The sequence below is a fragment of the Novosphingobium sp. B1 genome (assembly GCF_900176395.1).
In the GTDB taxonomy this organism is placed as follows: Bacteria; Pseudomonadota; Alphaproteobacteria; order Sphingomonadales; family Sphingomonadaceae; genus Novosphingobium.
The window spans coordinates 337487-394911 of the sequence record NZ_FWXL01000001.1; the positions used below are offsets into that span (position 1 = coordinate 337487).

Sequence of the window (57425 nt, forward strand, 5' to 3'; positions counted from 1 at the left end):
AGACTTCTCTAACTTGCCCGAACACTTGAGCCGTTCGGCACGACACATGCTGGCGAGCCCCAACGCTACGGACCGAGGCCATGAACACCAACTCCCTCACAAATCTTTCGCGCCTGATTGGCATCATGGCACGACTTCGCGATCCTGAGTGCGGCTGCGAATGGGACCGTGCGCAGACTTTCGCGACGATCGCACCCTATACCATTGAGGAAGCCTACGAGGTCGACGACGCAATTGCTCGCGATGATATGTCCGCGCTCAAGGAGGAGCTCGGCGACTTGCTGTTCCAGGTCGTGTTTCATGCGCGCATGGCCGAAGAACAAGGTTTGTTCTCATTCGACGATGTCGCAAAGACCATTTCCGACAAGATGGAAGCCCGCCATCCGCATGTCTTCGGGAGCGAGTCCGACGAAGGCCAGTCGCGCGAAGAGCGTTGGGAAAACGCCAAGGCGGCCGAGCGCAAGTCCAAGGGTGCCACCAGCGCCATGGACGGTGTGGCCCTGGCACTCCCAGCACTGATGCGTGCTGAAAAACTTCAGAAGCGCGCCGCTCGCCAAGGTTTCGACTGGCCCGATCCGGCTGATGCTGCTGAAAAGGTTGTCGAAGAAATTCAGGAACTTGCTGAGGCTTCTTCGGAGAAGGAGCGCGCCGAGGAAGCGGGCGATCTGTTGTTCGCTACCGTCAACGTCGTGCGCAAGCATGGCGTTGCTCCGGAGGAAGCGCTGCGCAAGGCGAACGACAAGTTCGAACGTCGTTTCAAAGGCATGGAAAGACTGGCTGAAGGCAGTTTTGCCAGTCTCTCCCTCGAGGAACAGGAGGCGCTGTGGCAGGCAGTGAAAGCTTCAGAGCGCAGTGAAGCGTCCTAGCTCGCGCTGCGTCAGCCTCACGGTGATCCGCATCGCCGGCTCGCCGTTTTCAGCTTCAACCTGCGTTTCGTCCAGTATATCTCCGTGGGCATGAAGCCATGCATGGCGCTGCCCGTCAGATAACGGGACGGTGAATTCGAGCGTGTGTGCTCCGCCGGTCAGCATTTGGCCGAGCCGTTCAAGCAAAGCGTTGACGCCTGCACCTGTCAGCGCCGAGATCGGCACCACGGGCACTTCTGCAATCTGCGCCGAAATCAGATCCCCGCGCATGGCCTGCTCGTCTTCCGAAAGCAGGTCCCATTTGTTCCAGGCCTCAATTATCGGAATCTTCGAGCCCCCTTCCCCGAACACCTCGAGGTCGGCCAGGATCTGCTCAACCTCGGCCTTCTGATCTGCCGTGGCCGGGTTGGACACGTCGCGAACATGCACGATCACGTCCGCCGCTGTTACTTCCTCGAGCGTAGCGCGGAAGGCGGCGATGAGCTGGGTCGGCAGATCGGAAATGAAGCCGACAGTGTCCGATAGGATCGCCTTCTCCACGCCCGGCAGACGGATTGCGCGCATTGTCGGATCGAGGGTAGCGAACAGCAGGTCTTCGGCCATCACGTCCGCGCCGGTCAGGCGGTTGAACAGCGTGGACTTGCCGGCGTTGGTATAGCCGACCAGCGCGATTACCGGCCACGGCGCCCGCTGCCGTCGTTCGCGGTGCAGCCCGCGCGTGCGCCGAACCTGCTCCAGTTCCTTGCGCAACCGTGCCATGCGCCCGCGGATCTGGCGGCGGTCCGCCTCGATCTGTGTCTCGCCCGGTCCGCCAAGAAAGCCAAAGCCACCGCGCTGACGTTCAAGGTGGGTCCAGGATCGTACGAGACGCCCGGCCTGGTAATCGAGGTGTGCCAGCTCGACCTGCAAACGCCCTTCCGCCGTAGCCGCGCGCTCGCCAAAAATCTCGAGAATCAGCCCGGTCCGGTCAATTACCTTCCGCTTGAGCTTTTCCTCAAGATTGCGCTGCTGGATAGCCGACAGCGATCCATCGACGATGACCAGCTCGGCGTCCGCCATGTTGCAGGCAACAGCGATGCGATCGACCTGGCCCTCACCGAAAAGGGTGGCCGGACGAACCGCACGGATCGGCAGGATGAAGGCATCGACGACTTCGATGCCGATGGCGCGCGCCAGCCCCTGCCCCTCGTCGAGTCGGGATTCGGCATCGCTGCCGAGGCCCCCTCCCCGTTGCTTGATGTCGGGCAGGACGACCACGGCGCGCGCGCCTCGGGTGACTTCACCGGAAATCTCGCCGGTGTTGTTGCCAAATTCAAAAGTACTCAGGAATCCTCACCATCCCAGTCGCCGGTAAGATCAACGTGACCGGCAGGCTGAATTGTCGAAACGGCATGCTTGTAGGCGAGCTGGACGTAGCCCTCGCGCTCGAGCAGCATGCAGAAGAGATCATAGGACGCGACCTTGCCCTGCAGCATGACGCCGTTCACGAGGAACATCGTCACCTGGACGCCGGAATCGCGCACGCTGGACAGGAAGACTTCCTGCAGCAAACGGGCCTTCTTGCCGTTTTCCTCTCCACCGGTCTGGAAGTGCGCAACCGAAAGCTGCTGCCCGGGCATGATCGTCGAAATAGCGTGCTTGTAGACCAGTTGCGACTGGCCGTCGCGCCGCAGCAGGATCGAGAAATTATCGAACCACGTGACGATGCCCTGCAGCTTCACCCCCTTCACGAGAAACATCGTGACGGGAATCTTGTTCTTGCGCAGGTGGTTGAGGAAAAGGTCCTGAAGGTTCTGGCCCTTGCCACCGCTGGGCCCCGGGGTTGCAGTAGGTGCATCCGCAACAGCTGCGGCTTCAGCCTTGGGTCGAGGGCGGGCGGACAATGTCTTTCCGGTCATTTCACGTGACTCCGTTTTATATTGGCTCGGCCCTTTTTGGAGCCTTCGCGATCTGGCGGCTGCGAACAGTCACAGCGCCGGGTTCGTCCACAAGTTTAGGTCCCCGCGCCTCGTCCGTAAACATGGGAAATTGCGCAGGGTTCCGAATTAATGCGTATTCGTCGAACTTATCCGAAGGTCAGTCTTCGTCTTCGTCCTCGCGCCGTTCCGCCATCCCCAGAAGCTTGAGCTTGCGATGAAGTGCCGAGCGCTCCATCCCGATGAAGCTGGCTGTCTTGGAAATGTTGCCCGAAAAGCGGCGGATCTGCACCTTGAGATATTCGCGCTCGAAGTTTTCGCGTGCCTCCCGCAGCGGCACGCCCATCAGGGCTGATCCACCTGATTCGGCACTCATGGGCGAATGGACGATTTCGGAGGGCAGCATGTCGGCATCGATCCGCGCCAGCCGGTCCCGCGGCGCAAGAATAACGGTGCGCTCGACCACATTGCGCAACTGCCGGACATTCCCGGGCCAGTCGTAACTTTGCAACGCCGCCATTGCTTCAGGCGAGATCGCCGGCGGCACCACGCCTTGCTCACGGGCGCACCTGGCAAAGAAATGATCGATCAACGCCGGTATGTCGTCACGGCGCTCGATGAGCGATGGAATTGCCACGGGTACGACGTTGAGCCGGTAATAGAGGTCCTCGCGGAAGCGGCGTTCGGCGATTTCCTTCTCGAGCGGGCGCGAGGAGGAAGATACCACGCGGACGTCGACGCGGATCTGGCGGTGCCCTCCTACGCGAACGAACGATTGCTCGGTCAGCACGCGCAGGATGCGCGCCTGGCTCGAGGCGGGCATGTCCGAAACCTCGTCCAGAAACAGCGTGCCACCATCGGCCATTTCCAGCATGCCGGCACGCACGAGCTTGCCGTCGATTTCCTCGCCGAACAGCTCCTGTTCAAACCGCTCAGGCGTGATCCGCGCCGAATTGACGGTGATGAACGGGCTGTTGGTCCGCGGACTCCAGGAGTGCAGCAATCGCGCTGCAACTTCCTTGCCCGATCCTGCGGGACCGGTAATCAGCAGTCGGCTGCCAGTGTTTGCCACGCGCTTGAGCGTTGCGCGAACCTGGTTGATCGCTGAGCTGTTTCCCGTAAATTCCTCTGCAATTGCAAAGCCTTGGCGCAATTGCTGATTCTCGCGCCTAAGGCGCTCCGTCTCGGTGGCACGCTCCACCAAAAGCAGCAGCCGCTCGGCCTCGAATGGTTTTTCGAGAAAGTCCATCGCGCCCCGGCTGATCGCTGAAACAGCCGTGTCGATGTTTCCGTGGCCCGAAAAGATTATGACCGGAAGCTCGGGTTCGCGCTTCTTGATTTCGTCGAGCACTTCGAGCCCGTCCATCGGACTGCCATGCAGCCACACGTCGAGGAGAACGAGGCTTGGTCTGCGCTCGTCAATTGCAGACAGGGCTGATGTGCTGTCCCCGGCGAGGCGACAGCCATAGCCTTCGTCCGACAAGACGCCGGCGACGAGTTCGCGGATATCGCGTTCGTCGTCTACGATGAGGATGTCGAGTGCCATTGCGTGGTTCCTGTCAGTCCTGTTCGGCGTGCGCCGCAAGCGGGGAGTCGGGCAAGCTTGCGAGCGGGTCGCGAGCAAATCGCATTGTCACGCGTGTTCCGCCGCCAGGCTCTGGCGCGAAGGCCATTTCGCCGCCGTGTTCCTCGACGATCTTGTGGACGATCGCCAGGCCAAGGCCGGTGCCCTTCTCCCGGGTGGTGATGTACGGTTCAAGGATGCGATCGCGTTCGGCCGGCAGGCCGATGCCGTTGTCGACGACGCTCACCGTCACCGAATTCTGGTCACCGGTGAGTGTCACGGCCACGTGGCCGCGATAGGCCAGATCCTCGACCTTCGCCTTGGCTTCGATCGCCTCGACGGCATTCTTGAGAATGTTGGTCATCACCTGCCCGAACTGGTGCCGGTCGCACTGGAGCGGCATCATCGCGCCATCGCTGGCAAAGCTGAAGTCGACGGCGGTATGTGCAACTTCCTGCAGGAACAGCGATTGCCTGACCAGATCGCTTGCATCCTCTGCCCGGAATACCGGTTTGGGAAGGCGAGCGAAGGAAGAGAATTCGTCGACCATCGTTCGCAGATCGCCGACCTGTCGAATGATGGTGCTTGTCAGTTCCTCGAACAGTTCAGGATCGTTCTCGATCTGCCGGCCATAGCGCCGCTTGAGCCGTTCGGTGGCGAGCTGGATCGGGGTCAGCGGGTTCTTGATTTCGTGCGCAATGCGTCGCGCCACGTCCGACCACGCCGCGCGGCGCTGGTCGAGCAACTGGCGCGTGATGTCCTCGAACGTGATCACCTTGCCCTTGGCATCGGCCGCAACGCGGACGGCAAGCGTTCGCAGATCACCATCGACCGGATGCTGGATGACGTTGTTGGGCTGCCCGGAAGCGACCAGTTGAGCAAAGGTCAGTGACACGTCTTCGAGCGGCTGTCCGATCGGGCTTGCTGCGCCTTGCGGCAGCAGCGCTTTCTGCGCCGAGGAATTGATGAGCTGGACTGTTCCATCCTGCCCAACCGAGATGATGCCCGCTGAAATCGACTCCAGCACGGCCTCGATGAAGGCGCGGCGCACTTCAAGCTGGGCATTGGCTGACACGAGCGCCTGCGTCTGGCCTTCAAGCTGCTTGGTCATCCGGTTGAAGGCGCGGGCGAGCAAGCCCACCTCGTCGGTGCCGCTGCTTTGGGCAACACGCATGGCGAAATTGCCGCTGCCAATCGTTCGCGCCGCCGATACGAGCTCGACGAGAGGCGCAACTTGCCGGTCGGCAAAGCGCAGTGCCGCCCAGACTGCCACTGCGACCAGCATGAGGCTCACGCCGAACAGCAGCAGATTGAAGCGCAATTGCAGCGCGCGCGCGCGCTTGGTCAGCATGTCGTAGGATTTGAGAACGGTTTGCGCCCTCTCCCACTGTTCGAGCGCGAGCGCGTTGGACGTGCGCGCGGCATAGAGGTAGATGCCGCGTTGCTTGTCGACAGGCGTGATCGCCTCGATGCGTTCGGCCGATGCGTTCACCACCACCATTTCGCCCGCGTCGAGCCGTTTAAGATCGGCTTGCGATACGCGCTGCTCACGCTCGGTCTTCTCGGGATCAACAATTGCCGCAGTGCGCAGGGAGCCGTCGGGGGTGCGTTCGAGGATCGCCGACTCGTTAAGCTTTCGACCCAGGACCTGATAGGAATAGCCTTCGGCAAACTCGGTCGAAGTTATCGGAGCCTGGTCGAGGTAATCGCGGATGTCTCCGGCCATGGCCACGGCTTCGTTGCCGACATCGCGCAGCTTGTCCTCGTAATAACCGCGGGCGAGCTTGTTCGCGTTCTCGAGCATGCCGCGCGAGCTGTCGGAAAACCAGAACTCGACGCCTGATTGAAACAGGAGCGAGGCGAACACCACCACGAGCAGCGTCGGAATGGCGGCGATCAGCGAGAAGAGCCAGACAAGCCGGACGTGCAGGCGCCCGCTCGAACCAAGTACGCTCTTGGCAGCGCGACGGATGGCAAGCCGGCGCCCCGCCAGCACCAGCAGCGCCATGGCGGGCACGAGCGTACCAATGAGCAGGCTCGAGGTAAGGCGCGACGGCAGGATCCCGCCTTGCGCACTGGGCCCTGAAAGCGTCAGCCAGCTTACCGACAGCATCAGCACGAAGATCGCAGCGCAAGTCAGTTCAAGAAGAAGCAGGAAGTTCGCGCGGCGCAGCCCGACCAGCGCACGGCGGAACCAGCGTGGCGCGCGGCGGACTGATGATCTTCCCGTACCATTCATCGTTGCGCAGTCACAACAGTCCTGTTGCAAAAATGCAAGAGGAAACCGATGAGTGTCGCTCGCAGCCTGATGAACTGCTTGCCGTTACACAGATGTTATTTCATCCGGGGTGATGCGAAGATCCTGAAGTCGCTTTCGCAAGGTGTTGCGATTAATCCCCAGAACTTGCGCAGCTCTCAACTGGTTTCCTGCGGTCTGGGACAGCACGCGAAGGAACAGCGGACGTTCGACAGCAGCCAGGACCGCATCGTAGACCTCGCCCGATGGTGGGGTATGCTCGTCAAGCCACATGCCGATTGCACTGGCAAGATCGTGCGCATCGTGGCCGGTATCGTCCGAAGGCCGGACGACGCTTGCCGCATCCCCAGCATTCAGCAGTGGCTCAATCGCACTCGTGTCGATGACCTCTTCCCGGGCCAGCAGCGCCAACCGGTAGATGAAATTGCGAAGTTCACGGACATTACCACGCCACGGCTGCTGCGATAGCAACGCGCTGGCGGCGGCAGTAAGGTTGCGTCGTGGCAATCCTTCAGCAGCCGCCTTGGCCAGGAAATGCCGCGAAAGCGCATCGATATCGTCCACCCTGTCGCGCAGCGGCGGCAGTTCGATCGGGACCACGGCCAGCCGATAGTAGAGATCCTCGCGGAACGTTCCGGCCGCGATCATCGGCATCAGGTCGCGATTGGTTGCCGCAACGATGCGGCAGTCCAGCGAGATTTCGTCGCGCCCGCCAACCCGGCGGATGCGGCCCGATTGCAGGGCGCGCAACAGACGCGTTTGCGCCTGCATCGGCATGTCGCCGATCTCGTCAAGGAACAGAGTGCCGCCCGAGGCTTGCTCGAACTTTCCGATCGAGCGGGCCACCGCACCGGTGAACGCCCCCTTTTCATGGCCGAACAGCTCGCTTTCGATAAGTTCGGCAGGAATGGCGGCTGTGTTGACGGCGATGAACGGACCTGCCCGGCGATTGCCGAGCTGGTGGATGGCTTCGGCAACCAGCTCCTTGCCCGTTCCCGATTCGCCCAGGATCAGCACTGTCAGGTCGTTGCGCAGCACGCGCGTGATCATGCGATAGACCGCCTGCATCGCCGCGCTGCGCCCGACCAGCGGCAAGCCCTGCGGGACGTCCTGCGGCAAGTCCGGCTCCGACGCCTCGGCCTTGCCGATGGCTTGTGTCACGGTCCTGACCAGCTCCTCCAGGTCGAAGGGCTTGGGGAAATATTCAAACGCGCCGGTGTCGCTGGCACGCACCGCGGTATCCAGCGTGTTCTGCGCCGACAGGATGATGATCGGCATTCCCGGGTGGGCTGCACAGACCGGGCCAAGCGTGTCGATGCCGTCGCCATCGGCAAGCATGACGTCGGTCAGCAGCAGGCGGTACTGCGTTCCAGCCAGAAAGCGGTCGCGACCGGCCACGCTGTCGCACTGGTCCACCTCGAAGCCTTCGGCCTCGAGTGCTGCGGTGATGACCAGGGCGATCGAGGCATCGTCCTCGACCAGCAGAACGCGTTTGGGCATCAGCTCACGGCCCCTGCGACAGGTAGGTGAAGACGGAAGTGGGTCAGGCCCTTGGCCTCGTCGCGATCGTGCGTGATGCGCCCATTCATCTCACGCACGAGCTTCTGGACGAGCGCAAGGCCCAGGCCCTGCCCGCTCTTCTTCCCGGTAACAAATGGCTCGAAGATGTGATCGCGCAGGGCCGGGTCGATGCCGGGTCCGTTGTCGGAGACGCGCAGTTCGATCGGCAAGCGCAATGGCTTGCCGCCAGGCCCGGCATGAAGCTGGATGCCGCTGGCAAAGCGGGTGCGCACGAGGATTCGCGGCGGCAACTGGTGCTGGCATGCCTCGCGGGCATTGCTCAAGAGGTTGAGCAGCACCTGCACCAGCGAGTCCGGATTTGCCATGATCGGCGGCAGCGAGGGATCGAACTCCTCATCGATCACCACCTGGCCGTGGCAACCCGCCACCAGGACGGCCTCGGCGCGCCGCACGGCCTCGTGCAGGTTGCACTGCTGGAAAGGCTCCGAACTGCGACGCGAGAGCGACTGCATCTGGTCGATCAGCTTGGCGATCCGGTCGACCTCGGCGGTAATCAGGCCGGTCATTGCGCGGTCCCGCTCCGAAAGCTTGCGGTCAAGCAGTTGTGCGGCACCGCGAATCCCTGCCAGCGGATTCTTGATCTCGTGCGCGAGGACTTCCGGCGCCCGCAGGGCGATCCCTTCCCCGCCACCGGCTCCGCGGCCGTCACCCGATAGAGCCTCGACGCCGACGCCCTCGTGCAGCATCAGCAACTGCCATCCGGGGCAGTGCGTTACCGGGCTGGTCATGATGTCGAAGAAGCGGGGCGGCTGCCCCATGATCCGCACGCCCACGTCGCGGGCAAAAAGCTGGGCCTCGCCATCGGCCAGACGGCCGAGGATCAGCGGCTCCTGAAACTCGAAGATATCGGCGATCGACTTGCCGACAAGGCGGCGGAAGCTTTGGCCGATCAGCTGCTCGGCCGCCGGATTGACTGCCGAGACGACAAGGTCCGGGTCGATCTGGACCAGGGCGATCGGCAGGCTGGACACAACGCGCTTGGGATCGGGCTTCTGCCCGGGTTCGCTCCGGCGCCAGTCGGTCAGCGCGATCATGCGGCGGCGCGGTGATCCGCAGCGCCAGCTGCCAGATGGTGCTCGATCGCCCGGCCGTAGAAATCGGCAAGGCTTGCCAGAACCGCCTTGGGATCGTCGATGAAATTCACCTTGTTGCGGAAATCGGCCGAACCGTGCAGCCCCTTGGTGTACCAGCCGAGATGCTTGCGGGCCATGTTGACGCCGGTCACCGTGCCGTAGTGCTCCTGCATCGCCTGATAGTGTTCTATGATCAGAGCATACTGTTCGGGCAGCGTCGGGTCTGCAAGGCGTTCGCCGGTCCTCAGCCAGTGCACTACCTGCCCCAGCAGCCAGGGCCGGCCATAGGATCCGCGACCAATCATCACACCGTCCGCGCCGCTCTGTTCGGCGGCTGTGGCAACGTCCTCGATCGAACAGATGTCGCCGTTGACGATGACCGGCACGGACACGGCATCCTTGACGCGCCGGACGAAGCTCCAATCGGCATTGCCCTTGTACATCTGGTTGCGCGTGCGTCCGTGCACCGTGATCATCTTGGCACCCAGATCTTCGGCGATCCGGGCAAGCTCGGGTGCGTTCAGGCTGTCATGGCACCAGCCCATGCGCATCTTTACCGTCACCGGCACCTTCACGGCCTTCACCGTCGCCTCGATCAGCCGGGTGGCAAGCGGAATGTCGCGCATCAGCGCAGAGCCCGCATCGCCATTGACGACCTTGCGCACCGGACACCCCATGTTGATGTCGATGATCGCAGCGCCCTGCTGCTCGACCAGCTTGGCGGCTTCCGCCATCTGTGCCGGATCGCAGCCAACGAGCTGCATCGAAACAGGCTCCTCGATCGGATGCCACGCAGCCTTCTGGATGGACTGGCGCGTCTCGCGGATCGCTGCCGGGCTCGCGATCATCTCGGTCACGTTCAGCCCTGATCCGAACCGGCGCACGATCGTGCGGAACGGCAGGTCCGAAACACCCGTCATCGGTGCAAGCACGACCGGATCGGCAACGGTGACGTCACCAATCTGGATGGGAGCGAATTTGGGGGGTACCGGTACTGCGGACATGGTCGGATATCTGCCTAAAAAACAGGCAGCCCCTAATCGATTTCGCTCCTGACGGCAAGGCTGTTGCCCGACAGGGCGCTGCGCTGTTACAGGCGCGACGCATGTCGTTTTCCGGACCTCCCATTCGTGCAAGCGTTGCCGCTATCGTGGTCGCCGCGGGCAAAGGCCTGCGCGTCGGCGGGGACCTCCCCAAGCAGTTCATCGTTTGGCGCGGCAAACCGCTTGTCCGCCATAGCGTCGAGCGGCTTGCCGAGGCAGGCATTGCGCCGATCGTCGTCGCCATTCCCGATGGGTGGGAACAGGTCGCAGCTTCGGCGCTCGCGGGTCTGCCGGTCCATTTCGTCACCGGCGGGGCAACACGTCAGGCGTCCGTCCGTGCAGCCCTCGAGCAGCTCGAGGGCGCGAATGCCCAACGCGTGCTGATCCACGATGCCGCACGCCCCGACCTGCCGCGCAAGGTCATCGACGGATTGCTCGAAGCGCTCGACCATGCAGCCGCGGCAATTCCCGTCCTGCCCGTGGTCGACAGCATGGTGCGCGGCGAGGACGCCGCTATGGCCCAGCCCGTGGCGCGAGAGGGTCTGTTCAGGGTGCAGACACCGCAAGCGTTCGATCTTGCAGCCATCCTGTCGGCGCATCGTGCGTGGACAGGGCCTGCGGATGCTGGCGACGACGCGCGAGTGGCCAGGGCCGCCGGCCTGTCGGTCAGGTTGAGCGAAGGCGACGAAGCATTGCGCAAGGTGACCTTTGCCACAGACCTCGAGGAGCAAATTGTGCCCGCTTCAGTGCGAACCGGAATGGGATTCGATGTCCACCGCCTGGTCGAAGGCGAGGAACTCTGGCTTTGCGGCGTACGGCTTGATCATCCCATGGGGCTGTCGGGACACTCCGATGCCGATGTTGCGATACATGCGCTGGTGGATGCGCTGCTGGGGGCGGTTGCCGCAGGGGATATCGGCGACCACTTCCCGCCCAGCGACCCGCAATGGCGCGGCGCTTCTTCCGACCGCTTTCTCGCGCATGCCGTCGGGCTTGTCGCGAGCGCCGGATACGCGATCGGCAATGTCGATGTCACGATCATCTGCGAAGCACCAAAGATCGGACCGCACAAACTGGCGATGCGTCAACGGCTTGCCGGGATTCTCGGGATTGACTTGGCGGCGGTCTCCGTCAAGGCGACAACGACAGAGCGTCTTGGCACCACCGGCCGGGGTGAAGGCATCGCGGCCCAGGCAGTTGCAACAGTCATTGCCCAATAATCGGGCCGGATAATCGTGCCGGATCATCGGATTGCCAACCGGCGTGGCAGGAGCACACACGATATGAAAAGATCGACTTTCGCCCTGGTCTTGAGCGTTGTCGGCCTGTGCAACAGCCAGGCAGCCCTTGCGGCAAGCGCTTCGCAATGTCTTGCCGAAGACGAAGTGACCGCCCTTGTCGGATATGCGCTGCCGGCAGTGATCGACGGCACGATGAAGACTTGCCGGCCCCACCTTTCCAGCAACGGGTTCTTCGCAACCCGCGGGAGCGAATTCTCCAGCCGCTATGCTGCGCGCAAGGAAAGCAACTGGCCCAAGGCCAAGATGGCCTTCCTCAAGCTCGGCGGCGGCAAGGACGAGAAGATGGCCAGCATGCTCGGCAATCTGCCCGATGAGTCGGTAAAGCCCTTCGTGGAAGCGATGGTGGGCGAACTGGTCGGCAGCGAAATCAAGCCGGACCAGTGCACCGCGATTGAGCGCGGGGTCCGCCTGCTGGCGCCGCTTCCCCCGGAAAACACGGCCGAACTGGTCGCGTTCGTGCTGGTTCTTGCCGACAAGCCCAAGGCCGGCAAGACCTCGTCCTTCCCGATCTGCAAGCCGGCTGCCTGAGCGATGCCACTCGATCGCCTGCTCCCGGCCGAAGTCGATGAACTCGCGCGCCACGTCGTCACGGAAAACGCGGCCCTTGGCCGGACTGTTGCCGTTGCCGAAAGTTGCACTGGCGGACTTGTCGCGGCAGCCCTGACCGAAGTGCCTGGCAGCTCGGCCGTTCTCGATCGCGGTTTCGTGACTTATTCCAACGAGGCCAAGCACGAACTTCTGGGCGTATCCGAGGACGTTATCGATACGTTTGGCGCAGTTTCGATTGCCGTTGCGTGGTCGATGGCACAAGGTGCGCTCAAGCACTCGCGTGCCGACGTTGCCGTTGCCATTACCGGCATCGCCGGCCCTGATGGCGGGAGCGAACAGAAGCCGGTGGGAACGGTGGTCTTTGCCTGCGCCAGGCGGGGCGAGGATCCCGAACAGACCAATGCCGAACTCAAGGTCTTCGATACGGCGGCTTCACGCGCCGAAGTCCGCCTTCAGGCTACGCTGACCGCGCTCGGGCTGCTGTTGCCGTAAAGCTGTTCGGCGCGCTTTTCGAAGGCTGCCACCATCTTTCGAAAAGCGGCGTCGAGATACTGGCCGGCCAGCTTCTCGAAGATCGCGCTGCGGAAGGTGAAGTCGACGCAGAACTCGATGGTGCAACCACCGTCGGGCTCTGGCTTGAAGCTCCAGGTGTTCTCCAGTCGCTTGAGCGGCCCTTCGATATACTCCACCTTGATCGCGCTCGGCCGCTCCTTCAGCACGCGCGAGGTGAACTTCTCCCGCAATGCGCTGAACCCGACGAGCATGTCGGCGATCATCTCGTGCTCGGAATCCGACTTTACGCGTGTCGCTACTACCCACGGCAGGAACTCGGCATAGCGACCGACATCCGCAACCAGGTCGTACATCTGCTCGGCCGACCAGCGCATCCTGCGATTTTCTGTTATGCGGGGCAAGCGATCAGGACTTCTGCGCGGCCCGCGCCAACTGCGCATCACGCGCGGCGCGCATCTGCCGGAAGTCGTCTCCGGCATGATAGCTCGACCGGGTCAGCGGGCTCGCCGCGACCTGCAGGAAGCCCTTGGCGCGTGCAATGGAGCCATAGGCATCGAACGCCTTGGGCGTCACGAAGTCGATCACCTTGGCGTGCTTCGGTGTCGGCTGCAGGTACTGGCCCATGGTCAGGAAGTCGATCTGGGCGGACCGCATGTCGTCCATGACCTGATGGACCTCGAGCCGCTCCTCGCCCAGGCCCAGCATGATGCCCGACTTGGTGAAGATGCGCGGATCGTGGCGCTTGACCTGCTCGAGCAGGCGCAGCGAGGCGTAGTAACGCGCACCGGGACGGATCGTCGGATAAAGGCGCGGAACTGTCTCGAGATTGTGGTTGTAGACGTCGGGCCCTGCCGCCACGATCGATTCGACCGCCGCCTCCATCTTGTTGCGGAAATCCGGGGTCAGGATCTCGATCGTGGTGTTCGGAGTCAATTCGCGCAGCGCCTTGATGACCTTCACGAAATGGCTGGCACCGCCATCGGGCAGATCGTCGCGGTCGACCGAGGTGATGACGATGTGCTCCAGCCCCATCTTTGCCGCAGCGGTGGCGACATTGGTAGGCTCCATCGGATCCACCGCGCGCGGCATGCCCGTCTTGACGTTGCAGAATGCGCAGGCGCGCGTGCAAACGTCGCCCAGGATCATGACGGTGGCGTGCTTCTTGGTCCAGCACTCCCCGATGTTCGGGCAAGCCGCTTCCTCGCACACGGTGTTGAGGCCAAGGTCGCGCATCAGCGCGCGCGTCTCGCCATAGCCCTTGCTGGTCGGCGCCTTGACGCGAATCCAGTCAGGCTTGCGCTGACGTTCTGGGCGAAGTTCCGGTGCGGGTGTGCTCATGCCGCCCAGATAGCCATGACTGGCAGGACTTGAAAGACCCATTCGTCGTGTCCATTAGCCCTAACGATGACCCAGCCTTCTCCAGAACTTGACCGGCTGATTGCCGGCTACCGCCGCTTCCGCGAACACGGATGGACCCCCAAGCTCGAACGCTGGCGCGAATTGCGCGAAAGTCAGGAGCCGCAGGTGATGATCATCGCCTGCTCCGACAGCCGCGTCGACCCTGCCCAGATCTTCGATGTCGACCCGGGCGAGATATTCGTCGTCCGCAATGTCGCCGCGATGGTTCCGCCCTACGAGACGACGCCGGGGCACCATGGCGTGTCGGCGGCGCTCGAATTCGCCGTTCAGGTCCTCAAGGTCAAGGAAGTCGTGGTCATGGGCCACGGCATGTGCGGTGGCTGCAAGGCCGCCCTGACGCAGAGCCTAAAGGGCACCGGCCCGGGTGAAGGCGGCTTCGTGACTGACTGGATCGCCTTGCTCGACGATGCCCGCGAGGACGTTGTCAAGAAGTTCGGCACCGAGGGGCGAACTGCGGAGCAGGCGATGGAACTTGCCGGCGTCCGTGCCAGTATCCAGAACCTGCGCACCTTCCCGTTCGTCGCCGCCAAGGAGGCCTCGGGCGAACTTACGCTGCGCGGCGCATTCTTTGCGATCTCCGACGGGGTTCTGCACGTTCTCGACGAACCGACGGGCACTTTCGCACCAGTCTCCTGATCCCCGCAGTTCTGCCACAGCCTGCAAAAAGAAAGGGCGGCCCCATCGGGACCGCCCTTCTCTTTGGCACGAGCCAGAGCTGTCCTTACGGACGAGCCTTGGTCGTTGCATAGGCCGACCACAGGCGCGCCAGCGGTGCGCGCGCTCCGGTCACCTTGGCGAACGATGCCTTGGCTTCGTCGTACTTGCCCTGATCCACCTGGGCGATGCCGAGGCGGGTGTTCGCACGATCGGTGTCGACGCCACCCTTTGCAAGTGCCATCGTGTAGAACTCTTCGGCCTTCGCCGCTTCGTCGTACGACAGATAGGCGTCAGCCATGGCGAGCGCGGACTTGCCGTCCTTGCCAGCACGTGCGTCGCGATCGAGACCCGGGAGCGAAGCCTTGTCAGCCGCGATGCGGCCCTTGGCCTGGCTGGTAGCGTCGGCGATGAACGGGTCGTTCGCCTTGAGAACGCCAGCCTTCACGCCCATGTCCGCAATCTTGAGCACTTCGCCGGGCAGACGACGCGGGTCAGCTGCTTCGATGTACTCGACGTATTCGCGCTCGACATACTTGGGATCGTTCTGGAACCCGCCCGAACGCAGCATCAGGCGGCCGAGGTCCAGCGATTCCTGGTTGGTGAACTGGCCGAACTCGCGAACGAGCTGACCGGCGCCCAGCCAGTTGAGCGCAGTCGGATTGCTCTCGACCATCATGGTCGACCATTCGATCGCTTGCGGCCCAAGGCGGTTCTTGTAGGCGATCAGGTTGGCGCGCTTGAACCAGCCTTCCGGCACGGCAGCGCCAGCGGCCTTGCGCGCATCCACAGCGGTGCGCAGCGCGGTCAGCGCTTCGGCATTCTGGCCCTGCTGGGCGTAGGAGTCAGCCAGCAGCTCTGCCGCGGTGTCGTCCTTGTAGTTCGCCTGAACCACGGGCGTCAGCGCCTTCACGGCGGTGGTGTAGTCCTTGTTCGAATAGGCGAAGTTGCCAAGGTAGAACTGGTATTCGGTCACGTTCGCAGCCGGCACCTGGCCGCTGTCGAGCATGTTCTGGATGCCGCGCTGGCGCATCGCCACGTCATTGAGCGCGCCACCGATGCTGACAGCCCAGCCACCAGCGGCCATGCGGTCGAGCGGGGTCTTGATGGCAGCTTCGGCGGCTGCGAGTTCTGCCGGAGCGTTGCCGAGCAGCGCCTTCTGTGCAGCAGCGTCAGCGCCGCTCTTCTTGGCTGCATCAAGGGCAGTTACCGTCTTCTGGATCGGTGCCGCTGCCGCCACGAATTCCTTGGAATAGCTGGCCTTCTCGGCCTTCGCTTCCTTTTCCTTGGCGAATGCCGCGGTCGACGTGACCGACAGTGCGCCGGCCGAAAGCGCGAGGGCCATCGCCGTCTTGCCAATCAGTCCGAAAGTAGCACGCATAGAAATCGTCTCCTGTTCGACCGGATGCATGAGGCGAGGCAACCTGCCCCGACACCTTGCACATCCCGGTGTCCTCTCACCTCTGGTCGCTTCCGCTAGTGGCGCGGATTTGGGTCCTTGGCAACGGTCTGCGCACTATCCTTGATGCGGTGAACCGCGATTGAATGGCGTCTCGTCCGAATATTCATGCATCTGGTCGCAGGTGTGGAAAACCGGCCGGGTTTTCGGGCCACGAAAGCCCGATTGCTGGCTATCCTGTGACAATTGGCCTAGGGCCTTGGTTCCATCTTCAAACCATAAAGAAAAGCCGCAGCCGTGAGCGACACCACGATCATCGACCCCCCTGCCCCTTCGCCCGAGGGCGAATTCCAGCGGATCGACATCGTCGACGAGATGAAGACCAGCTACCTCGATTACGCGATGAGCGTGATCGTAAGCCGCGCGCTGCCCGATGTGCGCGATGGTCTGAAGCCGGTCCACCGGCGTATCCTGTGGACCAGCCATGAAAACGGCTTCGTCTCGACCAAGGCTTATCGCAAGTCTGCCCGTATCGTCGGCGATTGCATGGGTAAGTATCACCCCCACGGCGACGCCGCGATCTACGATGCCCTCGCGCGCATGACGCAGGACTGGTCGATGCGGCTCCCGCTGATCGACGGCCAAGGCAACTTCGGCTCGATGGACCCCGATCCGCCGGCCTCCATGCGCTACACCGAGGCGCGCCTCGCCAAGGTCGCGGATTCGCTGCTTGGCGATATCGAGAAGGACACTGTCGACTTCACCCCGAACTACGACGGGTCGGAGCATGAGCCGCAGGTCCTGCCCGCGCGCTTTCCCAACCTGCTGGTAAACGGGGCTGGCGGCATCGCCGTCGGCATGGCCACGAACATTCCGCCGCACAACCTCGGCGAAGTGATCGACGGTTGCCTCGCTTACATGGATAACCCGCTGATCACGATCGATGAACTGATCCAGATCATTCCCGGGCCGGACTTCCCCACTGCCCCGCTGATCCTCGGCACCGCTGGTGCCCGCAAGGCCTACCACGAAGGTCGCGGCTCGATCATCATGCGCGCCCGCCACCAGATCGAGGAAGGTCGCGGCGATCGTCGCTCGATCGTGCTGACCTCGATTCCCTATCAGGTCGGCAAGTCGGGCCTTGTCGAAAAGATCGCCGAAGCCGCCAAGGACAAGCGGATCGAGGGCATCTCCGACATTCGCGACGAATCCAACCGCGAAGGCGTGCGCGTGGTCATCGACCTCAAGCGCGATGCCACGCCTGAAGTCGTCCTCAACCAGATCTGGCGCAACACCCCCGCGCAATCGAGCTTCCCGGCCAACATGCTCGCCATCCGTGGCGGCCGTCCCGAGGTGCTCAACCTCAAGGACATCATCGAGGCCTTCGTCCGCTTCCGCGAAGAAGTCATCACCCGCCGCACCAAGTTCGAACTGAACAAGGCGCGTGACCGGGCGCATATCCTGCTCGGCCTCGTCATCGCGGTGACCAACCTTGATGAAGTCGTGCGGATCATCCGCAGTTCGCCCAACCCGGCTACCGCGCGCGAAACGCTGCTGGCCCGCGAATGGCCGATGGGTGAGATCGCCCAGTACATCAAGCTGGTCGAGGCGATCGAGGACATTGGTGTTGCCGATGCCGCCACCTATCGCCTGTCCGAAATCCAGGTTCGCGCGATCCTGGACCTGCGCCTCCATCGCCTGACCGCGCTGGGCCGTGACGAAATCGGCGAGGAACTCGAAGGCCTTGCCACGGCAATCGCCGAATATCTCTCGATCCTGGCCGATCGCGTGAAGCTTTATGGCGTCATGCGCCAGGAACTGCTCGAAGTCCGCCAGGCCTTCGCCACGCCGCGCAAGTCTGAATTGACGGCGCCCGCCGATGGCATCGAGGACGAGGACCTGATCGAGCGCGAGGACATGGTCGTCACCATCACGCTCGATGGCTATATCAAGCGTACCCCGCTATCCACCTTCCGCGCCCAGAACCGTGGCGGCAAGGGCCGGTCCGGCATGGCCACGAAGGACGAGGATGCCGTGGCGACGATGTTCGTCACCAGCACCCACACGCCCGTCCTGTTCTTCTCGACCGCGGGCAAGGTCTATCGTCTGAAGGTCTGGCGCCTGCCCGAAGGCGGGCCGACCACGCGCGGCCGTCCGGTGATCAACATGCTCCCGGCGCTCGACAAGGACGAGACCATCGCCACCGTGCTGCCGCTGCCTGAAGACGAAGCCGAATGGGGCAAGCTCTCGGTCGTCTTCGCCACGGCAAGGGGCAACGTCCGCCGCAACTCGATGGACGCTTTCGCGAACATCCCCTCGAACGGCAAGTTCGCGATGAAGTTCGAAGAGGACAGCGAAGATCGCCTGATCGGCGTGGCGCTGCTCGAAGCGACCGACGACGTGCTGCTGGCCACCCGCGCCGGCAAGGCCATCCGCTTTGCGGGTGACGAAGTACGCGAGTTCACCAGCCGCACCTCGACCGGTGTGCGCGGCATGACGCTGAAGGGTGACGACGAGGTCATCTCGCTCTCGATCCTGCACCGCGTCGGCGCCTCGCCCGAGGAGCGCGAGGATTACCTGCGCTTTGCTCCTTGGAAGGGCGAGAAGGACGGCGAACCGTCGACATCGGCAGAGCGCATGGCTGAACTTGCCTCGCGCGAGGAGTTCATTCTCACCGTCTGCGCCAACGGATACGGCAAGATGTCCTCCGCCTATGAATACCGCCGCACCGGTCGTGGCGGACAGGGCATCACCAATATCGACAACATCGGCCGCAATGGCCCGGTCGTCGCCAGCTTCCCGGCGACGCAGGCTGATCAGCTCATGCTCGTCACCGATCAGGCCAAGCTGATCCGCCTGCCGCTCGATTCGCTCCGCGTGATCGGCCGTGGCTCGGCGGGCGTGCGACTGTTCAACGTCTCGGGTGACGAACACGTCGTCAGTGCGGTCCGTCTTGCCGAGGGCACAGGCGAGGACGCTGAAAGTGTCGAGGACGTCGAAACCGCAGCGGAAGGCGCTGCTGCTGACATCCCCGAGGACGGTGCGGGCGAATGAGCGACCTCCCGCTGCTCGCCTACAAGGTTCTGACCGGCCCGCAGATGACGCAGCTGGAAGCCGACGGCGTGTTCAAGGGCGCCCCTGTTGATCTGGCGGATGGCTACATCCACCTCTCGACCGAGGCGCAGTTGACCGAGACTGTCGACAAGCACTTTGCCGGACAGGACGATCTGCACGTTGCCGCAGTGGACCTCGCCGTTCTCGGCAATGCGATAAGGTGGGAGCCTTCGCGCGGCGGACAGCTTTTCCCGCATATCTATGGGGATCTGCCGCTCAGCGCCGTCATCGCCTACTCCCCGTTGGAACGTGACGACGAGGGCCGCGTCAGGCTTCCGATAGCGAGTTGAACGCGCCGCGCCTGCGCAGCGTCGCGATCACGCCGGTGCAGATCAGGAACTGTCCGAAATAATAAAGCGGCCAGATCAGCAGACCCGGCAGGGCACTTCCGGCAAGCGGTCCCATGCGCGCGAAGATCAGCAGATCCGATGCCGCGAACATCATCGCGCCCACGCCCACACGGTAGCGCGGAAAGCTGCTCATCCACGCCGCAGCGGCCATGCCTGACAGGCTGAGCGCGTAGAGCGCGACATCGGCGCGGCCGGAAAGCTGATAGGCTATCAGCGGCACGGCAACGAGCGTGACCACTGCCGTCGCCTTCTGGCTCGTTGAGGGCGCATCCCTGCGGAACGCCACGTAAAGCGCAATGGCCAGCAGGTGGCCAAGCAGGAACGCCACGGCGCCACCGGTAAAGTTCACTTCAAGCACCATGTCGCCGACGGCGCCAAGGGCCATCACTCCGGCGATCATGCGGGCATGGCGCGAGGGGTGATGTGCCCAGGCATAGGCCGCAAGCAGCGCGACGCCTGCGCCCTTCCACAGGATCAGCCATAGGCCGGGGACATGACCTTTGGAGGCCAGCCAGTAACTCGTTCCGGCAACAAGGCTGGCCAGCAGCCAGGGGCGTTTCTCGATCAAGGCGCGTTTCGGCACTGGCACCACTTCCTCCTGCCCAGATGTGCTGGAACTGCCGCTGCTCTTGCCGCAGCGCTGTGGCAATGCCAAGGGCGCAGGCATGACGCATCAGGTTCACATCATCGGCGGCGGCATGGCCGGAAGCGAAGCCGCATGGCAACTTGCGCGGCGCGGCATTCGCGTGCGCCTTTCGGAAATGCGCGGTGGCGGGGATACCACTCCGGCCCACAACAGCGACGGCCTGGCCGAACTGGTCTGCTCCAACTCGTTCCGCTCCGACGATGACGAGAAGAACGCCGTTGGCCTGCTTCACCACGAAATGCGCGCGTGCGACAGCCTGCTCATGGCAGCAGCCGCCAAGGCGCGCGTACCGGCCGGTTCGGCGCTGGCGGTCGACCGCGACGTGTTCTCGGCTGAAGTCGAAGCCGCCCTGCGAGCGCAACCAAGCCTCGAACTGGTGCGCGAACGGGTCGACACGCTGCCCACCGACGGACTGACGATCATCGCCACCGGGCCTCTCACCGCCCCCGCGCTTGCCCAGAGCATCGGCGGTGCGACGGGCGCCGACAGCCTCGCTTTCTTCGATGCCATCGCCCCCATTGTCTATCGCGATTCCATCAACATGGACGTCGCCTGGATGGCCTCGCGGTGGGACAAGGGCGCGGAAGCCTCGCTTGCCATGGGCGGCGACGGGCGCGACTATATCAACTGCCCGATGACGAAGGACCAGTACTTCGCCTTCCGCGAGGAGCTGCTGGCAGGCGAGAAGACCGAGTTCAAGGAGTGGGAGGCGAACACCCCCTACTTCGACGGCTGCATGCCGGTGGAAGTCATGGCCGAGCGCGGCGTGGAAACCCTGCGATTCGGCCCGATGAAGCCGGTCGGCCTCGACAATCCGCACTGGGCGACGGCGGAACATCCCAACGGACGCTGGCCCTATGCGGTGGTGCAGTTGAGGCAGGATAACAAGCTTGGCACGTTGTGGAACATGGTCGGCTTCCAGACCAAGCTCAAACACGCCGAACAGGTCCGCGTCTTCCGCACGATCCCCGGGTTGGAGAATGCCGAGTTCGCGCGGCTCGGCGGTCTGCACCGCAACACGTTCCTCAATTCGCCAACCCTGCTCGACCGGCAACTCCGCCTGAAGTCGGCCCCGCACATCCGCTTCGCCGGACAGATCACCGGCTGCGAAGGCTATGTCGAGAGCGGCTCGGTTGGAATGCTGGCAGGGCTGATGGCGGCAGCACAGATCGCAGGGCGGGACTGGACACCCCCTCCCGCGACCACCGCGCTAGGCGCGCTGCTTTCGCACATCACCGGCGATGCCGAGGCCGACAGCTTCCAGCCCATGAACGTCAACTTCGGGCTGTTTCCACCGCTGCATGACGTCAAGAAGAAGCAGCGCAAGGAAGCCTATACCGAGCGCGCGAAGGTGGACATGGCAGACTGGGTCAAAACCCTGGCCTGAGCTGCCGCGACAGGCACGTTGGCAGCCCGAACCTGTTGCCCACATGCCCTTCACCTGCCCCTGACCTACCCTTCACCTCGGGCTTATTTGCAGGAGCACTTCTGCGTGACCCTGGGCTTGTCCTTGGGCCGGGTGGTCGCGAACTCCTCGCGCGTCAGGAACAGATCGGCGTTGGCATCGGCACCCTTGAACTTGTCGACCGTGGCATAGGCCCACTCCTCGAACGTCAGCAGGTTGTTGCCATCCTTGTCGAGCTTGCGGAAAGCCTTGGCGCGCTGGCTGAGCATCTCGACGCGGCTGATCCGGCCATCGCGGTCCTTGTCGACAAGGTTGAAGCGGCGTGTCTCCTTGCCGACCACGGTCGCCTCGGGCGGGGCCACACCGACCAGGCCATCGACATCTGCGCTTGGCAGGTCCTCCGGTTCGGCAACTTCGGCACTACTGACCGCCAATGGTGCAACTTCACCGAAAGTGGTCTCCGCCCTCCCCTGCCACCAGAATACGCCGGCAGCCGCCAGAAGCAGCGCGCCAAGACCGCCAAGCAAACCTCGAACCATGCAGAGATGTCCCGCCAAAAACAGCAGGCAGGGTAAGGGGCAAGCGCCGCAATGGCATGGGCAGATGCTGCAAGTTTGGCGCAATCAGACTGGCCGGGCGACTACCAGCCCAGCATCCCGGCCCGCACGATGCGCATCATGTCGAGCAGGGCCCTGTTCTTCTTGTCCTGCGCCGCGTCGCGTTGCGCGAAGGTGCGCAATACGGCGAGCGGACGCATCGAGCGGGGCATGCGATGGCGCGCAAGCGCCCGCCTTTCAGGATCGACTGTCTGCAACGCGACCTCACGCACCGCATCAAGCCGGCTGACGCCAAGCAAGCGGGCCAGTGCGACGAAAGCCTCGACGCGCGCTGCACGCAGATCGGCGCCGCCGTCCTCGCCGATGACGGCCGCTTCCCAGCCGTCAACCAGGCCGACCAGGGACTTGTGCTGGCCGTTCCACGCCCGCAGGCATTGAAGCACCGGCTTGCTGCTGGGCCAGGCCGCACTGTCCTCCAGCAAGCGGTCCCGCCACCATGCGAGCCGGATCTGAATCATTAATGGCTCGCGTCCGGAAGGTGCTGATTCCGCCAATCGGCGGTCCAGAAGCAGGAGCGCCGCCCAGGCATCCCGGGCAGAATTCGGGGCGTACATGAGTGCCAGGCGAGATACTTCATCCAGGTTTTGTGCGACTTCCAATGGTTTAGCCGACATTAATCGATACCCTTCGCACAACACCTACCTTTTAACGCAGCGTAAACCACATGGCTTCAAGATGAAAAAATCACGACGTTTTAATGAACGACTCGCGGAATACAGTTCGCATCGCCGACGACAAACCGAAGAGACGCTAGCAGGATGTTCTCAGCAATTCGATCTCTTGCACAGTTGCCGTCGCTGCTGCGGCGCCTGGGGCGGCAGACCAGTGGCAACGCGACCCTGCTGCTCGCCATGGGAATGCCCGCCTTCATTGGCGGTGCCGGCTTCGCCGTGGATACCGCGCAATGGTACATGTGGAAGCGCGAACTGCAGTTTGCGGTCGATCAGGCGGCGCTGGCCGGTGCCTGGGCCCGCACCCAGAGCGCATCGCGCGCCAACTACGCGATCCGCGCGAAGCAGGAGTTCGATGCCAACATCGGCGTGACGAAGGATATCGTGGACGCTGCACCGACGATCAAGCTAAACAACTACGCCGGCGGCACCAACAATAGCGTCTCGGTGAGCGCTTCGGTCTCGGACAGATTGCCCTTCTCGAGCTTCCTCACCGGCAAGGGCACGACCGTCAGTGCATCGGCGCAGGCTGCGTACACCGCGGGCACCGATTTCACATCATGCTTGCTGGCGCTCGATGCCGACGACAGCGGCGCGGTCACGATCGGCGGCACGTCGATCCTGACGGCGCGCTGCGGCATTGCGGCACTGTCTTCGTCGAGCACTTCGATCATCGTCAACGGCAGTCCCAGCATCGATGCAGGCTGGGTGCTGTCACGCGGCGGGATCGACGACTGGTTCAACGTCTATACCGATGCCGAAGTGCACGATTATCTTGAGGGCCTGTTCGATCCCTTCGCCTCTCTGACACCGCCCAATCCGGTCGAGAGCCAGGTTGCGAGGAACTATTACTGCGTCAAGGGCACGACGACCACGCGCGCCGATCGCAACAAGAAAACCACCGTCACCTATACCTATTGGAAAGGTGCGACCTGGCAGACGGCGACAACGCAGGTTACTGGCAACAAGAACGCCAACAAGGATCACACGACAAGCGCGACCGATACATATGTGATCGTCGAAAATACTGTCGTTGCAGGAACGACTTACACCACGACGACCACGTGGACCCAGACCAACCAGGGGGCAGGCAACAACATCGTCTGGGAAAAGATGGAAACGGTCGTCGCAACGACGATTTCCAACCTCAGCAAGACGACGACAGCAGACCTCGCCTCGGCACAGCCGGGCATCTACACCGGCGGCATCAAGGTTTCGTGCGCCACCACCTTCGCTCCTGGCGTCTACATCATCGACGGTGGTGGTGTGGAAATCAGCGGCCAGTATGCGGTGGTCGGCAGCGGCGTGATGTTCGTGCTGAAGAACGGTGCTTACATCAAGATAAACGGTGGTTCGAACATCAATCTTACCGCTATCCAGGCTTCGGAACTTGCGAGCCGCGGCATTCCCGCGACGACCGCCAACGCGCTGGCGGGAATGCTCGTGTTCGAAGATCGCAGTTCCACCGGTACTGACCGCAGCAGGATCAATGGCAATTCATCTACCGTCCTGAATGGCACGATATATCTGCCCAACAGCAGCATCGATTTCACTGGCACGGCAAAGGTGACCAGCCAGTGCCTGATGATCGCGGCAAACAACATCGCGATTTCCGGCACTGCCAACATGTCGACGTTCTGCCCGACTGGGGTGACGGAGGACACGGTCGTTGCCAAGGAAATCAGCCGGGTGAAACTGGTCGTATGACGATCGGGCGGCGCTTTCGTTGCGGCCTGCGGGCTGACATCACCGGCGTCATGGCGATCGAGACGGCCGTCATTGCTCCGGTCATGGTCCTTTTCAGCCTGGGTGCATACCAGGTCAGCTCGCTGGTGGCGCGGCAGGGTGAAATCCAGAGCGCGATGACGGTGGCAGAATCGGTCGCACTGGCCACCGAGCCTGATACGAGTGCAAAGCGCGATACCCTCAAGGGCATCGTGGCGGCGTCTACAGGGCTGCCGCAAAGCCAGATCGTCGTAGAGGCGGCATATCGCTGCAACGCCTCGACCACTTTCGTGACCCTGGAGAGTACCTGCCTGACCGGGGCCAATGTTTCCCGATACATTCGCGTGAAGATCACTGACAGCTACGTACCGCTATGGACCGAGTTCGGGGTGGGTTCCACTATCGCGCTCAGCGCCGAGCGCTACATCCTGTACTCGCAGGGGACAAAGAAGTGAGCGTGGCCAGGTTCATCGCAAAGCTCGTGCGCGACAAGACGGGGTCGGTCGTGACCGAGTTCGCGCTGCTGGGGCCGACGGTGCTCACGCTGATGCTCGGCGTGTTCCAGATCGGCATCGGGATGCAGAACTACAACGCGATGCGCGCGGTGTCGTTCGAGGTTATGCGTTATGCGGTTGTCAGCTACCAGACCGACAATAACCTGACCAACGACCAGCTTGTCAGCTATGCACGCTCTATCGCGACCGGCCAGGCCTACGGGCTTGATGGCACGCGGCTCGACATCAAGATAGCAGATGTCACAACACCGCGCGTGACTGGCACAAAAGAGAAGACCCTCAACATCGTCTATGCCATTCCGACGGTGCTAAGTGTCATCGGCTATTCGGAATTTCCCATAAAATACTCGCAATCGCTGTTTCTGGTCTCGGAGTGATCTCTGCGCAAACACGGCGCAACGATTAACCATCTTTCCCCAAGCTGCGGGCATCCAAAGGGCAAGATTCATTCTTTGTTACCCAAGGTTCTTTTCTCATATCTTAGGTATTTGCCCTTAGTCTTGCCTCATGATGGGGGCTCGAATAGAACTTGCGGAAGAACGGCTTCGGCTGGCGCGCTGCCTCGGCGGCTCTGCAAAACTGCTGAAGGATGTGTCGACTGACACAAGCGGCAATGCGCTTTCCATTTTTGCGATAGCCATCGTTCCGATGCTGGCGCTTGTCGGATCGAGCATCGACATGGGCCGAGCCTATCTCGTCGAATCCCGACTGCAACAGGCGTGTGACGCAGGCGTTCTCGGTGCGCGCAAGGAACTGGGCACGATCACCAGTTTCGACCCCGCCACCGATGGCGGCCAGATCGCGACAAAGGGCAATCGTTTCTTCAACGCGAACTTCGCAGACGGCATCTACAGTTCCATCGATCGCACCTTCGACATGGCGATCGAGGACGACAATTCCATCAGCGGGAATGCCTCTGTCATCCTGCCGACCAGCGTCATGCAATTTTTCGGACGAGACGAGATTTCGATTGCAGTCAAATGCCGCGCCGAACTGACGATCCCGAACACGGATATCATGATGGCCCTCGACGTGACAGGATCGATGGCTGAAACCAACCCGGGCGACAGTTCCTCGAAGATCTCGGTGCTCAAGTCTGTGGTGAAGAGCTTCTTCACCACGATGGAAAATTCCAAGCAGCCGAGCAGCCGCATCCGCTACGGCTTCGTGCCCTACTCGACAAATGTGCGGGTGGGGCCGCTGCTGAAGGACGAATGGGTCGTCTCCTCGTGGAACTATCCGTCGCGCACCCTGATTGGAACGAACAACACTTCCGGAACCCACGGCTACTACAGCGCCGTCTCCCCGGTGTCAGGTTCCAACGCGACCGCGCAATCGACTTTTGCGGCCACGCTGAGCGCCGGTTCCTACACCTGCACCAAGCCTGCGGATACGGTCACGACTTCGACGACGCTGCTGTCCACGACAAGCCAGGCCGTGACAGAGCCCAGCGGGACGCGCACCACCTATACCTACAATCGCACGCGCAATGGCAAGGCATATAGCGTCAGCGTTTCGGGCTCCACCTGCACGCTGTCGACGACGACGTTCAGCAACTACGTCGACACGTTCAAGTACATCACAGAGCCAAGTCTGGGGACCGGTAGTTCCTGGCTGTACAAGGATGTTACGCTGGGCATGTCGAACTGGCGCACGGCCTCCAACGGCTGCATCGAGGAACGGTCGACCTACGAGATATCAGACTACGACAACGTCGATCTCAGCCGCGCCATCGACCTGGATATCGATCGCGTGCCTTCCGCTTCGAATGCCGACACGCAGTGGCGACCGATGTATCCCAACGTCATCTATGAGCGATCGCGCCTTTGGAACGGGACCGGAACGTTCACGACAGCGACGGTTTCAACCAACAACGAGTTTCTGTCTCCGGGCGTCGCCGGGTTTGCAGCGTGCCCGACCGTGGCCAAGAAGCTGCAGGTCTGGACGCAGGCCAGCTACGATGCCTACATCGACAGTCTTGTCGCTGCCGGCAGCACCTATCACGACATCGGCATGTTGTGGGCCGCCCGCCTGCTCTCGCCCACCGGTATCTTCGCCTCCGAAAACGCGGATACCTCGGCAAAGCAAAAGACAAGCCGGCACCTGATCTTCCTGACCGATGGCCAGACCTCGTCGCTCGACATCAGCTACAGCTCCTACGGGGTCGAGCCGCTTTCCCAGCGAAGGTGGAGCCCGAGTTCGTCGCGCACGCTGACGCAGACCATCGAAAGCCGCTTTTCGTGGATATGCGAGGCAACCAAGAAGAAGAACATTACCGTGTGGTTCGTTGCGTTCGGAACCGACCTCAATCCGATCATGACCAATTGCGCCGGGCCTGGCCATTACTTCAGTGCCGGCAACTCCGCCGAACTGCAGGACGCGTTCGAGCAGATCGCGAAGTCTATCGGCGATTTGAGGTTGGCGACGTGATGCGCCGTGGCCTTTGCAGCATGGTGGGCGATCGCGCCGGTGTTGCAGCGGTGGAGTTCGCCATGATCGCTCCTGTCCTGGTCATGGCCCTGATCGGTCTGTTTGACATGGGCTATGGGGTTTATGCCAACACCATGCTGCAGGGCGCGCTGCAAAGAGCGGCGCGCAATTCGACGGTCGAAGGGGCGGCAAGCCGGGTAGCTGAGATCAACCAGGCTGTAATCGACGAGGTGCGCCCGGTTGTTCCCAAGGCCGACTTCACCTTCACGCGCAAATCCTACGCCAACTTCAGCGATGTCGGCGTGGGAGAAGACTATACCGATGCCAACGGCAACAACGTCTGCGACGATGGCGAGGCATTCGAGGATGCCAACGGCAATGGCGCCTGGGATCAGGACCGGGGGACGGAAGGTGCTGGCGGCGCGCGCGACGCGGTTCTTTATACGGTGACGATGAAGTACCCGCGGATGTTCCCGATGGCGTCGCTCATCGGACTACCGCAAGTGGTCACCAGCACGGCCAGCACGGTGCTGCGCAACCAGCCTTACGACCTGCAACGAAGCAACGCCAAGCTGGGGAATTGCGCATGATTTCGGGGATTTGCCGCAGATTGTCGCGCAGCGTTTCCGGCGTTGCTGCAGTGGAGTTCGCGCTTGGCCTGCCGGTGATGCTTTCGCTCGGCTTGTGGGGAGCGGAACTGGGCAATCTGGCGGTAACGCACATGCGGGTCAGCCAGCTTGCCATGCAACTCGCTGACAACGGATCGCGCATAGGTGACGTGTCCATGCTCGAATCGCTGCGCATCTATGAAAGCGACATCAACGACATGCTGGTGGGGGCCAAGATCCAGAGCGGCAAGCTGGATCTGTTCGAACATGGCCGCGTGATCATCAGCAGTCTCGAAGTCGTGCCATCGTCGGAAAGCACGCAGTACATCCACTGGCAGCGATGCATGGGCAAGCGAACCGTGCAGTCGGCCTACGGAAGCGAAGGCACCGGGCTGGACGGGTCGTTGAAGGGCATGGGACCGACCGGCGAGGAGGTGACGGCATCAAAGGGAGACGCGGTCATCTTCGTCGAGATCAGTTATGAGTACCAGCCGCTGGTGAGCAGCCGGTTCGTGCCAAACAGAGTCATCAGCACCACGGCCACCTTCAATGTCCGCGACGATCGTGACCTGACGCAGATCTACCAGCGCAACACCGCATCACCCGACACAGTCGCACGCTGCAACGTCTTCAACGCGATCTGATCCGGCGTTACATCATGAAAAAAAGGGGCGCCCGGCGGGACGCCCCTTTTCTGTTTTCGCCACAAGGCTGAAGCTCAGCGATAGCAGACCTTGCGAACGGCGGCAGCGATCTTGCCGGCGTCGATCAGCGCGGCCTTTTCGAGGTTCGCAGCATAAGGCAGCGGTACATCCTCGTCGCAGACGCGCAGGACCGGGGCGTCAAGATGATCGAAGCCCTCTTCCATGCAGATCGCGATGATTTCCGAGGCAATCGAGCAGACCGGGAAGCCTTCTTCGGCCACGACCAGACGGTTGGTCTTGGCAAGCGAGGCCAGCACCGTTTCCTTGTCGAGCGGACGCAACGTGCGCAGGTCGATCACCTCGGCATCGATGCCTTCGCCAGCCAGCTGTTCGGCCGCCTCGAGCGCGAAACCGACACCGATCGAGTAGGACACGATGGTCACGTCCTTGCCCGGACGCACGATCCTCGCCTTGCCGATCGACAGGACGAAATCGTCCATCTGCGGCACATCGAACGTGCGGCCGTAGACGAGTTCGTTCTCGAGGAAGACGACCGGGTCTTCGCTGCGGATCGCTGCGCGCAGCAAGCCCTTGGCATCGGCGCTGTCATAAGGCGCGATGACGACAAGGCCGGGCACGCTGGCGTACCACGGGCCATAGTTCTGCGAGTGCTGGGCACCCACACGGCTGGCCGCACCGTTCGGGCCACGGAACACGATCGGGCAGCGCATCTGGCCGCCCGACATGTAGTTGGTCTTGGCAGCAGAGTTGATGATGTGGTCAATCGCCTGCATGGCGAAGTTGAACGTCATGAACTCGATTACCGGACGCAGGCCGCCCATGGCCGCGCCGGTGCCGATGCCGGCAAAGCCGTATTCGGTGATCGGGGTATCGATCACGCGCTGCGGGCCGAACTCTTCAAGCAGGCCTTGCGTGACCTTGTAGGCACCCTGATACTCGGCGACTTCCTCACCCATGACGAAGACGCGGTCGTCGCTGCGCATTTCCTCGGCCATGGCATCACGCAGCGCCTCGCGCACCGTGGTCGGCACCATCGTGGTGCCAGCGGGCAATTCCGGATCGGCGGCGGGCTTTGCATCGGTCTTGGGTGCAATGGCAGCCGCCGCCTTGGCCTTGGCGTCCTGCCCGGCAGGCGCATCGCTCTCGGCAGCCTTCTGCTCGACAGCCGGGGCCGCAGCAGGCGCAGGCGATGCAGCGTCATCTTCGCCCTGGATCGTGGCGATAACGGTGCCGACTTTCACGCCTTCCGTACCCTCGGCGACGAGAATCTCGCCGATCGTGCCCTCGTCGACGGCCTCGAATTCCATCGTCGCCTTGTCGGTCTCGATTTCGGCAAGAATGTCGCCGGACTTCACTTCATCGCCGGCCTTGACCAGCCACTTCGCCAGCGTGCCTTCCTCCATCGTGGGAGAGAGTGCCGGCATCTTGAGTTCGATTGCCATCTCAGTACGTCTCCACCAGCACGTCGGTATAAAGCTCGGCCATGTCCGGCTCGGGCGATGTCTCGGCGAAGTCCGCCGATTCGGCGACGACCTGGCGGATGCGCTTGTCGATTTCCTTGATCTTTTCCTCGGTCACGCCGCGCTTCAACAGTTCGGCCTTGGCGCCTTCGATCGGATCGTGATTGTCGCGCATGTCCTGCACTTCCTCACGGCTGCGATACTTTGCAGGATCGGACATGGAGTGACCGCGATAGCGATAGGTCTTGAGCTCCATCAGCACCGGGCCATTGCCTGCGCGCACATATTCCAGCGCGACTTCGGCTGCCTGGCGCACTTCGAGCACGTCCATTCCGTTGACGTCCATACCGGGAATGCGGAACGCGGTGCCGCGACGATAGAAGTGCGTTTCGGCCGAGCCACGCTTGACCGCGGTGCCCATGGCATAGCCGTTGTTCTCGACCACGAAGATGATCGGCAGCTTCCACAGTGCAGCCATGTTGAAGGTTTCGTAGACCTGGCCCTGGTTGGCAGCACCATCGCCGAAGTAGGCCATGCAAACACCGCCATCGCCGCGATACTTGTGCGCAAAGGCCAGCCCTGCCCCCAGCGGCACCTGGGCGCCGACGATGCCGTGGCCGCCGTAGAACTTGTGCTCGGTGCTGAACATGTGCATCGAGCCGCCCTTGCCGCGCGAAATCCCCGCGCCGCGTCCGGTGAGCTCGGCCATGATGACCTTGGGATCGATACCGTAGGCGAGCATGTGACCATGATCGCGATAGCCGGTGATCACGCTGTCGTGGCCTTCGTTCAGTGCCGACTGCAAGCCAACGGCAACCGCTTCCTGTCCGATGTAGAGGTGGCAGAAACCGCCGATCAGACCCAGCCCGTACAACTGGCCGGCCTTTTCCTCGAAACGCCGAATCAGGACCATCTGCTCGTAGAACTTGAGCAGCTCCTCGTCGCTGGCGTCATAGCGTTTGTTGTTTGCGTGCGCTTGCTGAAGGCTGCGCAGGGCAAAGGCTGCTTCCTCGGCCACGTCCGATGCAATGATCGGCTCCTGCACTGGCGCGGCAGCCGCATTTGCGGAAGGGGCGGGCTTAGCTGGCGATCTGGCGGCGCGGGGCCTGGCGGGTTTGGCCAAGTCTGGGTATCCTTTTCTGGCAGCCTCGTGTTCCGTAACGTCCGGAACGCTTTCGCTTCTGCCTATACCCGACAAGGAGCCATTCGCAACGACGTTCGGTTGAAACGAACCTTTTGTGGATACCTATGCAATTTGCGCAAACCGCTATGGTTCGTTGTTCGCGCACGCACACGCCTGCAGCCGCATGAATGTGCGGCGCCAGGGGAAAGCTGTGTTTGCGGAAGTTGGGAAGTGGCGCACCCGGAACGATTCGAACGTCCGACCCTCAGATTCGTAGTCTGATGCTCTATCCAGCTGAGCTACGGGTGCCTGCCATGTCATCCCTCACCACCCTCGAGAGGGAAGTGGCGCACCCGGAACGATTCGAACGTCCGACCCTCAGATTCGTAGTCTGATGCTCTATCCAGCTGAGCTACGGGTGCTTGGGAGACGCGCCTTTACGGGGGCGATTCAGCTTTGGCAACCCCTTCCTGAAAACGAATCAACGCTTTTGCCAGGGGTATGTCGAGAGGGGGCATCGTAAAGCTGGCAAGTGCGTGAAGGTCTGCCCAGGCAACGGCGGCTCCGTCCTCACGCGCGGTCGGCTCGCCTGTCCATCTTGCGCATGTGTAAAGCAGCAGCACGAGCGGACGTCCGCGCGGTCCGCTGCCGGTGACAAATGCTGCCGGCGCGAGATCCGGCTCGGCCAGCCCTATGCCCAGCTCTTCGTCGATTTCCCTTACAAGCGCCGATTCGCACGATTCGCCCGCTTCGACCTTGCCGCCTGGAAACTCCCACAGGCCGCCATGGGCCTTTCCCGCAGGCCTCTGCTGCAAAAGCACTTTTCTGTCCGGCCCGCACAAAGCGAGAGCAACCACGACCTGGACTGTCGACAATTCTTCCAATGCCGCCACCTCTATCAACCTTTTCTTAGGCACCCATCAGTAGAAACCACTCAGCCGCAATCCTTGGGAAAGATCATGAAGACCCTGTTTCGGAAAATCTTCCGTAATGAAAGCGGCGCTACGGCCATCGAATATGGCCTGCTCATCGCATGCATCGGCATGGTGATGACCTTCGGCATGAAATCGTTCTCGGCTGCCATGTACGACATGTGGAGATCGGTAAACGAAAACACTGCCGAGAAAGTGCTGAAGAAGTGACTTGGCTTAACCCCTTCTTAGGTTTTGCTAAGTAACAATGCGAATGCTCGCTCCGGGGACAAAGTTGGGGCGAGACGGGAAAAAGAAGACCGATACTCTAGGAGACCGAACATGAAGCTTTTCCGCAATCTGCTCGCCGACAACGAAGGTGCAACCGCCATCGAATACGGCCTGATCGCTGCCCTCGTCGCCGTGGCCGCCATCGGCGCCATGAGCCAGCTCGGCACCTCGCTGACCGAAACCTTCGGTCAGGTCAGCACCGAGATGCAGGACGCCAAGACGGCTGGTCCGATCACGACCACTCCGTAATTCCTGATTACGCGCTTGAAGGGGGCGGATACTCGGTATCCGCCCCTTTTTTGCGTCAATAGACTACCAGCTTGATTTTCTGACCCGGAGTCAGACGGCTGGTCGAAGACAAGCCGTTAAGCACCAGAAAGCGCTCCAAAGGCCGGTCGGTGTAGGCCATGCGCGCCGAAAGCGACTGCAAGGTGTCGCCGGATTTTACAGTGACGACCGAAAGGCGGCGCGGTTTGACAGCAGAGGCCTCTGTCGCGCTGAGCCGGCGGATCGAGCGGAACATCGAATCGAACTGGCTGGCCTGCCCCGCCTGGCTGATCGTGGCAAAATGATACGCCTGATTGGGCCCGAATTCATAGGCGAACACCACCACATCAACCTGGCCGTTGCCGCTGTTGACGCGTGCGGCGCCGTAAGCTGCCGGAATGCCGTTCACCGTCGTCCGTTCGATCGTGGAAGGCGCAAGCTGCTGTTGGCTGGAAAGCCCGGCGAATACGGTGCGAACGTAGTTTTCAAGGCTGCCGTTGTAGGTCGCGGTCGAGAACTCGCCCTTCCCGCTCTGGCCCGAAATCGAGACCGCGCGGGTCCCATTGACCATGTAGAAGCCATTCGGGGCCGTGAAGCCAAGCCGAAGCGTCGGGTGGGTGAAGCGCGAGCCATCGACGATTCCCTGCGCCGGGTCATCGCCATAGGTCAGCCCGTTGACACCCGCCAGGAAGACGTCGCGATTCGTAATCCCCGTCCGCGAGCCGGCCTTGGCAAGCGCGGCCCGCACGCGCGAGGCAGGATCGGGATGCGTGCTGGCCCATTCCGGAACCTGATTGGCCGTCCCCTTCAGGCTGGCATCAAGGGTGTTCTGCGCAGCAAGGCTTTGCAGCACGGTGGACATGGCGCGCGGATCGTACCCTGCGCGCTGGAGGTAGGTTATCCCGAGATTGTCTGCTTCGGTTTCCTGCCCGCGCGAATACTTCAACGTCAGCAACTGGCTGCCGGACGAGAAGATCTGCTGGCCGAGCTGGCCGAGCGAGCCATTGCCAAGAATAGCGCCGGAGAGGAGCGTGCCAAGCGCGCCAAGAATGCTGTTGCGCTGCGCCGCGCTCTGCCGCTTTTGCGCATGACGCGCAGCAACGTGGCCGACTTCATGCCCCAGGACGCCGGCAAGTTCTGCCTCGTTGTTCATCAGGGTGGCCAATTGGCGCGTGACATAAACATAGCCGCCAGGAATGGCGAAAGCGTTGTTCACAGGTGAGTTCAGCAGGCTCACCGTAAAATCGCCGCGGGCGTTGCTGAGGCCCGACTGCACCGCGATATCCTTGCCGATCTTTTCGACATAAGCGGCCTGAGGCCCGGTCATCGCCCCGCCGAATTCCTGAAGCAACTGCGGATGCGCTTCTGCCCCTTGGCGCTTGTCGGAAGCGCTGATCGCTGTCGTTCCGCTCTGTGCGGTGGCAGGGCTCCCCGCCTGGCTGGCACAGGCCTGCAGTGTGACAGCCGCAATGACTGCTGTCGAAAGCACCAAGGCGCGCGACGGACGATAAGCTGGCATTCCAATCTCCCCAAACAAGGTATGAGGCAAACGCACGCGAACGATCGCGCCGCGTCACCTTGAACACGGTCGAACAATCGTTCTGTCGCAAATTGGGTTCCCGCACGCCAGATGGCGGGAGAAGGTCAGCCGCCGATCTGGAGGAATCGCTCTGCCCGAAGGCGGCGCAACTCGTCGGCCGATTTGCCCGAAAGCGCGTCAAGTTCCTCGGCGATGGCCTTGCCCAAGGTCGCACTGGCTGCCACGGGATCGCGGTGCGCACCACCCATCGGTTCTGGCACGATGCGGTCGATCACGCCAAGCGCCAGCAGGTCCTGCGCGGTTACCTTCATCGCTTCGGCAGCGTCTGCTGCCTTTTCAGAAGTGCGCCAGAGAATCGATGCGCAGCCTTCAGGCGAGATCACCGAGTAGACGGCGTGTTCGAACATCAGCACCCGCTCGGCGCTTGCCAAGGCGACGGCGCCGCCAGAGCCGCCCTCACCCACGATGGTGGCGACCATCGGTACGCCAAGGGCAAGGCAGGCTTCGGTGGAGCGGGCGATCGCTTCGGCCTGCCCACGCTCTTCCGCTTCGACGCCGGGAAACGCGCCGGACGTGTCCACCAGTGTTACCACCGGCAGGCCGAATCGACTGGCCATTTCCATCAGGCGCACTGCCTTGCGGTAGCCTTCAGGTTTGCCCATGCCGAAGTTGTGGCGAAGGCGGCTTTGCGTGTCATTGCCCTTCTCGTGACCGATGAGCATGACGCGCCGGCCCGAGAGCTTCGCAAATCCGCCGATTATCGCCTGATCTTCGCCGAACAGGCGATCCCCGCCCAACGGCATGAAATCGGTGAAGATGTTCTCGACATAATTGCGGAAATGCGGACGCGCCGGGTGACGCGCGACTTGCGTTTTTTGCCAAGGCGTCAGCGCGCGATAGGTGCTGGCGAGCAGTTCGCCCGACTTGCTTTCAAGGCGGCGGATTTCAGACGCAATGTCGATGTCGCCCGACTGCGCAGTTTCGCGCAACTCGGCGATGCGGGCTTCGAGCGCTGCGACCGGCTTTTCGAACTCGAGATAGGAAATCATGGCGCTTCCGCTAGGCCGGAGGGATGATTTGGTCAACTGCGCGCAAGGGGGTGGCGCTGGTTGACAAGCGCCACAAGCCGCGATGCGTCGACGTGGGTGTAGATCTGCGTGGTCGCGATATCGGCGTGGCCGAGCAGGGTCTGGAGAACGCGCAGATCGGCCCCGCCTTCAAGAAGGTGCGTGGCAAAGGCGTGACGCAGCACGTGCGGACTGACCTTTACCGGATCGATCCCGGCCCTGAGCGCCAGATCGCGCAGCAGTTGAAAAAGCCGCACCCGCGACAGATGACCGCCGCGCGGGCTGGGAAACACGAAGCGTCCGCCTTTGCCCCGCGCCAACAGCCAGTCGGAGAGGGCCTTGATGGCGCGAGTCGAGATCGGCACCATGCGCTGCACGCCGCCCTTGCCCGCGATCGTCAGGAAGGGCGCATCTCTCGGAATGGCCGCCAGGGGCAGCGAGACGAGTTCGGTTGCACGCAGGCCTGATCCGTAAAGCAATTCGAGCAAGGCCAGCATACGCCGCTTTTCCGGCTCCCCACCCGCTGCTTCGCTCTCGGCGGTAAGAAAAAGAGCCGCTACCTGTTCGTGCGAGAGCAGGCGGGGAAGTGGCCTTCGCGCGCGGGGCCGTGGAAGCGCCGATGACGGATCATCCGCACGCATCCCCTCGTCCACCATGAACCCGAAAAACTGCCGCAGCGCCGAAGACTTGCGCGACAGGGATGATGGAGCAAGGTCAGCCCAGACCGTGCCCAGTTTGGCGATCTGGTCAGTAGTGGCGCGTTCGAGCGGGCCGATGGCTTCAGCAGCGCCAGCAAGATCACGGCGATACGCCGCGAGTGTGTTGGCTGCCGCACCTCGCTGCGCGGCGAGCATGGCCAGGAAACCTTCGACAGCCGGTTCTGCCGTTGCCTTCACTTGGTCACACGCGCGAAACGGCTTCTGCTGCAATCATCCGCGCCTCGGCATCGAGTCCGACGCGGTTAAGGGCAGAAACGATGTGGTACAGATGCAGCGGCGTCATCTTGTCCCAGCGGTCGCTTTGCATGCCGAACGCTGCCAGCATGCCCACAAGCGCCGGGTTGCCCGATCCGGCAGCGTCGGAGATCGCCCTGGTCCATCGGGTCTGGCGATTGAAATCGACGCCCAGCGTTCCGGCGAAATCGCGCGCTGCCCCGGCATCAACCCGCCCGAGACCCATCACGCCAGCAAGCAGAAAGCGCGAGCGGAGCGTATCGGAAGAATCATCGCCATCGCGGAAGGATCGAAGCGCTTCGGCACTGACATTGTTTGCGCGTCCGGGATTTGCCAGAACCAGCAGCCCCCACGCCTCGCTACCCACCGGACACCACGGCGCCCACTTCAGTGCATTGCGATCGAGCCCTGCCGCCAGCATGGACGAGATAAGCGGCGCGGCCTGATCGGCGAGCGCTTCGGCCGGGACGACCCTCGCCGCCGCATAGGCCGTCATGACCAGGCCGGCATAGGCACGGTCGGCATCTTGGGCGTCACCCCAAACCGAACGAATGGCGTCGACGCGATCCGTCGCACTGGCTGCGGTATAGGCAGAGCGCAGCTTTTCAGCGCGCGAAGACCAATCGTTGGCCTGTTCGTCGGCCCCTTCCCCTTCCCGCAGCGCATACAGTTCGCTGTATAGATCGACCATGGCCCGAGCCGAAAGCTGCCCGCGAGCGGCCGCCACGTCAGCGGCTTGGGCACGCGATGCAAGCGGAAGCATCGGTGCGCGAACTGCGAGAAGGCTGTAGGGAGCTCCAGCCTTGTCGCGCAGTTGCTGCGGCGGTTCGAGGCCGGTTGCGAACGACAGGCCGATGGACCACGGGGTGAGGGATTCAACCCCATCCCATTCGATCTTTACAGCGCGGCGGGCATTTGTTGCCGCTCCTGCAAACTTCTGCGCCAGAAGGATGTCGATCTTGGCCCCGGCGCCTCGGCGCAGGGCGCGATCAAGCTGCGACATGGCCGTCGAACCCTCGTCGCTGAACGCCGAGCAGATCGAACGGGCAAGATCCCAATCCCATCCCGGCCGGCGTGCCGCCGTGAGGGCGGTGATCGGACACAGGCCCACGGGATCGGCAGTGGCAAGGAAGCTGCCCATCGCGGCATCTTCGAGGCTTCGAGTGAAGTTGCCGCTGTCAACCGACTGTACCATCGAGCGGGCGAGATCGGCCTCGCCCATGCGCAGGAGGAGTTGCGCGCGGGCCGCTGCCCAGTCCGCACCGTTCATGCCGACAGGTGTGGCCAGCCGACTGGCCAGAACACGTCGTGCGAGGATATGGCCCCAGCGCGAGACGAAGCGGCCATTCGTCTTGGCGAGCACGCCCTCGACGAAGCTGCCGTTGACGAAATGGGTGGAAGTGACCGGCAGCCCGCCATCGCCTTCTGCAATAATGCCTACGGCATCGAGGCTGCGCTGCCCTGCCGGGGGAATGTCATACTTCGGGCGTGCGGAATCGATGAGCTTGGCAAGCAGGGCGGGGTCGATCGAATCAAGCAGCGCCTGATCGCTGATGCCGCCCGCAGCCGATACTGGAGCAAGGTCTCCGCCTCCGGGCTGTCCCGGAACTGGTTGGACAACCGGTGTGCTGGCAGAAACCGGCGCAGACGCCGCTTCTGGCGACGCCTGTGCGGTGCGCGCGGGGGTTGCGGCGGAAGATCTTGCAGGTGCCGGCGCAGCCGTGCGTTGCGGTGCCGGCCGTGCCGGGGCTGGATTGTCAAAACCTGGTGGAAGCAGCGATTCCTGCGCGGTCAGCGCACTGGCTGCCGTGACAAGCAATGCTGCCCCGCCCAGCAGAAGACCAGTCCGCCGCATCACTTGGACCCGCCCTGCGCTGCGCTTTGCGTCACGGGTTGTTCGATCCAATGCATCTGCTGGCTTCCACCCTTTACCCACGCTGCTGCAATCAAGGCGACCAGCACGACCGCGCCGGCCACGGCAAGCTTCTTCATCTGAACGCATCCGGTTTTGCAGCCGGGATATCCCGATCCGCAGGCGATACTTGCAACCGGCACTAGCGCAAGTATAGGCGGCGCGGCAATGGAACATGACGTGGCCATCCTCAGTCCAGCGGAAATCGGCCGTATTGCGCGGCGGATCGACCGGCCTGTGGTGCTTGTGGGCATGATGGGCGTTGGCAAGACCACGGTCGGACGAAAGCTGGCCTCGTTGCTGCACCTGCCCTTCCTCGATGCCGACGAAGAGATCGAGCAAGCGGCGCAGATGCCGATCCCGGAAATTTTCTCGACGTATGGCGAACCTTATTTCCGCAGTGGTGAGCGAAGGGTGATTGCCCGCCTGCTCGGCGCCGGCCGCCATGTCGATCGCAAGGTCCTGTCGACAGGGGGCGGTGCTTTCTGCGATCCGGCGACGCGGGCGGAGATCCTGCAGAACGGCATCGCGGTCTGGCTCGACAGCGATGTCGATACGCTGGTGGCCAGGGTAGGCCGCAAGGACAACCGCCCTCTCCTGCGCACTGGTGATCCGCGCGAAATCATCACCCGGCTCAAGGCCGAACGCGAACAGTTCTATTCGCAGGCACACATCCGCGTCGTCAGCGCGGCTCAACCACACCAGGTCACCGCCTGCGCCATACTCAAGGCAATCGACGAATGGCTGTAATTCCCGTGGACATTGCCGGCGCTCCCTATGAGGTGCGCATCGAAGCCGGACTTCTTGCGCGCGCGGGCCAGCACTGCCGCCCTTTCATTCGCAAGGACCGGGTTGCCATCGTCACGGATGCAAACGTGGCAGCCAGCTGGCAAGGCATCGTCGGGGCCTCCTTCGAGGCTGTCGGCATCAGGCCCGAATGGCTGGTTCTGCCAGCCGGTGAGAGCACCAAGAGCTGCGAGCAGCTTGCCCGGGTCGTTGATTTCCTTCTGGACCTCGAGACCGAGCGCAAGGACAATGTCGTCGCGCTTGGCGGTGGCGTGATCGGCGATCTCACCGGATTTGCAGCCTCGATGGTCAAGCGCGGTTGCGGCTTCATCCAGATACCAACAACCTTGCTGGCGCAGGTGGATTCCAGCGTTGGCGGGAAGACTGCCATCAATACGCCGGCGGGCAAGAACCTTGTCGGTGCGTTTCACCAGCCCTCGCTGGTTCTTGCAGATCCGTCGGCGCTCGATACGCTGCCCCTGCGCGATACGCGCGCCGGTTATGCCGAAGTCGCGAAATACGGCCTGATCGACGACGCGGCCTTCTTTGAATGGTGCGAGGCCAATGCTGCCGGCATCCTGGCGGGTGGCAGCGTTGCACGCGAAACCGCCATTGCCCGCAGCGTTGCGGCCAAGGCCCGCATCGTCGCTGCGGACGAGAAGGAAACCACTGGGACGCGGGCACTGCTCAACCTTGGCCACACCTTTGGCCACGCGCTGGAAGCGGAAACGGGCTTTTCCGAACGTCTGCTCCACGGCGAAGGTGTCGCGCTAGGGATGGTACTGGCCGCGCGATTTTCGGCCCGGCAGGGGTTGATGCGCGGCCAGGACGCCGAGCGCATTGCCGCGCATATCGGCACAGTGGGGCTGCCAGCCTCGCTTTCGGCGCTGGGCATCTCGTGTGATGGCAAGCGTTTGGCCGACCACATGCTGCACGACAAGAAGATGGATGCGGGTACCCTGCCCTTCCTGCTCATGCGGGGCATCGGCCAGACGTTCCTGGCAAAGGATGTCGATCTTGCCGAGGTTGCCGCTTTCCTCGACGAGCAATTGCGGGCCTAATTTTCAGGCGTCAGGTCGACCACTTCGAAATCAGGCAGGACGGCCCGGCGCAACAAGGTCCGGTGGCAACCGTGCGCTTCGCGCTCGTAGCATAGCAAGGCGACGTTGCGTTGTTGCGCCAGGTCGGCAAGCTGCGCTCCGGCAGCGATCGCTTCGGGCAATTCCAGTTGCCCCTCGTAGATCCTTTCCAGCGCAGCATGATCGTTGCGGCGGGCTGCAGCCCTGCCCTCGGCCGGCGTGCCCAAGGCACGAAAGTGGACATAGTCGATCCCGGCCTCGCGCGCATTGGCAGCCAGTGCTGTCTTCGAAAAGCCCGGCCGGCGCGAGAGTGGCAGTGCGCGCACATCGGCGAGCACTTCCACTCCGGCTTCACGCAGGGCCGACATCACTGCAGGTACAGTTGCCTGCTCATAACCGATCGTCCAGATCTTCCGCTTGCTCATACCGCCAAGGTGGGGCCTTTGACAGTCAGATCAAGCGGTTAAGCGCCTTTGAACGCCGGCTTGCGTTTTTCGAGGAACGCCCTGCCACCTTCCGACGCATCTGCGCTGTCACCGGCTTTCCACTGGCCTTGGGCTTCGCTCAGCAGCGCGTTGGCGTAGTCTGTCTCGAGAGCCCTTGCGATGTTCTGGCGCATCACGCCAAGCGCGACCGACGGCCCTGCCGCAAGCCGGGTTGCCAAGGCCAGCGCCTCGTCCTGCAGGTCGGCATCGTCCACGGCCCGGTAGATCAGACCCCAGTCCTGCGCCTTGTCTGCCCCGATCTTTTCGCCGAGCATCATCATCTCCGTCGCGCGCGCCTTGCCGACCAGCCGAGTGAGCATCCACGATGCGCCACCGTCGGGCACGAGGCCTATGTTCACGAAAGCCTGGAGGAAATAGGCGCTGCGACCGGCCAGCACAAAATCGGCAGCCAGCGCGATGGAGCAGCCGACGCCTGCTGCCGGGCCGTTTACCGCCGTGACCAGAGGCACCGGCAGGTGCGCCAACGTCATCATCAGCGGGTTGTAGGCCTGCGTCAGCGAGTTGTAGGCGCCCCTCCCGCCGCTTACCGAACGTTCGCCGCGTGCGGCAAGATCGGCTCCGGAACAGAAGGCACGGCCTTCGCCCGTGATCAGCACCGCACGCGCACCACCAACGTCGCCCACGGCATCAGCAATTTCGAGTGCCATGTTAGGCGGACAGGCGTTCAGTCGCTCCGGCCGGTTGAGCACGATCTTGAGCACGTCGCCAATGCGCTCGACGCGAATGGTCTCGTAATCCATCTGGGCACCTTCTCCTGTCGCATCTGCTGTTCATGCGTCAGACAGAGGGATACCGGCTTGCGCGGATGAATCCACCAAAAATTAATTGCCCGATTAAGTTGCCAGGTAGGAGCGTGCCCGGATTGCCTGGCCCTACGCGGGATAGGCCTGCGCAAATGCGGCTGCCGCTCCGAACAGTCCGGGCTGCGGATGCGTGATCAACTTGACGGGGATGGCTGCCATCAAGCCCTCGAACCGGCCCTTTGCCCGGAACCGGTCGGCAAAACCGGATCGGGTGAGCGTGTCCTTGATCCGCAAGCCAAGTCCGCCCGCCATGACTACTCCGGTAGCGCCGTGAGCAAGGGCAAGATCTCCCGCCACGCTGCCGAGCGAGAGGCAGAAGCGGTCCACGGCGGCGGCCGCCAGGCTATCCTGCCCCGAAGTGCCCAGTTCCCACAGTTCGCGGTCCGTCCGCGGCGTGTAAGGGCGGCCTTCGATAAGCGCCAGCGCTTCGTAGATATCGACAATGCCGGGGCCAGCCACCACGCGCTCCACCGAGACACGGCGATGGCGCTTGCGCAGACCCGCCAGGATCGCGTCCTCGATCGCGTCGAGCGGCGCGTAGTCGATGTGGCCACCTTCGGTAGGCTGCACCCTGTAGCAACCCTCGTCGCGCCACAGTTGCGCCACGCCAAGCCCCGTGCCCGGCCCCACGACGCTGATCACGCCCTTGGCCGGAAGCTCGCTGTCGGGTCCCGACAGGTGGATGAAATGTTCATCATCTGCCTGCGCCACCGCATGGGCGACGGCGGCAAAGTCATTCACCACGACATACTGGTCGGCACCAAGCTTCTCGGGGATCATCGCTGGCCGGATGATCCATGGGTTGTTGGTGAAGCGGATCACTTCGCCGCCCACCGGCCCCGCCACGGCGATTGCTGCCGCCTTGGGCAGCGGGGCGTCGACGATGCGGCCGAAGTCTTCCCAGGCCAATTGAAATGAGCCATGCTCGGCAGTCTTGAGGGTGACCGCTTCGCCCAGCGAAAGCACTCTGCCATTGGCAACTTCAGCGATGGCGAAGCGCGCGTGCGTCCCGCCAATATCGACGGCTACAACTTGCATCCTGTCCCCCTGAAAACCTTAGAGCCCGGCCGCTGCCAGCATGGCTGATCCGCCACGCTCCGCTGGGTCCGAGTAATGGCGCATCAGCGCAAAGAGTTCGCGCCCGACGCCAAGGCCGCTTTCGGGAGCAGCCGCTTCGTCGCGCGCGGCCCATTCCGCATCCGCAACCAGCGCGACCAGCTCGCCCGTGTCCGCGCTGACCCGCACCACATCGCCATCGCGCAAGCGGGCAAGCGGTCCGCCAAGCTTTGCCTCCGGCGAGACGTGAATTGCAGCAGGGACCTTGCCCGAGGCACCCGACATGCGGCCGTCGGTAACGAGTGCCACCTTGAATCCCCGATCCTGAAGCACGCCCAACGGCGGGGTCAGCTTGTGCAGTTCCGGCATGCCATTGGAGGCCGGCCCCTGGAAACGCACGACAACAACGACGTCCCTCTCCAGCTCGCCGGCCTTGAATGCCGCCAGCACATCGTTCTGGTTGCTGAATACACGGCACGGCGCCTCGATCGTCCACCGCGAAGGATCGACTGCGCTGACCTTGATCGTGCCACGGCCAAGATTGCCCTTGAGCAAGCGGAAACCGCCTTCTGCCTGGAACGGCGCATTCACCGGGCGCAGCAGTTTGTCGTCTGCCGATTCCTGCGGAGCAGGCAACCACTTCAGCGCATCCCCGTCCATCACCGGCTCCTGCGCGCCTTCTTCGAGAGACTTGCCATAGACGGTCATGATGTCGGCGTGGGCAAGGCCGGCACCGATCAGTTCGCGGATGACATAGGGCATGCCGCCGGCTGCGGCGAAGGCGTTCACGTCGCCTGCGCCATTGGGATAGACGCTGGCAATCAGCGGTACGGCGCGGCTCAATTCGTCCATGTCGTCCCAATCGATCTGGATTCCGGCGGCACGGGCGATGGCAGGAAGGTGAATGACATGATTGGTCGATCCGCCCGTTGCCAGAAGCCCGGCAATGGCATTGACGATCGCCTTTTCATCCACACACAAGCCGAGCGGGCGATAATCGTCGCCGTTCCAACCGATCTGAGCAATGCGATGGACGGCGGCGCGGGTCAGTTCCTGGCGCAGCTTCAGGCCAGGCTGCACGAAGCTGGACCCCGGCATGTGCAGGCCCATCATCTCCATCATCATCTGGTTGGAGTTGGCGGTGCCATAGAACGTGCAAGTGCCCGGCGAATGATAGCTGGCGCTTTCGCTCTCGAGCAGCTCGTCGCGCCCGACCTTGCCCTCGGCATAGAGCTGGCGGATGCGAACCTTTTCCTTGTTGGGAAGACCGCTTGGCATCGGGCCGGCGGGGACGAGGATGGTGGGCAGGTGGCCGAAGCGCAACGAGCCGATCAGCAGGCCGGGCACGATCTTGTCACAGATGCCGAGCAGCAGCGCACCTTCGAACATGGCATGGCTGAGGCCGACGACCGCTGCCATCGCGATGTTGTCGCGGCTGAACAGCGACAGTTCCATCGAATCCTGCCCCTGCGTCACGCCGTCGCACATCGCCGGCACGCCGCCTGCGACCTGCGCAGTCGCGCCGACCTCGCGGGCGAAGATCTTGATCTGCTCGGGGTAGCGGCCATAGGGCTGATGCGCCGAGAGCATGTCGTTGTAAGCGGTGACGATGCCGATGTTCATCGCCTTGCCGCTCTTGATAAGGGTCTTGTCCTCACCCGATGCGGCAAAGCCATGGGCGAGGTTTCCGCACGAGAGCTGCGGGCGGTTGAGACCTTTCTCGCGCGAGCGTTCGATCAGATCAAGATAGGCGGCACGCGTCGGCCGCGAACGCTCGATGATGCGTTGGGTGACGCGCTCGACAATCGGATTCAAGGGCATCATTCGCTCCAGTATATGGTCACGGGCGGGCCGTAGCCGCGCAGGAAATCGGTGACGGGATAACGCGCATCACCGCCAAGCGCTGCATCGAGCAGCGCCTTCTTCGAGGCACCCGTCACGACAAGGATGATCTCCCTTGTCGACTTCAGCGCCTTTTCATTGAGGGTAAACCGGTCGAAAGGCGCTTCGGGTGGTAGCGGGATCGGGGTGGTTGCGATCACTGCAGGACCAGGGCGGACATGCGCTGTCATCTCGGGAAACAGCGAAGCGACGTGGCCATCCTCGCCCATGCCGAGCCATACGAGATCGAAAGGAGCCACTGCTGCGCCTTCCTCGAGACGCTCGAACTTCGCACCGGATTGCCCAAGCGCCGCATGGATCTTGCCGAAGTTGCTGGCGGGGTGGTCGTCCGCAACCCTGCGATCGTCAGTAAGCGCAATGGTCACGCTCGCCCAATCGAGCGGGCGATCCTTGAGCAATGCCAGCACCTTGATCGGCGTGGACCCGCCGGTAAAGGCAATACGCTTCGTTCCCGATCCTGAAACCACGCGCGCAATATGTTCAGCCACTGCGGCAGCGTCACCGGGCTGTGCCCATTGTATGCTCGCCGGTACGCGATCAGTCATTCCAGCTTCTCCCGTCCCGCTCGGTCAGGGCGATGCCCGCATTGGGGCCCCATGACCCGGCGGCATAGGGCCGGGCTTCCATTTCGGAGTCAGCCCAAACCTTGCGGATGGCGTCGACCCATTTCCACTGCGCTTCCACCTCGTCGCGGCGGACGAACAGCGTCTGCTCGCCTTCGATCAGGTCGAGCAGCAACCGCTCATAGGCAATGCGGCGGCGCGCCTTGGCGAAGGCTGTGGTCAGCGACAGATCCAGATTGACCTCGCGCAGCACGATGCCGCCGCGGTCCAGCCCCGGCTCCTTGGCCATCACCTGCAGCCGCACATATTCCTCGGGCTGCAGACGGATCACCAGGCGGTTCGCGCGAATTCGTCCGCCGCGCTCGGCAAAGACGTTGTGCGGCACCTGCTTGAACTCGACGACGATCTCGCTGCGCCGCTCGGCCAGGCGCTTGCCGGTACGCAAATAGAACGGCACACCGGTCCAGCGCCAGTTGTCGACGTGCGCCTTGATCGCCACGAACGTCTCGGTATCCGAAGGCTCGCCCAGGTCTTCCTGATACCCGGCGACCGAAGCCCCCTTTACCGCGCCGGTGCGATATTGCCCGCGCACCATCTCCTCGGCCTTCACCGGGCGAAGCGCGCGCAGCACCTTGACCTTCTCGTCGCGGATCGAAGTGGCATCAAGGCTGGCGGGCGGCTCCATCGCGGTCAGCGCCAGCAATTGCAGCATGTGGTTCTGCACCATGTCGCGCAGCGCGCCGGTATCGTCGTAGAAGCCCTTGCGCCCTTCGAGGCCGACCGTCTCGCTGACCGTGATCTGCACATGATCGATGCCGCCTGCATTCCACAACGGTTCGAACATCATGTTGGCAAAGCGCAGTGCCATGAGGTTCTGGACCGTTTCCTTGCCGAGGTAATGGTCGATCCGGAAGATCTGTTCCTCGGCAAAGGCGCCGGCGACTGCGTCGTTTATCCGCGTCGACGATGCGAGGTCGTTGCCCAGCGGCTTTTCAAGCCCGATCCGCACGTTGGCATGGGCGAGACCTGCGCGCTTCAGGCCTTCGATGGTGGGCTCGAACAGGAACGGCGCCGTCGACAGGAAGATCGACAGGCCGCACGATGTATCGCCAAGCTTCTCCGCCAGTGCGCCAAAGCCATCGACGTTCGACGCATCGAGCGTCTGGTACTCCAGTCGCTCCAGGAAGCTTGCCAGCTTCTCCTCGTCGCGCCTGTCTTCGGGCAGGAATTCGGCAAGGGCAGCGCGGGCAAATTCGCGGAACTCGGCATCGTCATGCTCGGATCGCGCGGTGCCGACGATACGCAGGTCTGGCCGGATCAACCCGTCCTCGTGCAAGGCATAGAGCGAAGGCAGCAGCATGCGCCGCGAAAGGTCCCCGGTTGCGCCGAACAGCAGCAAGGCCGAGCAACTGGTTTCGATCATCGACGCAATTCTCCCTTGGGCAGTGCAATCCAGACGGCGCCTGCCTGATGGCGAACGCCCTAGACCCTTATGCGCCGCCGGGCATCACGCATATGTATGCCGGATAGCTATGCACGGAAGCGGCAATCGGGATTGTGCAACGCAACAGACCTGAGCGCAATCCCGCCCGGACCGCTACTTCCCCGGATGCAACCGGACGGCAAGGCCACCGCCGGGCGCCAGCCAGGCTGGCAGGACATCGCCCTTCTTCACCTTGAGCGTGGCGTAGGCGATGCGGTGCCGGGCCTCGGTTTCGTAGGTTGCGCCTTCGCCATCCTTCCACACCGTGGCGGTATAGGTCTTGCCCGGCTCGAGGAAGTCCAGGCTCAGCGAGACATCGCGGGCGGTGGCATCGTTGACGCCACCGACATACCAGTCCTGGCTGTTGCGGTCCTTGCGAGCGAAGATGGCATAATCGCCCACTTCGCCGGCAATCAGGTGACTTTCCGACCAGTCGGCCGGGACTTGCTTGATAAACGCCAGTTCCTTCGGGTGCGCTTCAAGGCTCTCGATGAAGTCCGCCGCCATCTGGATCGGCGAGTACAGCGCAAGATAGAGCCCAAGCTGCTTGGCAAGCGTAGAGGCGAGCGGAACCTTGTTCGCACCTTCGAGGCTCAGGATGCCGGGGGTGTAGTCCATCGGTCCGGACAGCATCCGGGTATAGACCAGCGTCGGTTCGTGATCCGGTCCGTTGGCGAACTGGCCCCAGGCATTGTATTCCATGCCGCGTGCGCCTTCACGGTCGATCCAGTTGGGATATGTGCGGCGCAGCCCCGTGTCCTTCACCGGCTCATGCGCGTTGACGACGATGCGATACTTCGCTGCCGTCTCGACGACCTTGAGGTGGTGCTCCACCTGCCTCTGCCCGTCGTGATATTCCATCTTGTACGTGTCGGGCGTGTCACCGGGGGCGAGGATGCCACCGGCATCGGCGACATAGCCGGTCTTCACGGCGCGGACGCCAAGCTTGTCATAAAGCTTCATCGCGTCTTCGAGCTGGGCTTCGTAGTTGGCGATATTGCCGCCGGTCTCATGATGCCCGATCAGCATGACGCCCTTCTTCGCGCCATACTTCGTCACCGCGTCGATATCGAAATCGGGCGTGGCCTGGGTATAGCTGAACTCCTTGCCGTTGCCGAACCAGGTGCCGTTCCAGCCCTTGTCCCAGCCTTCGACCAGCACGCCGCCGAAACCATGCTTTGCGGCAAAATCCATGTACTGCTTTGTCCGCGCAGTCGTGGCACCGTGCTTGGGACCTTCCGCCCACGACCAGTCGCCACGGATCATGCCCCACCAGATGCCGATGTACTTCATCGGCTTGAAGTACGAGACATCGCCGATCTTGTTCGGCTCGTTAAGGTTGAGCTCCAGGTCGTTCTCGACAATGCCCTTGGCGGTGTCGGCCACGCGCATCGTGCGCCACGGCGTGTTGAACGGCACCGCGCGCGTCACTTTCGGCCCGCTCGACGATGGCGCGAGTGTCGCACGGAAGGATGTGCTAGTCTGGCGCTTCAGCCACATGCCCGAGTAATCGACCAGCGCGGCTTCGTGGAACGACAGGTGGGTGCCATCGTCCAGTTTCATCGTGATGGGCGTATGCGCAGTGGACACCGCATCGATCGGGGTCTTCTGATAGACCTGCTCGTAACGGTTCCATTCGCCGCCGGGAATCCACCACGCAGTGCCATTCTGCGCGACGTTGAACTCGGTCAGCTCGTCGGCGATCTTCATCACCTTCATCGCCGATTGTTCAGGGATCTCGTAACGGAAGCCAAGCCCGTCATTGAACAGACGGAAGCGCACGTTCATCCGACGGCCTCCCCAGTCAGGGACCTGCTCGAACTTGACCAGCAATTCGTTGTGATTGTCGCTGACGTAGCGACGCTCGCCCCACGGCTGTTCCCAGGTTTCCTTGCCCGAGGCGGTCTCGCTGCCGATGATCTTCTGGCCACGCTGCATCGTCGGCCCGTCGCTGGTGATGAAGCCCAGCATCGAAGAGCCAAGCAACAGCTTGCCCTTGCGGGTCAGGCTGTAGAGCGGGTGGCCGTCGTTGTCGGTGGTGACTGAAAGAACCAGCGATCCATCGGGCGAGGAGGCCGTCACCGTCTCTGCCAGCGCAGGGGAAACGAAGGCGCACGAAAGGGTCAGCGCCAGCGGCGCTGCGACGTTCAGAAGGTTACGCATCAGATCCTCTCTTCGATCAGCAGCGCGCCGAACGGCGGCAACTGCCCCACAGTGGCGCCGTTTACCGACGCGAGTTCATTGCCATCCCGCACCAGACCTTGCGGCCAGACCACCGCAACGGAGGACAGGTTGAACATGCCTGCAATCGATTGGTCACCCGAATTGCGGCGGATGACAAGCAGGCATTCGTCTGCATGGAGAACTTCGAACGAACCAAGTCGCAGGGCAGCGTGCTCTCGGCGCAGGCGAAGCAACATGGTCGTCAGGTTGAGAAGCGATGCTGGGTCGGCCTCCTGCCGGTCGACAGCGCGCGAAAGATTGTCCTCGCCGACAGGAAGCCACGGTGCTCCCGAGGTGAAGCCCCCCTCGCCTGACTGCACCATCCACGGCATCGGGGTGCGCGCGCCATCGCGCGACAGGGTCAATGGCCAGTTGGCAATCGCCTCTGGGTCCTGAAGCAGCTCGAACGGAATCTCCACCTGGGTCAGACCCAGTTCCTCGCCCTGATAGACGATGATGTTGCCGCGAAGGGACGCGAAAAGCATGGCCTTGAGGCGGGCAAAGGCCTCGCGCTCATCCTGCTGGCACCAGCGGGACAAGGCACGCGGCGCGTCGTGGTTCTCGAAGGCCCAGCTTGGCCAGCCGATGCCCGGCGTATCGGGCCACTTGGCCACGGCCTGCTCGACGAACCTTGGCGTCAGCTTGTCGGCATAGAGGAAATCGAAGCCATAGGCGCTGTTGAGGTGATCCTCGCCGGCGGTGAAGGCCTTCATCTCGGTCTCGGCCAGGTCCCCGCCGACTTCGGCCACGGTGAAGACCGCACCGTATTCATCGCACAGCTTCCGGGCGCGCTGAATGAACTTCAGGATGTCGGGGTGTGACTGGTTGTAGATCTTCAACTGATAGTCGAACGGTCGCGTCTTGCGACGACCGTCATCGGGCGCCGGCGGATTGTCGCGCAGCGTCGGATCGTGCATCAGGAAGTTCAGAGCATCGAGGCGAAAACCGTCCACGCCGCGATCCAGCCAGAAACGCATTACGCCGAGCAGCGCTTCCTGCACATCCGGATTGTGCGCATTCACCTGTGGCTGGCTCGAAAGGAAGTTGTGCAGATAGTACTGCCGCCGCCGCGCATCCCACGTCCATGCCGGTCCGCCGAAGACCGACTGCCAGTTCGAAGGTGGCGAACCATCGGGCTTCGGGTCGGCCCAGACGTACCAATCGGCCTTGTCGTTCAGCTGGTCCTGCCGGCTTGCGGCAAACCACGGATGAAGATCAGAGGTGTGGGCATAGACCTGGTCGATCGTCACCTTAAGGCCGAGTTCGTGGGCCCGCTTCACCATCGCGTCGAAATCGTCGAGCGTCCCGAAGATTGGATCGACGTCGCAGTAGTCGGCAACATCGTAGCCGAAATCGCGCATGGGTGACTTGAAGAACGGCGATACCCAGATCGCATCAACGCCAAGACGCGCCACATGTTCGAGGCGCTGCGTTATGCCGGGCAGATCGCCGATGCCATCGCCGTTTGAATCGCAGAAGCTGCGCGGATAAATCTGATAGATCGCAGCGCCACGCCACCACGGCGCGTCGGCCTGGGGCTCGGGGCTGGCAAGAACGGCTTCTGAAGTCTTCATCGAACAGTGATTTCCGGGGAGGGAGCAACGCGGCAGACCATGCTGCCGAAGGCGGGTAGATTGACGGTTACGCTGCCAGGTGCGGAAACCTGCGCCGGGCATTGGCCATAAAGCGTCTCGAGGCTTGTGGCGGATGCACCGATCACGCTTCGCGTGGCGATCGGCTTGTCCGATGTGTTGAAGGCGATGAAGTATTCGCTACCGCTAACCGGATCGAAGCGGGAGACGGAAAACAATCCGGGCGCCTCCGAATACGTTCGCGTAACTTGCCGCCCCCGCGCAAGCGCCGGGTGATCCTTGCGAAGCTGGGCCAGGTTGGCGATCAGCTTGTAGAATGGGTGGGCAGGATCGAAGTTCGCCACCGCGGTCGATGCCGCAGTACCGAGCAGGCGGTTGTCGTTGTAGCTGGCAACCTCGCTGGCGAACATGTCCTCGCGCGCGTCCTGATCGTTGCCATCGCCAACAAAGCCCTGCTCGTCACCGGAATAGATAACCGGCGATCCCCGAAGGGTAAGAAGCATCACGTGGGCAAGTTCGACGCGCTGGGTCAGTTCCGCTTGCGAAATTCCCGGCATGTCCTTGGCGAGCAAGGTGGAGAACCGGCCCATGTCGTGGTTGCCAAGGAAGGTCGGCATTGCCAGCGCTGCCTCTTCACCACCCTGATAGAGCACGTCGCCATCGAAGGTGTCGGCCAGCACCTCGGTTCCCTTGCCCTGCCCCAGCACTGCGCGGACTCCACCCTGGAAGGCGAAATCGAGGACGGCAGGGTAACCGTCGCGGCGCGTGTAGCGGGCGATGGTGCCGGGATCCGACCCTTCGTGCGCCACTTCGCCAAAGATGGTGAAGTTCGGGATTTCGGCCTGCTTGGCCGTATCCAGCATGGCCGGTATGAACGCCTGCCAGAAGCCGGGGTCGACATGCTTGGCCGTATCGATGCGATATCCATCGATGCCGAACTGCTTGATCCAGTTGGCATAGATCTCGATCATTCCGGCACGCACGCGCGGATGTTCTGTGAACAGGTCGTCGAGGCCCGCGAAGTCGCCGAAGCGGCTGTTCTCGCCGCGAAACGTGCTGTCGCCGCGATTGTGGTAGAAGATCGGATCGTTGAGCCAGTCGGGGACCTTCACGTGCGCTTCGGCTGGCGGGACGAACGGTTCGTACGCCGCGCCGGGATCGGTGAGCTTCGCGAAGTTCGCCTCGCTGGAATCCTCGTCGCCCGAAAAGCCGTGATTGATCGGCTTTCCGTTCAGGCCGCCCTTGCGCGAATAGGGCCAGTTCGCCTTGTCGCGGTAGGTGTGTTGGCCACCCTTGTACTGGATGACGTCTGCCGTGTGGTTGGCGATGATGTCCATGTAGACCTTCATCCCCCGCGCATGCGCCGCATCGACAAGCGCCTTGAACTCGGCATTGGTTCCGAAATGCGGATCGACGCGGGTGAAGTCTGTGACCCAGTAGCCGTGGTACCCCGCGCTCTCCAGCCCCGGCCCGCCCTGCACCGGCTTGTTCCTGAACACCGGCGCAACCCAGATTGCAGTCGCGCCGAGGCCCTGCAGATAGTCGAGCCGGGCCGTCAGCCCTTTCAGGTCGCCGCCGTGGTAGAAACCCTTGGAAGCAGGATCAAACCCGGTCTTGTAGCGGTCACCCTTCAACCCGCCCCGGTCGTTTGACTTGTCGCCGTTCTCGAAGCGGTCGGGCAGCAGGAAGTAGATCGTTTCCCCGGCTGCCGGTCGCGCGCGGACCTCGGCCAGTGGGACATCTGCCAGCGCTGTCTGCGCTAGCAAAAGAGCAGGCAGGGCAAGGGCGAAAAGCTTAGGCATTGGCCGTTACCTTCCCACAAACGTGCGCCACATATTCGGCATGGGAGGGCATTCGGGCAACATCCTTTGCATAGGCACTGCGCACTGTTTCGAGAAACGCGGAGAGACTTTCTGGCGACACCTGATCGGCCATGGGGTGCCAGCGTTCGGGCATGATGCCTTGGCCGATCATTACCTGAACCCAGCCCGGTACGTCGAACAGTTCGTCATGCTCGCGAACGATGCGCCCGGACGCCCTGAACATGGCCAGACGCTGCGCCAACCCTGCCGGGACCTCCCCTGCACCTACCATCGACCTCAAGCCGTCCCAGAACGGCTCGCCATGCCTGCCGTTGGCCACATAATGGAGGATCACGAAGTCACGGATGCGCTCGATCTCGAAGGTTGCCAGGCGGTTGTAGCCATCGCGATCGGCATCCTGCACCGGCCCGTTGGGCAGGAAATCGATCAGGCGGCTGATCGCGGTCTGGATCAGGTGGATCGAGGTCGATTCCAGCGGCTCGATGAATCCGGACGACAGTCCGACGGCAACGACGTTGCGCTCCCAGAACCGTTCGCGCCGACCGGCCTTGAAGCGGATGGTGCGCGGCTCGGCCAGTTGTTCGCCGTCAAGCCGGGCGATCAGCCGCGCAGTGGCTTCATCCTCGCTCATCAGGTCGGAGCAAAAGACGTGACCGTTGCCGGTGCGGTGCTGAAGCGGAATTCGCCAGCACCAGCCCGCCGGCTGTGCGATGGAGCGGGTATAGGGCACGAGCGGCTCGGCCCGGGTGCAGGGCACCGCTACGGCGCGGTCACATTGCAGCCACTGGCTCCAGTCGACATAATCGACGCCCATTTCCTGCCCGAGCAAGAGACTGCGGAAGCCCGAGCAGTCGACGAAAAGATCGCCTTCGACAACGTCGCCACGGTCGAGGCGCAGCGCCGCAAGATCGCCATTCTGCGGATCGCGGTCAAATCCGACGATGCGGCCTTCGACCCGCCTCACCCCGCAGCCCTCGGCGTAGCGGCGCAGGAAAGCGGCGTAGAGAGAGGCGTCGAAGTGATAGGCATAAGGCATGGGCGGCAAGGCGCTACCCTGTGGCCTTTCGATATGCGCGAACTTGTCGGCCTCGCAGGCAACCGCGTTGAGAACGTAATCGCCAAGCGGACCGGCCATGCCTTCCGCCCGTCCGCGCAGCCAGTAATGGTGAAACGGAAGAACGCCAAGGCTGCGCCCGGTCAGGCCGAACCCGTGGATGTAGCGCTCGTCAAAGCCGCCCCAGCCTTCGAAGGCGATGCCGAGCTTCCAGGTGCCGTGCGTCTCGCGCAGGAACTGCGCCTCGTCTATGCCCAGCATCTGGTTGAACAGGCGCACCATCGGAATGGTCGCCTCGCCCACACCGACCGTACCGATCTCTTCGGACTCGACGAGCGTGACCTGCCAGTGCGGCGCGGCCAGGCGACCAAGCGCGGCCGCGGTCATCCAACCGGCGGTTCCGCCGCCTGCTATGACGATCCTGCGCTGATGTAAGGCCGGCAACGTATCTCTCCCGCAGCGAATTCTCATCAGAGTGCCTTCTGCGGGCACATTATTGCAACAGAATGGAGGGGGCGGTGATGAGGCCGCCCCCTCCGGAGGGATCAGAACTTGTAGTTGAAGCCGGCCATGAAGCGGCGGCCGTAGGTCTGGTAGTTGCGGATCTGCATCGGCGCGCCATTGTCGACCGAGACAAACGGTTCGTCAGTCAGGTTCTGGCCCTGCAGGAACAGCGACAGGCCGTTGAGCGAGCTGCCCGGCTGGAAGTCATAGCCGATCTGGGCATCAACGATGGTTTCCTTCAGTGCGCGGCGCAGTTCACGCTCGCCGCCGAAGCCGACGAAGATACCCTGGAACGACGAGCGGTAACGCGCCGATGCGCGGGCGTTGAAGCCGGACTTTTCGAAGAACAGCGTACCCGAGGCGACCCAGCGCGAGTAGTCCGGAAGGTCCATCGAGTCCGCGTTCGGGCCCGGCTTGATCGAGGTCTTGGTGTAGCCCACGCCGCCGGTGAAGCCGAAGCCCGAAAGCGCCGGGGTCACCACATCGAACGGAAGCGTGCCTGCCAGTTCGATACCGTAGAGCTTGCCGCCCGAACCATTGACCGCCGTGTTGATCGTGCCGACGTAGTTGGTGATCGGCACCGGCGCCACGATCGGCAGACCCGAGTAGTCGTAGGGCACGACATCCTTGTAGATGTAGTTGTCGAGCTTCTTGTAGAACATCTGCACGCCGAGGTAGCCCTTGCCACCGAAGTACTTTTCGATGTTCAGGTCTGCCGCCCAGGCACGATAGGGCTTGAGCTGCGGGTTGCCGCCGCTGCCCGAGATCACGCCGCTGGCGACGTTGTAGCCATAATCGATGCTGACCTTCATGTCCTCGAAGCGCGGACGCTGGATTTCGCGGGCTGCGGCAACGCGCACCACCCAGTCACCGGGGATGCGGAAGTTGAGGTTCATGCTGGGCAGGATGTCCCAGTAGCGATCCCCGCGCACCACCGGCACGAGGCTGGCGGCTGCGAGATTCTGGAAGCCGCGCGACTTCTGCTCGGTGTTCTGGGCAAGAACGCCGATGTTGCCGTCCATCTCGACCGCGCCGAAGGTCGCCTTGAGATCACCCTTGAGGTAGATCGACATCACGCGCTCGGTGACCGAATAGGCCTTGGCCGGAACGTCCTTCGAGGCATTGAGCGTCTTCACGTAGACGCCATCTTCAAGCAGCTTGAAGGGATCGTAGCCGATGATCGGACCGGCACCGATGAACGAAAGATCGGTCGCACCCGTGCGGTACTTTTCCGGAACGACAAGCGACTTGGCGCCGCCGGCGAGATTGAGGAAGTATTCTTCCGGCGTCTTGCCCTTCGTACGGTCGACGTATGCGGTGCCGATGGTCAGCTTCGACAGGAAGCTGTCTTCCAGCTCCTTGCCGACTTCGACCTGGAAGCTCTTGATCTCGTCATCGATGATGCGGTCGTTGTAGTAGCCTTCCTGCGAGCCCTTGGGCGCGCCACCACCCCAACCCAGCGGGTCGGTCAGAACGATCGAGTTGTAGTTGCCATAGTCGAGCGTGTTGCTGACGAACTTCGTGCCGGTGGGCCCGCTGACGAAGGTCAGGGTGTCGGTCGCGCCGACGCCCGCGCCAGGGCCGGTGCCTGCGTTGGTTTCAAGGCTCAGTTCGCTGCGATCGGTCTTCGAATAGCCGAAGTCGAACGAGGCCGACCAGCCATCATCACCTGCCCAAGCCGCATTGAAGCCGCCCGAGAAGATGTCGGAGTTGCGCTGGTAGCCATGATTGTTGACCACAGCTTCGACGCCCGAGAACGTACCCTTGGTGATCAGGTTGCCCGAGGATTCGATCCCGGTGGGCGAAAGCGTCGCGCCGCTCCAGGCCAGCGGGAATTCGACGCCGCGCTTGACCTGACGATCCTTGAAGTTGCCGTAGAAGGCATCGACGGTCAGGGTCAGTTCGTCGACGGGCTTGAACTGGACAGTGCCCTGAACGCCAAGCCGCTTAAGCTGGGTCGAGACGCCGAACGGCTTCATGCCGCCGATGATCTTGGTGTTATTCGGGCCATCGGCATAACCCCAGGCTTCGAACTCCTGCGCCTGGTAGGGCTCGTCGGTGTAGGCAGCCGAAAGCGCGACGCCGAGACGGTCTTCCATGAACTGGCCGACGTAGGTTGCCGTGGCGCGGTAGCCGAACTCGTTGCTGTCCTTGTTGACCTTGCCCAGATCGGTGTAGGTACCGCGACCGCCGAACGAGAGCAGGCTCTTGCCGAATTCGAGCGGACGGATGGTCTTGATGTCGACGGTGCCGACGAGGCCTTGGTGCACGAGGTTTGCCTGCGGCGCCTTGTACACATCCACGCGGCTGACGATTTCCGAGGGGAACTGGTCGAATTCGACGTTGCGCTGTTCGCCCGTCGAGGTCTGCGGACGGCCGTTCAGCGTGGTCGATGAAAGATCGGCGCTCGAACCGCGAATGGCGATCGAGTTGGCACGGCCGAACAGGCGCTGCGTGGTGAGGCCCGGAAGGCGGGCAATGGATTCACCGATCGATGCGTCAGGCAGGCGTCCGATATCTTCGGCCGAAACCGATTCCACGATCACCGGCGACGTCTTCTTGACGTTCACGGCGGTTGCGAGCGCAGCGCGGAAGCCGGTGACGACAATCGCCTGTTCTTCGCCCGCAGGGGCTTCTTCGGTAGCCTGCGGCTGTGCTGCAGCGTCCTGGGCCAACGCCGGCGTTGCGCCCAGCGCGGCAGTCATTGCGACGAGCGAAACGCCCGCAGCAGCGGTGAATGTGCGAATTGCCATGTTGAGTATCACTCCCCCAGACCGGAGATGTTCCGGCCCTGAACCTTGATTGCGAATACGACGGGGCCGCTGACCCGGCCTTCCGTTCAAAATGGTTTTAAGGGAGCAATGAAGATTGGCGAATATGGCATACGTATACTATGCATAACTCGTTGCACGCGTTACGATCCTGCCAGCCCGCACGGAAGCCGCCAGAAGGTGTGGAAATCCCGACTTTGCCGGTGTTTGGAATGCTGATGGGCGAGGCCTGGCGCAGCGCGTTGCGTGGAGCGGAAATCGCGCATAAACTCTCATTGGGCCGACCAAGGGAGCACACCTGGCGGCGGGAGAGACAGGATCATGGGGCGCAAGCCATCCAACAAGCCAACCAGTTTCGACATTGCCTATCTCGCCGGGGTATCGCAGCCGACCGTGAGCCGGGCATTGCGTGGAAGCAAGTCGGTCAGCCTTGCGACGCGGCAGAAGATCGAAGCGATCGCGCGGCAGTTGAACTACACGGTCGACAAGAATGCGTCTTCGCTGCGTTCGCAACGATCGAATACGCTGGCGCTGCTCTTCTTCGAAGATCCGACGCCTGATGAATCCAACATAAATCCCTTCTTTCTGGCCATGCTTGGCTCGATTACCCGCCACTGCGCCAATCGAGGGCTCGATCTGCTGATCTCGTTTCAGAAACTGGATGATGACTGGCACAAGCGCTATCAGGACAGCCACCGCGCCGACGGGCTGATCCTGTTGGGCTATGGTGACTACACTGCCTACGAGCCTCGTCTACGCCAGTTGATCCGATCCGGTACCCATTTCGTGCGCTGGGGGTCGGTCGATGATGGCACCATCGGGACAACGGTCGGCTCGGACAACTTTGGCGCAGGCCGTCTGGCCGGAGAGCATCT

The 57425-nt window shown here is 62.6% G+C and carries 51 protein-coding genes and 2 tRNA genes (1 of these 53 cut by a window edge); 19 read left to right on the forward strand and 34 right to left on the reverse strand.

The annotated features are described in order from the left end of the window. Nucleotides 1-80 precede the first annotated feature (80 nt). Nucleotides 81-866, forward strand: coding sequence for a nucleoside triphosphate pyrophosphohydrolase (gene mazG / locus B9A23_RS01635; RefSeq protein ID WP_084277040.1), 786 nt, complete (start codon nt 81-83; stop codon nt 864-866). Here the strand turns inward: mazG and hflX are convergent. The 7 genes from hflX to dusB all read right to left on the reverse strand — a co-directional run bounded on the left by hflX (nt 843) and on the right by dusB (nt 10261). Then, nucleotides 843-2123: a GTPase HflX gene (hflX, locus tag B9A23_RS01640; RefSeq protein WP_254894916.1), complete on the reverse strand. Its 1281-nt coding sequence runs from the start codon at nt 2121-2123 to the stop codon at nt 843-845. The two genes, mazG and hflX, sit on opposite strands and share 24 nt — an antisense overlap. Nucleotides 2124-2188: 65 nt before the next feature. Continuing rightward, a complete protein-coding gene (gene hfq, locus B9A23_RS01645; RefSeq protein WP_084277043.1) occupies nt 2189-2764 on the reverse strand; it encodes an RNA chaperone Hfq in 576 nt (191 codons plus the stop codon). Nucleotides 2765-2942: 178 nt separating this feature from the next. After that, nucleotides 2943-4328: a nitrogen assimilation response regulator NtrX gene (locus tag B9A23_RS01650; protein WP_084277045.1), complete on the reverse strand. Its 1386-nt coding sequence runs from the start codon at nt 4326-4328 to the stop codon at nt 2943-2945. Between the two features lie 13 nt (nt 4329-4341). Then, nucleotides 4342-6585, reverse strand: a complete 2244-nt coding sequence (locus B9A23_RS01655; protein ID WP_084277047.1) for a sensor histidine kinase — start codon at nt 6583-6585, stop codon at nt 4342-4344. A gap of 84 nt (nt 6586-6669) precedes the next feature. Then, complete coding sequence (locus B9A23_RS01660) at nt 6670-8103, reverse strand: sigma-54-dependent transcriptional regulator (protein WP_084277049.1); 1434 nt, start codon at nt 8101-8103, stop codon at nt 6670-6672. Continuing rightward, entirely contained in the window at nt 8103-9218 is a 1116-nt protein-coding gene (locus B9A23_RS01665) for a two-component system sensor histidine kinase NtrB (protein ID WP_084277051.1), read from the reverse strand. The genes B9A23_RS01660 and B9A23_RS01665 overlap by 1 nt, the downstream gene beginning before the upstream one ends. Continuing rightward, complete coding sequence (gene dusB, locus B9A23_RS01670) at nt 9215-10261, reverse strand: tRNA dihydrouridine synthase DusB (RefSeq protein WP_084277053.1); 1047 nt, start codon at nt 10259-10261, stop codon at nt 9215-9217. Before dusB ends, B9A23_RS01665 begins: the two co-directional genes overlap by 4 nt. Before the next feature lie 101 nt (nt 10262-10362). On the opposite strand from dusB, the gene B9A23_RS01675 reads away from it, so the two are divergent. The 3 genes from B9A23_RS01675 (at nt 10363) to B9A23_RS01685 (ending at nt 12642) form a co-directional block, all read left to right on the forward strand. Next, the gene (locus tag B9A23_RS01675; protein WP_084277054.1) at nt 10363-11520 is read left to right on the forward strand and encodes a bifunctional 2-C-methyl-D-erythritol 4-phosphate cytidylyltransferase/2-C-methyl-D-erythritol 2,4-cyclodiphosphate synthase; all 1158 of its coding nucleotides are present in this window, start codon (nt 10363-10365) and stop codon (nt 11518-11520) included. A gap of 63 nt (nt 11521-11583) precedes the next feature. After that, nucleotides 11584-12129: a hypothetical protein gene (locus B9A23_RS01680; RefSeq protein WP_084277056.1), complete on the forward strand. Its 546-nt coding sequence runs from the start codon at nt 11584-11586 to the stop codon at nt 12127-12129. Nucleotides 12130-12132: 3 nt separating this feature from the next. Continuing rightward, nucleotides 12133-12642 (forward strand): CinA family protein, encoded by a 510-nt coding sequence (locus tag B9A23_RS01685; protein ID WP_084277058.1) that lies wholly within the window; start codon nt 12133-12135, stop codon nt 12640-12642. Here B9A23_RS01685 and B9A23_RS01690 read toward each other — a convergent pair. Further along, on the reverse strand, nt 12603-13064 hold the full coding sequence (locus tag B9A23_RS01690; RefSeq protein WP_084277480.1) for a type II toxin-antitoxin system RatA family toxin: 462 nt from the start codon (nt 13062-13064) through the stop codon (nt 12603-12605). The two genes, B9A23_RS01685 and B9A23_RS01690, sit on opposite strands and share 40 nt — an antisense overlap. A 4-nt stretch (nt 13065-13068) precedes the next feature. Further along, nucleotides 13069-14001: a lipoyl synthase gene (lipA, locus tag B9A23_RS01695; protein ID WP_176217836.1), complete on the reverse strand. Its 933-nt coding sequence runs from the start codon at nt 13999-14001 to the stop codon at nt 13069-13071. Nucleotides 14002-14067: 66 nt separating this feature from the next. Here lipA and B9A23_RS01700 point away from each other — a divergent pair, with 66 nt between their 5' ends. After that, a complete protein-coding gene (locus B9A23_RS01700; protein ID WP_084277062.1) occupies nt 14068-14718 on the forward strand; it encodes a carbonic anhydrase in 651 nt (216 codons plus the stop codon). Nucleotides 14719-14803: 85 nt separating this feature from the next. On the opposite strand, the gene B9A23_RS01705 is transcribed toward B9A23_RS01700, so the two are convergent. After that, nucleotides 14804-16117 carry a tetratricopeptide repeat protein gene (locus tag B9A23_RS01705; protein ID WP_084277481.1) on the reverse strand — a complete coding sequence of 438 codons (1314 nt, stop codon included), beginning with the start codon at nt 16115-16117 and terminating at the stop codon, nt 14804-14806. A gap of 330 nt (nt 16118-16447) precedes the next feature. Here B9A23_RS01705 and gyrA point away from each other — a divergent pair, with 330 nt between their 5' ends. After that, nucleotides 16448-19189 (forward strand): DNA gyrase subunit A, encoded by a 2742-nt coding sequence (gyrA, locus tag B9A23_RS01710; RefSeq protein ID WP_139797304.1) that lies wholly within the window; start codon nt 16448-16450, stop codon nt 19187-19189. Continuing rightward, nucleotides 19186-19539 carry a DUF952 domain-containing protein gene (locus tag B9A23_RS01715; RefSeq protein ID WP_084277065.1) on the forward strand — a complete coding sequence of 118 codons (354 nt, stop codon included), beginning with the start codon at nt 19186-19188 and terminating at the stop codon, nt 19537-19539. The genes gyrA and B9A23_RS01715 overlap by 4 nt, the downstream gene beginning before the upstream one ends. Here B9A23_RS01715 and B9A23_RS01720 read toward each other — a convergent pair. After that, entirely contained in the window at nt 19517-20188 is a 672-nt protein-coding gene (locus B9A23_RS01720) for a lysoplasmalogenase (RefSeq protein ID WP_254894917.1), read from the reverse strand. The genes B9A23_RS01715 and B9A23_RS01720 overlap by 23 nt on opposite strands. A 76-nt stretch (nt 20189-20264) precedes the next feature. Here B9A23_RS01720 and trmFO point away from each other — a divergent pair, with 76 nt between their 5' ends. After that, the gene (trmFO, locus tag B9A23_RS01725) at nt 20265-21632 is read left to right on the forward strand and encodes a methylenetetrahydrofolate--tRNA-(uracil(54)-C(5))-methyltransferase (FADH(2)-oxidizing) TrmFO (RefSeq protein WP_084277482.1); all 1368 of its coding nucleotides are present in this window, start codon (nt 20265-20267) and stop codon (nt 21630-21632) included. An 83-nt stretch (nt 21633-21715) separates the two neighbouring features. On the opposite strand, the gene B9A23_RS01730 is transcribed toward trmFO, so the two are convergent. Continuing rightward, nucleotides 21716-22189: an EF-hand domain-containing protein gene (locus tag B9A23_RS01730; protein WP_084277069.1), complete on the reverse strand. Its 474-nt coding sequence runs from the start codon at nt 22187-22189 to the stop codon at nt 21716-21718. Nucleotides 22190-22290: 101 nt separating this feature from the next. Next, the gene (locus B9A23_RS01735) at nt 22291-22725 is read right to left on the reverse strand and encodes a hypothetical protein (RefSeq protein ID WP_084277070.1); all 435 of its coding nucleotides are present in this window, start codon (nt 22723-22725) and stop codon (nt 22291-22293) included. 330 nt (nt 22726-23055) lie between these two features. On the opposite strand from B9A23_RS01735, the gene B9A23_RS01740 reads away from it, so the two are divergent. From B9A23_RS01740 to B9A23_RS01765, 6 genes are all read left to right on the forward strand, one after another. After that, nucleotides 23056-24645, forward strand: coding sequence for a pilus assembly protein TadG-related protein (locus tag B9A23_RS01740; RefSeq protein WP_176217837.1), 1590 nt, complete (start codon nt 23056-23058; stop codon nt 24643-24645). After that, entirely contained in the window at nt 24642-25118 is a 477-nt protein-coding gene (locus B9A23_RS01745) for a TadE/TadG family type IV pilus assembly protein (protein WP_084277074.1), read from the forward strand. Before B9A23_RS01740 ends, B9A23_RS01745 begins: the two co-directional genes overlap by 4 nt. A 2-nt stretch (nt 25119-25120) precedes the next feature. Then, complete coding sequence (locus B9A23_RS01750; RefSeq protein ID WP_176217838.1) at nt 25121-25555, forward strand: TadE/TadG family type IV pilus assembly protein; 435 nt, start codon at nt 25121-25123, stop codon at nt 25553-25555. Nucleotides 25556-25769: 214 nt separating this feature from the next. After that, complete coding sequence (locus tag B9A23_RS01755; protein WP_217806570.1) at nt 25770-27608, forward strand: Tad domain-containing protein; 1839 nt, start codon at nt 25770-25772, stop codon at nt 27606-27608. Continuing rightward, nucleotides 27608-28198, forward strand: a complete 591-nt coding sequence (locus B9A23_RS01760; protein ID WP_084277079.1) for a TadE/TadG family type IV pilus assembly protein — start codon at nt 27608-27610, stop codon at nt 28196-28198. The genes B9A23_RS01755 and B9A23_RS01760 overlap by 1 nt, the downstream gene beginning before the upstream one ends. Further along, entirely contained in the window at nt 28195-28860 is a 666-nt protein-coding gene (locus B9A23_RS01765) for a TadE/TadG family type IV pilus assembly protein (protein ID WP_084277081.1), read from the forward strand. The genes B9A23_RS01760 and B9A23_RS01765 overlap by 4 nt, the downstream gene beginning before the upstream one ends. A 74-nt stretch (nt 28861-28934) precedes the next feature. Here B9A23_RS01765 and B9A23_RS01770 read toward each other — a convergent pair whose 3' ends face one another. The 5 genes from B9A23_RS01770 to B9A23_RS01790 form a co-directional block, all read right to left on the reverse strand. Then, on the reverse strand, nt 28935-30323 hold the full coding sequence (locus B9A23_RS01770; protein WP_084277083.1) for a pyruvate dehydrogenase complex E1 component subunit beta: 1389 nt from the start codon (nt 30321-30323) through the stop codon (nt 28935-28937). Nucleotide 30324: 1 nt separating this feature from the next. Further along, nucleotides 30325-31335: a pyruvate dehydrogenase (acetyl-transferring) E1 component subunit alpha gene (gene pdhA, locus B9A23_RS01775; protein ID WP_254894958.1), complete on the reverse strand. Its 1011-nt coding sequence runs from the start codon at nt 31333-31335 to the stop codon at nt 30325-30327. A gap of 361 nt (nt 31336-31696) precedes the next feature. After that, nucleotides 31697-31773 (reverse strand) — tRNA-Arg (locus B9A23_RS01780). 36 nt (nt 31774-31809) lie between these two features. Next, nucleotides 31810-31886 (reverse strand) — tRNA-Arg (locus B9A23_RS01785). Between the two features lie 15 nt (nt 31887-31901). After that, entirely contained in the window at nt 31902-32381 is a 480-nt protein-coding gene (locus B9A23_RS01790; protein ID WP_368655921.1) for a (deoxy)nucleoside triphosphate pyrophosphohydrolase, read from the reverse strand. A gap of 42 nt (nt 32382-32423) precedes the next feature. On the opposite strand from B9A23_RS01790, the gene B9A23_RS22140 reads away from it, so the two are divergent. Beyond that, nucleotides 32424-32606, forward strand: coding sequence for a Flp family type IVb pilin (locus tag B9A23_RS22140; protein WP_139797282.1), 183 nt, complete (start codon nt 32424-32426; stop codon nt 32604-32606). A gap of 111 nt (nt 32607-32717) precedes the next feature. Continuing rightward, on the forward strand, nt 32718-32915 hold the full coding sequence (locus tag B9A23_RS01800) for a Flp family type IVb pilin (RefSeq protein ID WP_084277087.1): 198 nt from the start codon (nt 32718-32720) through the stop codon (nt 32913-32915). A 55-nt stretch (nt 32916-32970) separates the two neighbouring features. On the opposite strand, the gene B9A23_RS01805 is transcribed toward B9A23_RS01800, so the two are convergent. The 5 genes from B9A23_RS01805 to B9A23_RS22650 all read right to left on the reverse strand — a co-directional run bounded on the left by B9A23_RS01805 (nt 32971) and on the right by B9A23_RS22650 (nt 38485). Further along, entirely contained in the window at nt 32971-34452 is a 1482-nt protein-coding gene (locus B9A23_RS01805; protein ID WP_084277089.1) for a M48 family metalloprotease, read from the reverse strand. Between the two features lie 125 nt (nt 34453-34577). Then, the gene (locus tag B9A23_RS01810) at nt 34578-35522 is read right to left on the reverse strand and encodes an acetyl-CoA carboxylase carboxyltransferase subunit alpha (protein ID WP_084277091.1); all 945 of its coding nucleotides are present in this window, start codon (nt 35520-35522) and stop codon (nt 34578-34580) included. A 32-nt stretch (nt 35523-35554) separates the two neighbouring features. Further along, complete coding sequence (locus B9A23_RS01815) at nt 35555-36436, reverse strand: tyrosine recombinase (protein ID WP_084277092.1); 882 nt, start codon at nt 36434-36436, stop codon at nt 35555-35557. Nucleotides 36437-36440: 4 nt separating this feature from the next. Next, entirely contained in the window at nt 36441-38348 is a 1908-nt protein-coding gene (locus B9A23_RS01820; protein WP_084277094.1) for a hypothetical protein, read from the reverse strand. Then, entirely contained in the window at nt 38348-38485 is a 138-nt protein-coding gene (locus B9A23_RS22650; protein ID WP_176217839.1) for a hypothetical protein, read from the reverse strand. The genes B9A23_RS01820 and B9A23_RS22650 overlap by 1 nt, the downstream gene beginning before the upstream one ends. 88 nt (nt 38486-38573) lie before the next feature. Between B9A23_RS22650 and B9A23_RS01825 the strand changes: the two genes are divergently transcribed. Further along, on the forward strand, nt 38574-39155 hold the full coding sequence (locus B9A23_RS01825) for a shikimate kinase (protein WP_084277096.1): 582 nt from the start codon (nt 38574-38576) through the stop codon (nt 39153-39155). Next, entirely contained in the window at nt 39146-40252 is a 1107-nt protein-coding gene (gene aroB, locus B9A23_RS01830; RefSeq protein ID WP_084277098.1) for a 3-dehydroquinate synthase, read from the forward strand. The genes B9A23_RS01825 and aroB overlap by 10 nt, the downstream gene beginning before the upstream one ends. On the opposite strand, the gene B9A23_RS01835 is transcribed toward aroB, so the two are convergent. The 11 genes from B9A23_RS01835 to B9A23_RS01885 all read right to left on the reverse strand — a co-directional run bounded on the left by B9A23_RS01835 (nt 40249) and on the right by B9A23_RS01885 (nt 56532). Next, the gene (locus B9A23_RS01835; RefSeq protein ID WP_084277100.1) at nt 40249-40695 is read right to left on the reverse strand and encodes a DUF488 domain-containing protein; all 447 of its coding nucleotides are present in this window, start codon (nt 40693-40695) and stop codon (nt 40249-40251) included. The genes aroB and B9A23_RS01835 overlap by 4 nt on opposite strands. A gap of 38 nt (nt 40696-40733) precedes the next feature. After that, nucleotides 40734-41516: an enoyl-CoA hydratase-related protein gene (locus B9A23_RS01840; RefSeq protein ID WP_084277102.1), complete on the reverse strand. Its 783-nt coding sequence runs from the start codon at nt 41514-41516 to the stop codon at nt 40734-40736. Nucleotides 41517-41648: 132 nt separating this feature from the next. Then, nucleotides 41649-42617, reverse strand: coding sequence for a glucokinase (locus B9A23_RS01845; protein WP_084277104.1), 969 nt, complete (start codon nt 42615-42617; stop codon nt 41649-41651). An 18-nt stretch (nt 42618-42635) separates the two neighbouring features. Continuing rightward, complete coding sequence (gene edd, locus B9A23_RS01850) at nt 42636-44459, reverse strand: phosphogluconate dehydratase (RefSeq protein WP_084277106.1); 1824 nt, start codon at nt 44457-44459, stop codon at nt 42636-42638. Beyond that, nucleotides 44456-45082 carry a 6-phosphogluconolactonase gene (locus B9A23_RS01855; protein ID WP_084277107.1) on the reverse strand — a complete coding sequence of 209 codons (627 nt, stop codon included), beginning with the start codon at nt 45080-45082 and terminating at the stop codon, nt 44456-44458. Before B9A23_RS01855 ends, edd begins: the two co-directional genes overlap by 4 nt. Further along, on the reverse strand, nt 45075-46523 hold the full coding sequence (gene zwf / locus B9A23_RS01860) for a glucose-6-phosphate dehydrogenase (protein ID WP_084277110.1): 1449 nt from the start codon (nt 46521-46523) through the stop codon (nt 45075-45077). Before zwf ends, B9A23_RS01855 begins: the two co-directional genes overlap by 8 nt. A gap of 174 nt (nt 46524-46697) precedes the next feature. Then, entirely contained in the window at nt 46698-48746 is a 2049-nt protein-coding gene (locus B9A23_RS01865) for a glycoside hydrolase family 97 protein (protein WP_084277113.1), read from the reverse strand. Further along, a complete protein-coding gene (locus tag B9A23_RS01870) occupies nt 48746-50380 on the reverse strand; it encodes an alpha-amylase family glycosyl hydrolase (protein WP_084277116.1) in 1635 nt (544 codons plus the stop codon). Before B9A23_RS01870 ends, B9A23_RS01865 begins: the two co-directional genes overlap by 1 nt. Beyond that, entirely contained in the window at nt 50377-52200 is a 1824-nt protein-coding gene (locus tag B9A23_RS01875; protein ID WP_084277119.1) for an alpha-amylase family glycosyl hydrolase, read from the reverse strand. The genes B9A23_RS01870 and B9A23_RS01875 overlap by 4 nt, the downstream gene beginning before the upstream one ends. Further along, nucleotides 52193-53746: a tryptophan halogenase family protein gene (locus B9A23_RS01880; RefSeq protein ID WP_084277121.1), complete on the reverse strand. Its 1554-nt coding sequence runs from the start codon at nt 53744-53746 to the stop codon at nt 52193-52195. The genes B9A23_RS01875 and B9A23_RS01880 overlap by 8 nt, the downstream gene beginning before the upstream one ends. Before the next feature lie 74 nt (nt 53747-53820). Continuing rightward, nucleotides 53821-56532: a TonB-dependent receptor gene (locus tag B9A23_RS01885; RefSeq protein ID WP_084277123.1), complete on the reverse strand. Its 2712-nt coding sequence runs from the start codon at nt 56530-56532 to the stop codon at nt 53821-53823. Between the two features lie 339 nt (nt 56533-56871). Between B9A23_RS01885 and B9A23_RS01890 the strand changes: the two genes are divergently transcribed. Continuing rightward, nucleotides 56872-57425, forward strand: partial view of a LacI family DNA-binding transcriptional regulator gene (locus tag B9A23_RS01890; protein WP_084277126.1) — the 5' portion only. The gene runs 481 nt beyond the window's last position; 554 of the gene's 1035 nt are visible here — the first part of the coding sequence; it begins with the start codon at nt 56872-56874; its stop codon lies beyond the right edge, outside the window.

Coding starts and splice junctions, on each gene's coding strand:
- B9A23_RS22140 (WP_139797282.1), top strand. CDS start 32,424: ATGAAGACCCTGTTTCGGAAAATCTTCCGTAATGAAAGCGGCGCTACG.
- B9A23_RS01855 (WP_084277107.1), bottom strand. CDS start 45,082: ATGACTGATCGCGTACCGGCGAGCATACAATGGGCACAGCCCGGTGAC.
- B9A23_RS01735 (WP_084277070.1), bottom strand. CDS start 22,725: ATGATTCAGATCCGGCTCGCATGGTGGCGGGACCGCTTGCTGGAGGAC.
- B9A23_RS22650 (WP_176217839.1), bottom strand. CDS start 38,485: ATGAAGAAGCTTGCCGTGGCCGGCGCGGTCGTGCTGGTCGCCTTGATT.
- B9A23_RS01660 (WP_084277049.1), bottom strand. CDS start 8,103: ATGCCCAAACGCGTTCTGCTGGTCGAGGACGATGCCTCGATCGCCCTG.
- B9A23_RS01705 (WP_084277481.1), bottom strand. CDS start 16,117: ATGCGTGCTACTTTCGGACTGATTGGCAAGACGGCGATGGCCCTCGCG.
- B9A23_RS01885 (WP_084277123.1), bottom strand. CDS start 56,532: ATGGCAATTCGCACATTCACCGCTGCTGCGGGCGTTTCGCTCGTCGCA.
- zwf (WP_084277110.1), bottom strand. CDS start 46,523: ATGATCGAAACCAGTTGCTCGGCCTTGCTGCTGTTCGGCGCAACCGGG.
- B9A23_RS01715 (WP_084277065.1), top strand. CDS start 19,186: ATGAGCGACCTCCCGCTGCTCGCCTACAAGGTTCTGACCGGCCCGCAG.
- B9A23_RS01680 (WP_084277056.1), top strand. CDS start 11,584: ATGAAAAGATCGACTTTCGCCCTGGTCTTGAGCGTTGTCGGCCTGTGC.
- B9A23_RS01650 (WP_084277045.1), bottom strand. CDS start 4,328: ATGGCACTCGACATCCTCATCGTAGACGACGAACGCGATATCCGCGAA.
- B9A23_RS01675 (WP_084277054.1), top strand. CDS start 10,363: ATGTCGTTTTCCGGACCTCCCATTCGTGCAAGCGTTGCCGCTATCGTG.
- B9A23_RS01665 (WP_084277051.1), bottom strand. CDS start 9,218: ATGATCGCGCTGACCGACTGGCGCCGGAGCGAACCCGGGCAGAAGCCC.
- lipA (WP_176217836.1), bottom strand. CDS start 14,001: ATGAGCACACCCGCACCGGAACTTCGCCCAGAACGTCAGCGCAAGCCT.
- B9A23_RS01810 (WP_084277091.1), bottom strand. CDS start 35,522: ATGATTTCCTATCTCGAGTTCGAAAAGCCGGTCGCAGCGCTCGAAGCC.
- B9A23_RS01870 (WP_084277116.1), bottom strand. CDS start 50,380: ATGAAGACTTCAGAAGCCGTTCTTGCCAGCCCCGAGCCCCAGGCCGAC.
- B9A23_RS01770 (WP_084277083.1), bottom strand. CDS start 30,323: ATGGCAATCGAACTCAAGATGCCGGCACTCTCTCCCACGATGGAGGAA.
- B9A23_RS01835 (WP_084277100.1), bottom strand. CDS start 40,695: ATGAGCAAGCGGAAGATCTGGACGATCGGTTATGAGCAGGCAACTGTA.
- B9A23_RS01800 (WP_084277087.1), top strand. CDS start 32,718: ATGAAGCTTTTCCGCAATCTGCTCGCCGACAACGAAGGTGCAACCGCC.
- B9A23_RS01760 (WP_084277079.1), top strand. CDS start 27,608: ATGCGCCGTGGCCTTTGCAGCATGGTGGGCGATCGCGCCGGTGTTGCA.
- B9A23_RS01825 (WP_084277096.1), top strand. CDS start 38,574: ATGGAACATGACGTGGCCATCCTCAGTCCAGCGGAAATCGGCCGTATT.
- B9A23_RS01685 (WP_084277058.1), top strand. CDS start 12,133: ATGCCACTCGATCGCCTGCTCCCGGCCGAAGTCGATGAACTCGCGCGC.
- B9A23_RS01865 (WP_084277113.1), bottom strand. CDS start 48,746: ATGCGTAACCTTCTGAACGTCGCAGCGCCGCTGGCGCTGACCCTTTCG.
- aroB (WP_084277098.1), top strand. CDS start 39,146: ATGGCTGTAATTCCCGTGGACATTGCCGGCGCTCCCTATGAGGTGCGC.
- B9A23_RS01840 (WP_084277102.1), bottom strand. CDS start 41,516: ATGGATTACGAGACCATTCGCGTCGAGCGCATTGGCGACGTGCTCAAG.
- B9A23_RS01745 (WP_084277074.1), top strand. CDS start 24,642: ATGACGATCGGGCGGCGCTTTCGTTGCGGCCTGCGGGCTGACATCACC.
- hfq (WP_084277043.1), bottom strand. CDS start 2,764: ATGACCGGAAAGACATTGTCCGCCCGCCCTCGACCCAAGGCTGAAGCC.
- B9A23_RS01805 (WP_084277089.1), bottom strand. CDS start 34,452: ATGCCAGCTTATCGTCCGTCGCGCGCCTTGGTGCTTTCGACAGCAGTC.
- mazG (WP_084277040.1), top strand. CDS start 81: ATGAACACCAACTCCCTCACAAATCTTTCGCGCCTGATTGGCATCATG.
- B9A23_RS01820 (WP_084277094.1), bottom strand. CDS start 38,348: ATGCGGCGGACTGGTCTTCTGCTGGGCGGGGCAGCATTGCTTGTCACG.
- trmFO (WP_084277482.1), top strand. CDS start 20,265: ATGACGCATCAGGTTCACATCATCGGCGGCGGCATGGCCGGAAGCGAA.
- B9A23_RS01765 (WP_084277081.1), top strand. CDS start 28,195: ATGATTTCGGGGATTTGCCGCAGATTGTCGCGCAGCGTTTCCGGCGTT.
- B9A23_RS01730 (WP_084277069.1), bottom strand. CDS start 22,189: ATGGTTCGAGGTTTGCTTGGCGGTCTTGGCGCGCTGCTTCTGGCGGCT.
- B9A23_RS01845 (WP_084277104.1), bottom strand. CDS start 42,617: ATGCAAGTTGTAGCCGTCGATATTGGCGGGACGCACGCGCGCTTCGCC.
- B9A23_RS01700 (WP_084277062.1), top strand. CDS start 14,068: ATGACCCAGCCTTCTCCAGAACTTGACCGGCTGATTGCCGGCTACCGC.
- B9A23_RS01880 (WP_084277121.1), bottom strand. CDS start 53,746: ATGAGAATTCGCTGCGGGAGAGATACGTTGCCGGCCTTACATCAGCGC.
- edd (WP_084277106.1), bottom strand. CDS start 44,459: ATGATGCCCTTGAATCCGATTGTCGAGCGCGTCACCCAACGCATCATC.
- dusB (WP_084277053.1), bottom strand. CDS start 10,261: ATGTCCGCAGTACCGGTACCCCCCAAATTCGCTCCCATCCAGATTGGT.
- B9A23_RS01875 (WP_084277119.1), bottom strand. CDS start 52,200: ATGCCTAAGCTTTTCGCCCTTGCCCTGCCTGCTCTTTTGCTAGCGCAG.
- B9A23_RS01655 (WP_084277047.1), bottom strand. CDS start 6,585: ATGAATGGTACGGGAAGATCATCAGTCCGCCGCGCGCCACGCTGGTTC.